Source organism: Enterobacter cloacae complex sp. 2022EL-00788 (genome assembly GCF_026627565.1).
In the GTDB taxonomy this organism is placed as follows: domain Bacteria; phylum Pseudomonadota; class Gammaproteobacteria; order Enterobacterales; family Enterobacteriaceae; genus Enterobacter; species Enterobacter pasteurii.
The window spans coordinates 1-57,671 of record NZ_JAPNMC010000020.1; the positions used below are offsets into that span (position 1 = coordinate 1).

General features: G+C 57.9%; 48 protein-coding genes (1 of these 48 running past the window's edge). 23 read left to right on the forward strand and 25 right to left on the reverse strand.

What is annotated here, in order from left to right; translation table 11 throughout:
- The first annotated feature begins 210 nt into the window (after window positions 1-210).
- Complete coding sequence (gene murB, locus OWK27_RS22145; protein ID WP_267591234.1) at window positions 211-1,239, forward strand: UDP-N-acetylmuramate dehydrogenase; 1,029 nt, start codon at window positions 211-213, stop codon at window positions 1,237-1,239.
- Window positions 1,236-2,198, forward strand: a complete 963-nt coding sequence (gene birA / locus OWK27_RS22150; RefSeq protein ID WP_193354564.1) for a bifunctional biotin--[acetyl-CoA-carboxylase] ligase/biotin operon repressor BirA — start codon at window positions 1,236-1,238, stop codon at window positions 2,196-2,198. Before murB ends, birA begins: the two co-directional genes overlap by 4 nt.
- A gap of 35 nt (window positions 2,199-2,233) precedes the next feature.
- On the opposite strand, the gene bcsG is transcribed toward birA, so the two are convergent.
- The 3 genes from bcsG to bcsE are packed head-to-tail and all read right to left on the reverse strand — an operon-like array spanning window position 2,234 to window position 5,659.
- A complete protein-coding gene (gene bcsG / locus OWK27_RS22155) occupies window positions 2,234-3,913 on the reverse strand; it encodes a cellulose biosynthesis protein BcsG (protein ID WP_267591235.1) in 1,680 nt (559 codons plus the stop codon).
- Complete coding sequence (gene bcsF, locus OWK27_RS22160; protein WP_006808586.1) at window positions 3,906-4,100, reverse strand: cellulose biosynthesis protein BcsF; 195 nt, start codon at window positions 4,098-4,100, stop codon at window positions 3,906-3,908. Before bcsF ends, bcsG begins: the two co-directional genes overlap by 8 nt.
- Complete coding sequence (gene bcsE / locus OWK27_RS22165) at window positions 4,097-5,659, reverse strand: cellulose biosynthesis c-di-GMP-binding protein BcsE (RefSeq protein WP_267591236.1); 1,563 nt, start codon at window positions 5,657-5,659, stop codon at window positions 4,097-4,099. Before bcsE ends, bcsF begins: the two co-directional genes overlap by 4 nt.
- 173 nt (window positions 5,660-5,832) lie before the next feature.
- Between bcsE and bcsR the strand changes: the two genes are divergently transcribed.
- The 9 genes from bcsR (at window position 5,833) to OWK27_RS22210 (ending at window position 21,690) form a co-directional block, all read left to right on the forward strand.
- Window positions 5,833-6,021, forward strand: a complete 189-nt coding sequence (bcsR, locus tag OWK27_RS22170; protein ID WP_003861175.1) for a cellulose biosynthesis protein BcsR — start codon at window positions 5,833-5,835, stop codon at window positions 6,019-6,021.
- An 11-nt stretch (window positions 6,022-6,032) separates the two neighbouring features.
- Window positions 6,033-6,785 carry a cellulose biosynthesis protein BcsQ gene (bcsQ, locus tag OWK27_RS22175; protein ID WP_148420492.1) on the forward strand — a complete coding sequence of 251 codons (753 nt, stop codon included), beginning with the start codon at window positions 6,033-6,035 and terminating at the stop codon, window positions 6,783-6,785.
- A complete protein-coding gene (gene bcsA / locus OWK27_RS22180; protein WP_267591237.1) occupies window positions 6,782-9,397 on the forward strand; it encodes a UDP-forming cellulose synthase catalytic subunit in 2,616 nt (871 codons plus the stop codon). The genes bcsQ and bcsA overlap by 4 nt, the downstream gene beginning before the upstream one ends.
- Window positions 9,398-9,407: 10 nt before the next feature.
- On the forward strand, window positions 9,408-11,831 hold the full coding sequence (gene bcsB / locus OWK27_RS22185; RefSeq protein ID WP_176609240.1) for a cellulose biosynthesis cyclic di-GMP-binding regulatory protein BcsB: 2,424 nt from the start codon (window positions 9,408-9,410) through the stop codon (window positions 11,829-11,831).
- A gap of 6 nt (window positions 11,832-11,837) precedes the next feature.
- The gene (gene bcsZ, locus OWK27_RS22190; protein WP_267591257.1) at window positions 11,838-12,944 is read left to right on the forward strand and encodes a cellulose synthase complex periplasmic endoglucanase BcsZ; all 1,107 of its coding nucleotides are present in this window, start codon (window positions 11,838-11,840) and stop codon (window positions 12,942-12,944) included.
- The gene (bcsC, locus tag OWK27_RS22195) at window positions 12,926-16,408 is read left to right on the forward strand and encodes a cellulose synthase complex outer membrane protein BcsC (protein WP_267591238.1); all 3,483 of its coding nucleotides are present in this window, start codon (window positions 12,926-12,928) and stop codon (window positions 16,406-16,408) included. Before bcsZ ends, bcsC begins: the two co-directional genes overlap by 19 nt.
- 120 nt (window positions 16,409-16,528) lie before the next feature.
- Entirely contained in the window at window positions 16,529-18,535 is a 2,007-nt protein-coding gene (hmsP, locus tag OWK27_RS22200; RefSeq protein ID WP_148420496.1) for a biofilm formation regulator HmsP, read from the forward strand.
- Between the two features lie 159 nt (window positions 18,536-18,694).
- On the forward strand, window positions 18,695-19,981 hold the full coding sequence (gene dctA, locus OWK27_RS22205; RefSeq protein ID WP_063450025.1) for a C4-dicarboxylate transporter DctC: 1,287 nt from the start codon (window positions 18,695-18,697) through the stop codon (window positions 19,979-19,981).
- A 221-nt stretch (window positions 19,982-20,202) separates the two neighbouring features.
- Complete coding sequence (locus tag OWK27_RS22210) at window positions 20,203-21,690, forward strand: M16 family metallopeptidase (protein ID WP_148420497.1); 1,488 nt, start codon at window positions 20,203-20,205, stop codon at window positions 21,688-21,690.
- A gap of 50 nt (window positions 21,691-21,740) precedes the next feature.
- Here the strand turns inward: OWK27_RS22210 and OWK27_RS22215 are convergent, their stop codons facing one another.
- A complete protein-coding gene (locus OWK27_RS22215; protein ID WP_148420498.1) occupies window positions 21,741-22,670 on the reverse strand; it encodes a sugar kinase in 930 nt (309 codons plus the stop codon).
- Window positions 22,671-22,901: 231 nt separating this feature from the next.
- Between OWK27_RS22215 and pdeH the strand changes: the two genes are divergently transcribed.
- Window positions 22,902-23,675 (forward strand): cyclic-guanylate-specific phosphodiesterase, encoded by a 774-nt coding sequence (gene pdeH, locus OWK27_RS22220; protein WP_176609245.1) that lies wholly within the window; start codon window positions 22,902-22,904, stop codon window positions 23,673-23,675.
- A gap of 65 nt (window positions 23,676-23,740) precedes the next feature.
- Complete coding sequence (locus OWK27_RS22225; protein ID WP_267591239.1) at window positions 23,741-25,783, forward strand: AsmA family protein; 2,043 nt, start codon at window positions 23,741-23,743, stop codon at window positions 25,781-25,783.
- Window positions 25,784-25,843: 60 nt separating this feature from the next.
- On the opposite strand, the gene OWK27_RS22230 is transcribed toward OWK27_RS22225, so the two are convergent.
- The 3 genes from OWK27_RS22230 to OWK27_RS22240 all read right to left on the reverse strand — a co-directional run bounded on the left by OWK27_RS22230 (window position 25,844) and on the right by OWK27_RS22240 (window position 29,402).
- Window positions 25,844-27,166 (reverse strand): MFS transporter, encoded by a 1,323-nt coding sequence (locus OWK27_RS22230; RefSeq protein ID WP_148420501.1) that lies wholly within the window; start codon window positions 27,164-27,166, stop codon window positions 25,844-25,846.
- A 260-nt stretch (window positions 27,167-27,426) separates the two neighbouring features.
- Window positions 27,427-28,452, reverse strand: coding sequence for an inner membrane protein YhjD (gene yhjD, locus OWK27_RS22235; RefSeq protein ID WP_267591240.1), 1,026 nt, complete (start codon window positions 28,450-28,452; stop codon window positions 27,427-27,429).
- 50 nt (window positions 28,453-28,502) lie between these two features.
- Window positions 28,503-29,402 (reverse strand): LysR family transcriptional regulator, encoded by a 900-nt coding sequence (locus tag OWK27_RS22240; RefSeq protein ID WP_267591241.1) that lies wholly within the window; start codon window positions 29,400-29,402, stop codon window positions 28,503-28,505.
- A gap of 119 nt (window positions 29,403-29,521) precedes the next feature.
- On the opposite strand from OWK27_RS22240, the gene OWK27_RS22245 reads away from it, so the two are divergent.
- Together OWK27_RS22245 and OWK27_RS22250 are read left to right on the forward strand one after the other, a co-directional pair.
- Window positions 29,522-30,280 (forward strand): SDR family NAD(P)-dependent oxidoreductase, encoded by a 759-nt coding sequence (locus tag OWK27_RS22245; protein ID WP_267591242.1) that lies wholly within the window; start codon window positions 29,522-29,524, stop codon window positions 30,278-30,280.
- A gap of 175 nt (window positions 30,281-30,455) precedes the next feature.
- Window positions 30,456-31,058, forward strand: coding sequence for a response regulator transcription factor (locus tag OWK27_RS22250; RefSeq protein ID WP_148420505.1), 603 nt, complete (start codon window positions 30,456-30,458; stop codon window positions 31,056-31,058).
- Here OWK27_RS22250 and OWK27_RS22255 read toward each other — a convergent pair.
- Complete coding sequence (locus tag OWK27_RS22255) at window positions 31,037-31,375, reverse strand: lysozyme (RefSeq protein ID WP_193354553.1); 339 nt, start codon at window positions 31,373-31,375, stop codon at window positions 31,037-31,039. The genes OWK27_RS22250 and OWK27_RS22255 overlap by 22 nt on opposite strands.
- A 71-nt stretch (window positions 31,376-31,446) precedes the next feature.
- Window positions 31,447-31,986, reverse strand: coding sequence for a GNAT family N-acetyltransferase (locus tag OWK27_RS22260; protein WP_242174067.1), 540 nt, complete (start codon window positions 31,984-31,986; stop codon window positions 31,447-31,449).
- Window positions 31,987-32,132: 146 nt separating this feature from the next.
- On the opposite strand from OWK27_RS22260, the gene OWK27_RS22265 reads away from it, so the two are divergent.
- Window positions 32,133-33,719, forward strand: coding sequence for an STY4199 family HEPN domain-containing protein (locus OWK27_RS22265; RefSeq protein ID WP_267591243.1), 1,587 nt, complete (start codon window positions 32,133-32,135; stop codon window positions 33,717-33,719).
- A 65-nt stretch (window positions 33,720-33,784) separates the two neighbouring features.
- Here OWK27_RS22265 and OWK27_RS22270 read toward each other — a convergent pair whose 3' ends face one another.
- The 3 genes from OWK27_RS22270 to OWK27_RS22280 form a co-directional block, all read right to left on the reverse strand.
- Window positions 33,785-35,434 carry an alpha,alpha-trehalase gene (locus OWK27_RS22270; protein WP_267591258.1) on the reverse strand — a complete coding sequence of 550 codons (1,650 nt, stop codon included), beginning with the start codon at window positions 35,432-35,434 and terminating at the stop codon, window positions 33,785-33,787.
- Between the two features lie 184 nt (window positions 35,435-35,618).
- Window positions 35,619-36,971, reverse strand: coding sequence for a glutathione-disulfide reductase (gene gorA / locus OWK27_RS22275; protein WP_148420509.1), 1,353 nt, complete (start codon window positions 36,969-36,971; stop codon window positions 35,619-35,621).
- 71 nt (window positions 36,972-37,042) lie between these two features.
- Window positions 37,043-37,885, reverse strand: a complete 843-nt coding sequence (locus OWK27_RS22280; protein WP_006808562.1) for a 23S rRNA (adenine(2030)-N(6))-methyltransferase RlmJ — start codon at window positions 37,883-37,885, stop codon at window positions 37,043-37,045.
- Between the two features lie 178 nt (window positions 37,886-38,063).
- Between OWK27_RS22280 and prlC the strand changes: the two genes are divergently transcribed.
- Both prlC and rsmJ read left to right on the forward strand, forming a co-directional pair.
- Window positions 38,064-40,106, forward strand: coding sequence for an oligopeptidase A (gene prlC, locus OWK27_RS22285; RefSeq protein ID WP_267591244.1), 2,043 nt, complete (start codon window positions 38,064-38,066; stop codon window positions 40,104-40,106).
- 7 nt (window positions 40,107-40,113) lie between these two features.
- Window positions 40,114-40,878, forward strand: coding sequence for a 16S rRNA (guanine(1516)-N(2))-methyltransferase RsmJ (rsmJ, locus tag OWK27_RS22290; RefSeq protein WP_252004986.1), 765 nt, complete (start codon window positions 40,114-40,116; stop codon window positions 40,876-40,878).
- A gap of 68 nt (window positions 40,879-40,946) precedes the next feature.
- On the opposite strand, the gene uspA is transcribed toward rsmJ, so the two are convergent.
- Window positions 40,947-41,384, reverse strand: a complete 438-nt coding sequence (uspA, locus tag OWK27_RS22295; RefSeq protein WP_003861223.1) for a universal stress protein UspA — start codon at window positions 41,382-41,384, stop codon at window positions 40,947-40,949.
- Between the two features lie 282 nt (window positions 41,385-41,666).
- On the opposite strand from uspA, the gene uspB reads away from it, so the two are divergent.
- Window positions 41,667-42,002 (forward strand): universal stress protein UspB, encoded by a 336-nt coding sequence (gene uspB / locus OWK27_RS22300; protein ID WP_059294351.1) that lies wholly within the window; start codon window positions 41,667-41,669, stop codon window positions 42,000-42,002.
- A 54-nt stretch (window positions 42,003-42,056) separates the two neighbouring features.
- Here uspB and pitA read toward each other — a convergent pair whose 3' ends face one another.
- Complete coding sequence (pitA, locus tag OWK27_RS22305; protein WP_148420513.1) at window positions 42,057-43,556, reverse strand: inorganic phosphate transporter PitA; 1,500 nt, start codon at window positions 43,554-43,556, stop codon at window positions 42,057-42,059.
- Between the two features lie 228 nt (window positions 43,557-43,784).
- Here pitA and OWK27_RS22310 point away from each other — a divergent pair, with 228 nt between their 5' ends.
- Window positions 43,785-44,981 (forward strand): NAD(P)/FAD-dependent oxidoreductase, encoded by a 1,197-nt coding sequence (locus OWK27_RS22310; protein WP_267591245.1) that lies wholly within the window; start codon window positions 43,785-43,787, stop codon window positions 44,979-44,981.
- 29 nt (window positions 44,982-45,010) lie between these two features.
- On the opposite strand, the gene OWK27_RS22315 is transcribed toward OWK27_RS22310, so the two are convergent.
- Together OWK27_RS22315 and OWK27_RS22320 are read right to left on the reverse strand one after the other, a co-directional pair.
- Window positions 45,011-45,958, reverse strand: coding sequence for a hydroxyacid dehydrogenase (locus tag OWK27_RS22315; protein WP_267591246.1), 948 nt, complete (start codon window positions 45,956-45,958; stop codon window positions 45,011-45,013).
- Complete coding sequence (locus OWK27_RS22320) at window positions 45,958-46,650, reverse strand: RraA family protein (RefSeq protein ID WP_267591247.1); 693 nt, start codon at window positions 46,648-46,650, stop codon at window positions 45,958-45,960. Before OWK27_RS22320 ends, OWK27_RS22315 begins: the two co-directional genes overlap by 1 nt.
- Before the next feature lie 169 nt (window positions 46,651-46,819).
- Here OWK27_RS22320 and OWK27_RS22325 point away from each other — a divergent pair, with 169 nt between their 5' ends.
- Entirely contained in the window at window positions 46,820-47,557 is a 738-nt protein-coding gene (locus OWK27_RS22325) for an IclR family transcriptional regulator (protein ID WP_267591259.1), read from the forward strand.
- Window positions 47,558-47,592: 35 nt separating this feature from the next.
- On the opposite strand, the gene OWK27_RS22330 is transcribed toward OWK27_RS22325, so the two are convergent.
- Window positions 47,593-48,927: an MFS transporter gene (locus OWK27_RS22330; RefSeq protein ID WP_176609263.1), complete on the reverse strand. Its 1,335-nt coding sequence runs from the start codon at window positions 48,925-48,927 to the stop codon at window positions 47,593-47,595.
- A gap of 328 nt (window positions 48,928-49,255) precedes the next feature.
- On the opposite strand from OWK27_RS22330, the gene OWK27_RS22335 reads away from it, so the two are divergent.
- Entirely contained in the window at window positions 49,256-50,281 is a 1,026-nt protein-coding gene (locus OWK27_RS22335; RefSeq protein WP_148420518.1) for a TerC/Alx family metal homeostasis membrane protein, read from the forward strand.
- A gap of 94 nt (window positions 50,282-50,375) precedes the next feature.
- On the opposite strand, the gene OWK27_RS22340 is transcribed toward OWK27_RS22335, so the two are convergent.
- The 3 genes from OWK27_RS22340 to OWK27_RS22350 form a co-directional block, all read right to left on the reverse strand.
- Complete coding sequence (locus OWK27_RS22340) at window positions 50,376-51,038, reverse strand: HAD family hydrolase (protein WP_267591248.1); 663 nt, start codon at window positions 51,036-51,038, stop codon at window positions 50,376-50,378.
- Between the two features lie 105 nt (window positions 51,039-51,143).
- Window positions 51,144-51,938 carry an SDR family NAD(P)-dependent oxidoreductase gene (locus OWK27_RS22345; RefSeq protein WP_193355790.1) on the reverse strand — a complete coding sequence of 265 codons (795 nt, stop codon included), beginning with the start codon at window positions 51,936-51,938 and terminating at the stop codon, window positions 51,144-51,146.
- 32 nt (window positions 51,939-51,970) lie between these two features.
- Entirely contained in the window at window positions 51,971-52,852 is an 882-nt protein-coding gene (locus tag OWK27_RS22350; protein ID WP_267591249.1) for a LysR family transcriptional regulator, read from the reverse strand.
- A gap of 99 nt (window positions 52,853-52,951) precedes the next feature.
- Here OWK27_RS22350 and OWK27_RS22355 point away from each other — a divergent pair, with 99 nt between their 5' ends.
- Window positions 52,952-53,458 carry a phenolic acid decarboxylase gene (locus tag OWK27_RS22355; protein WP_148387039.1) on the forward strand — a complete coding sequence of 169 codons (507 nt, stop codon included), beginning with the start codon at window positions 52,952-52,954 and terminating at the stop codon, window positions 53,456-53,458.
- Between the two features lie 59 nt (window positions 53,459-53,517).
- Here the strand turns inward: OWK27_RS22355 and acpT are convergent, their stop codons facing one another.
- The 5 genes in view from acpT to OWK27_RS22380 are tightly spaced (at most 2 nt apart) and all read right to left on the reverse strand, a layout consistent with a single transcriptional unit that may run on beyond the window.
- On the reverse strand, window positions 53,518-54,111 hold the full coding sequence (gene acpT / locus OWK27_RS22360) for a 4'-phosphopantetheinyl transferase AcpT (protein WP_148420522.1): 594 nt from the start codon (window positions 54,109-54,111) through the stop codon (window positions 53,518-53,520).
- 2 nt (window positions 54,112-54,113) lie between these two features.
- Entirely contained in the window at window positions 54,114-55,343 is a 1,230-nt protein-coding gene (locus OWK27_RS22365; RefSeq protein ID WP_176609267.1) for a beta-ketoacyl-ACP synthase, read from the reverse strand.
- Window positions 55,340-56,071: a 3-ketoacyl-ACP reductase FabG2 gene (locus tag OWK27_RS22370; protein WP_148420605.1), complete on the reverse strand. Its 732-nt coding sequence runs from the start codon at window positions 56,069-56,071 to the stop codon at window positions 55,340-55,342. Before OWK27_RS22370 ends, OWK27_RS22365 begins: the two co-directional genes overlap by 4 nt.
- A 2-nt stretch (window positions 56,072-56,073) precedes the next feature.
- Complete coding sequence (locus tag OWK27_RS22375) at window positions 56,074-56,547, reverse strand: 3-hydroxy-fatty acyl-ACP dehydratase (RefSeq protein WP_267591250.1); 474 nt, start codon at window positions 56,545-56,547, stop codon at window positions 56,074-56,076.
- Window positions 56,547-57,671, reverse strand: partial view of a beta-ketoacyl-[acyl-carrier-protein] synthase family protein gene (locus OWK27_RS22380; protein ID WP_267591251.1) — the 3' portion only. The gene runs 42 nt beyond the window's last position; the window shows 1,125 of its 1,167 coding nt (coding positions 43-1,167); the start codon falls outside the window, past its right edge; its stop codon occupies window positions 56,547-56,549. The genes OWK27_RS22375 and OWK27_RS22380 overlap by 1 nt, the downstream gene beginning before the upstream one ends.

Below are 57,671 nucleotides of genomic sequence, written 5' to 3' on the forward strand. Positions count from 1 at the left end.
CGAACTCAGAAGTGAAACGCCGTAGCGCCGATGGTAGTGTGGGGTCTCCCCATGTGAGAGTAGGGAACTGCCAGGCATCAAATAAGTGAAAAGGCCATCCGGAAGGATGGCCTTTTTGCGTTTTGGGACTTTCCTCGTTTCCATAAACAAATCACCTATCCCCCCGTATATACGGTAAACTATCCCGGTTTTTGCATCAGGATAGCGTCTATGAACCACTCTCTTAAGCCCTGGAATACCTTTGGTATTCAACGAAATGCTAATCAAATTGTACGTGCCGATAATGCTCAGCAGCTGCTGAAAGCGTGGCAGAGCGCAACAGAAAACGGTGAACCCGTACTGATTCTGGGCGAAGGAAGTAATGTCCTGTTTCTTGATGATTTTGCGGGGACGGTAATCGTCAACCGCATCATGGGGATCGAGAGTAAAGAGAGTGCTGACAGCTGGCATTTACACGTAGGTGCCGGCGAAAACTGGCATCAGCTGGTGCAATATACCCTTGAAAAAGGGATGCCCGGACTGGAAAACCTGGCCCTTATCCCGGGCTGTGCAGGATCGTCCCCGATTCAAAACATCGGCGCTTACGGTATCGAACTGAAACACGTTTGTGAATATGTCGACTGCATTGAGCTGGTCACGGGAAAAGCTCAACGCTTAACCGCAGAGCAGTGCCGCTTTGGCTATCGCGACAGTATTTTTAAGCACGATTATCAGGATCGTTTCGTCATTGTGGCCGTTGGACTACGCCTGGCGAAGGACTGGAAACCCGTTCTGACCTATGGCGATCTGACTCGCCTCGATCCGGCGACCGTCACGCCTCGGGACGTGTTCGATTCCGTTTGCCATATGCGAATGACAAAGCTCCCCGATCCAAAAGTGAACGGAAATGCGGGCAGTTTCTTCAAAAACCCGGTTATCAGCAGCGAAAACGCTAAAGCGCTTCTTGCTGGCTGGCCAACGGCTCCGCATTATCCCCAGCCGGATGGCAGCGTGAAGCTGGCCGCGGGCTGGCTTATCGATCAATGTGAATTAAAAGGCACCACGGTCGGCGGCGCGGCGGTTCATCGTCAGCAGGCACTGGTACTGATCAATCAATGCAGCGCAACAAGCGATGACGTCGTCAGCCTGGCGCACCTTGTTCGTCAGCGCGTGGGTGAAAAATTTAACGTCTGGCTGGAGCCTGAAGTTCGCTTTATAGGCCGAACGGGCGAAGTGAATGCCGTGGAGACCATTTCGTGAAGGACAATACAATCCCGTTAACGCTGATCGGCATTCTTGCAGATGGAGAATTCCACTCTGGCGAGCAGTTGGGCGAACAGCTGGGCATGAGCCGCGCTGCAATCAATAAGCATATTCAGACGCTCCGCGACTGGGGTGTGGATGTGTTTACGGTACCAGGAAAAGGCTACAGCCTGCCGGAACCGATCCAGTTGCTCAATGAAGAGACTATCCGCAGCCAGATTGGGCACGGTAATGTCGCTGTATTGCCGGTCATTGATTCGACGAATCAGTATCTGCTGGATCGCCTGAGCGAGCTGACATCCGGCGATGCCTGCGTTGCTGAGTATCAACAGGCCGGGCGAGGCCGACGCGGTCGCAAGTGGTTTTCGCCATTTGGTGCCAACCTTTACCTCTCCATGTACTGGCGGCTTGAGCAGGGGCCGGCTGCGGCTATCGGGCTGAGCCTGGTCATCGGTATCGTGATGGCTGAGGTCCTGCACGATCTGGGCGCGGACAAAGTCCGGGTGAAATGGCCGAACGATCTCTATCTCAACGATCGTAAACTGGCAGGTATCCTGGTTGAGCTGACGGGAAAAACGGGCGATGCCGCGCAGATCGTCATTGGCGCCGGGCTGAACATGGTGATGCGAAACGTGCAAAACGACGTGGTGAACCAGGCCTGGACCAACCTTCAGGAAGCGGGGATCGCCATCGATCGCAACACGCTTGCCGTTCGCATGATCAACGAGTTGCGAAGTTCGCTGACGCTCTTTGAGCAAGAAGGGTTAGCCCCGTTCCTTTCCCGCTGGGAGAAGCTGGATAACTTCATTAACCGACCGGTTAAGCTGCTGATTGGCGATAAAGAGATTTACGGTACGTCACGAGGTATTGATGCGCAGGGGGCGTTGCTTCTTGAGCAGGATGGCGTGACTAAGCCCTGGGTAGGCGGTGAAATTTCGTTGCGAAGTGCTGAGTAACCCTCTCCCCACAGGGGAGAGGGTGTAGCAGGCTATCACTGCGGATACGGCACCCAATCCCCGGCATTCAGTCGGACATAAGGTTTGTTCTGATACTTGATCACAACCGCATTGGCGTTTTCCGATACTTCTGCCGTCTGCGGCAAGCCGCTGGTGAGCTGATCCCAGTTCACGCTATCTTCCACGAACAGCTTACCGTCTACCGCACGAGCGACCAGCTCGGAGATCGCCAGATAGCTGCTTGGCTGAGTTATTTCAACTGGCGCACCCTGATGCGGCGCTTTCATGCCGAAGAACTTAATCCCGGCCGGAACGTTAGTGATGGACGGGCTTGGGATATCGCGCAGACCGGACACCTGCATCCTGTCGCCCTTCAGCGCTCCTCCGTGTTCTGGTACCACCACCACCATCACTTTACGACCTGATTTTTCCAGCTCGTTAAAGAACGCATTCAGCTCGTCAAAGAACTTCTGCGCGCGGGCCTTATAATCGGCCGTTTTGCTCACGCCCGGGTAATGGTTCCCGTCGTGAAGCGGCAGCGTGTTATAGAACGTCGCGCTGCGTGTCCCTTCTTCCTTACCGACGGTATCTAACCAGCGCTGAAGCACCGCGGTGTCGTCATACACCGGCGAGCCATCGAAGCCCAGCAGCGTTACCGGCAACCCTTTCTGATCCATCAGCGGGGCCTGCATTCCACCTTGTTCACGTACTTCTTTCAGGAAGTTCCCGAACAGGCCGTTATGGCCCATCATCAGGTGTTGCGTAAAGCCCAGTTTTGCCAGGTTATCAAACAGGTAACACTGGTTTGCGGCTGGCTGATAGAGGTTCTTATGTGAAGGCTGACCGCAGCTCGCGCGCAGCAGGCGGATAGCCGCCGGGCCGCTGTACGAGGTGGCGGAATTGAAGTCTTTAAACTGAATATCGAAATGCGACCACAGCGGATGCGACATTAAGCCAGCCGCATCAACGTCAGCCCAGGACAGAGAGCAGATGTTAATGACCAGCAGCTCAAACGGCTGAGCATCGGCAGGCAGCGCGTCCGGGAATTTCGTCTGACGCTTATCTTCCGCAGCGTAAAAACTGGCCAGCCACGCGTTCAGGTTGGTGGACGTCGGCGGCGCAGTCTGCGCCGGAATATCTCCCACAACGGGCGTATCCCCTGCTGTTGCGACGGTAGCAGCGGCGGAGCCGCCCGTGGTGGCCACGGTTGAGGTCGGCTGACCGGCTGGCCACAGAGAGAAGCTCGGGCCCGTCAGCGTCAGGACGTTAAGCCAGACCATAATCGCAACGACAAACACCGTCACGCGGATCCACTGGGACAGGAACAGCCACGCCACCAGCAGGACGAAGACGGCACCGATCATTTGCCAGTTAATAAAGCGCTCAACCAGATCGAGCAAATAGTCCGAACTGAAGCCCGCGACCTGAGAGCCCTGGCTCATGATGCTTTCGGGGCCAGGCAGCCAGGTATCATGCCAGAACAGGCCGAAACCGATGGGAATGGCGATCCAGTGGCGAATACGGTGCAGCCTGAGGTTCGGGATAGGCATCAGCAGGAATGCCATAAACACCAGGTTAAGCAGCGGGTGGAAATTCAGGTAGCCTGCCCAGAGCAGGCCAAACTTCACCAGGAAATAGAAATTCCAGCCGGACAGGCCGCGCCAGTATTGCCACAGTGGCGACGGCGCCGACGAGGTATAGGTAGAGTTAGTCATGTTTTCGGTTTGCCTTGACGTTCGGAGCGCGAGTCAGTGTTCCGGCGGGTTTGATATAGCGAGGTTTAACAAACAGTAATCTGACCGTATCGCGAATACGGCGCAGGGAATGGCGCGCATAGTAACCAAGCGGCAAAAAAATCAGCGCACACAGAACGACCAGTTGGATGATATCGCTGATGTTCATAATGGGGCGCTCTCCTCGTTCCCGTCTAATAGGCGTTGCGGCTCGGGAATTCGACGCCAGATTTGGCCGTCATGTTTCGCATTGAGCACCGGTGTAGCGCCGCTTGTTACAGGCAAAGGTTTTGCCCACTGTTCTGGTGCCAGAGTACGCATCTGGACGATTTCAGCAGCGATCAGGTTATCTTCGAACCAGATCATGCGGTTGGAGAAAATATCCCCGGTAGGCAGCGGGAAGATGTGGTTCAGCGCAGTATCGAGATCGTTCACCCGGCAGAAGGAGAGGAACAGTACCAGGCGGTTATCGCCAATGGTCATGATATCCCCGACGCGGTTAGGGCGGCACAGCGTGAGCGCCTGCTCAACGCGAATCCCCGGCACGGGACGCAGGGCAACCATCACGCCTTTACCGTCAGCCGGCAGCAGCGTATTGCTCATCATATTGCTGACCGCATCGCAGAAGGTGTCCCACTTCTGGTAGCCACGCAGTTTCATCGGCTGCGTCATTGAGAGCAGGGTGCTGATATCTTCCGGAACATGTCGGCTAAACTGCTGGCCCTGAATGCTTTCGATCAGCGTCAGGCAGCGCGACAGGGGAGCATTCCAGGGGATGACCATATTGGCGCCGCAGCCCAGCAGTAAACGCTCATCGGTGGCACGCAGGCTGGTCGTATTTTCACGCACCACGATTTTTAACGCGCTTCCGCGCTGACGGCGTAGCGTGTGAATGTGCCTCGCCAGCGTTTCGATTTGGTTATTCTGAATCAGCGAGAAAATAATGGTCGCCGCCTGCGTTGTGCGGGCTTCCTCAAATAAGGCTTCATTGGTATCGAACAGTGACCAGTTTTCAGAAAGCGCAGGCGCTCCTTCCAGTACCGCAATATGGCTCAGAATGCGTTTTTCATCACTGCGCGGCTGAACCACCGTCTCTTCCTGCTGCGCGAGATGCCACTCGTCCCCGACATGGTTGAGGGTAAGCTGCTGTCGGGCGCTCACCCCTTTTTCATTGCACCAGAAAGCAATATCGTATAGATAGCTGTCTGCCTGAGCGCGGATACTGGCCAGGCCATACAGAGAACGGTATTCACTCATTAAAAGTGAAAAAAGCTTGTCATTATTACTGCCTGGGTTAACAACCAATACGGTGCAGTTTTGATTTTTAGCCCAGCGGTTGATTCTTCCCAGCCATTTTTGCAGTTTTTCAGTTTGAATATTTTGCAGGCCATTATTAGAACATTTAAGAATCAGCAAATAGCGTTCGGGAACAATAGAACACTGAATATCGCGGGGTATATAGTATAGACTGTTGGTATCCTCAGGCATGGAAAATAATCGTACTGTCTGGGGTCCACGGTCAGTTTCGAGCCTGATGACAGACTTTGGCTCTTCGCCCATCGTAATGACGGCAACGCGGGAATCCTTACCCTGCGCCGCTATCGTCTGGTTTACCAGACTGATGGCATCAGCATTACGATCCGTATTAACCCACCAGACTCCTCCGACTGGCATGTGGCGCAATTCGTCCCATAATGACTGGATGCCAATAGAAAATATGGAGTCCACGGTGTCCCTCTTTCGTCGAATTTCTATGCCTCTCAGTTTACTAGCGAAAGCGTAGAAATAAACCTAACATTGAAATTAAAGAACATCAGATTTAGCATGTAAATGAAATTTCGTGGGCAGGACGCCTCGCTGCATCTGAATCTTATGATTTTACCCAAAGGGATGAAATAAGAATGCAAAATAACGAACCCGCAACGCCGGTCGATTCAAGCCTGGGTTACACATTCCAAAACGATTTTCTGGCGCTCACGCAGGCCTTTTCTTTGCCAGAAATAGACTACACCGATATTTCCCAGCGGGAACAGTTGGCCGCGGCTATTAAACGCTGGCCGTTATTAGCTGAATTTGCCCAACAACAATAAGGAAGCCATTGATGGCCGTACTAGGATTACAAGGCGTCCGTGGTGGGGTAGGTACAACTTCCGTTACCGCGGCGCTGGCGTGGTCATTGCAGGTATTAGGTGAATCGGTACTGGTCATTGATGCCTGTTCCGATAATTTGTTGCGCATGTCATTCAATGTCGACTTTACGCATTCAAACGGCTGGGGGCGCGCGCTTCTGGACGATAAAGACTGGCGGGATGCGGGTTTACGCTATACCTCCCAGCTCGATTTGCTTCCCTTTGGGCAACTAACCGAAACCGAGCGCGGCAATGAAGCCGCGTTTCAGCGTCTGTTCTCTCGCTTCACCACCGCATTGCAGAGCCTGAAAGAGAAGGGGCACTATCAGTGGATCCTGCTGGACCTGCCGCACGGCGCGGCCTCGCTGACCCGCCAGCTCCTGGCGCAGTGTGACCATGTGCTCTCCATCGCGAACGTGGATGCGAACTGCCATATCCGTCTGCACCAGCAGGCGATGCCCGCGAATGCCCATATTTTGATTAACGATCTGCGCATTGGCAGCCAGATCCAAGACGATCTGTACCAGGTTTGGCTTCAGAGCCAGCGCCGCCTGTTGCCGATGGTTATTCATCGTGACGAAGCGATGGCGGAGTGCCTCGCTTCGAAACAACCGCTTGGGGAATACCGTAGCGATTCGCTGGCGGCAGAAGAGATCCTGACGCTGGCAAACTGGTGTCTGCTGCACTTTGCAAAACGACCGGAGTCTGCCGGGAGTACAGCATGAGTCGCGTTGCCAACTGGTTGCTCATCCCGCCGGTCAGTTCGCGCTTAAGTGAACGCTACCGCCATTACCGCCATCACGGCGCCTCCTCGCTGAGCGCTGCGTCAGGCTGCTTCTGGATGGTTCTGGCGTGGATGTTTCTTCCCCTCGAACATCCTCGCTGGCAGCGTATTCGTGCGCGCCACGACGAGCTCTATCCGCATATCAATCCGGACAGGCCGCGGCCGCTGGATCCGGCGCGCTATCTTATTCAGTCCATCTGGCTACTGGCGACCTCAACGGGCGCGGAGAAAAAAACGTCCCGCTGGCGCAGCTTCGATCGCGTGCAGCACTTGCGCGAGCGCTATCACCAGTGGCTGGATCGGCTGCCCGACCGCGTCGGCGACCGAACGGGTCATCTGGATCACCATAAAGAGCTCGGGCACCTCCACCCGGGCTTGCGCCGTTTTATTCTCGGCGTGGTTGTGGCGTTCTCGCTCATTCTGGCGCTGGTCTGCATTACCCAGCCGTTCAACCCGCTGGCGCAGTTCACCTTCCTGATCCTGCTGTGGGGCGTGGCGCTGCTGGTACGGCGCATTCCTGGGCGTTTCTCGGCCCTGATGCTGATTGTGCTGTCGCTGACCGTCTCCTGCCGCTACATCTGGTGGCGATACACCTCTACCCTGAACTGGGACGATCCGGTCAGCCTGGTGTGTGGGTTAGTTCTGCTGTTTGCGGAGACCTACGCGTGGATCGTGCTGGTGCTGGGTTACTTCCAGGTTATCTGGCCGCTGAACCGACAGCCGGTACCGCTGCCAAAAGATACGACCCAGTGGCCGTCGGTCGATCTCTTCGTGCCGACCTACAACGAAGATCTGTCGGTGGTGAAAAACACCATTTACGCCGCGCTGGGCATCGACTGGCCGAAGGATAAAATCAAAATCTGGATCCTGGACGACGGTGGTCGCGCCGAGTTCCGCCAGTTCGCAGACGAAGTGGGGGTTGAGTACATCGCCCGTACCACCCACGAACACGCGAAAGCCGGCAACATCAACAACGCGCTCAAATATGCCAAAGGGGAGTTTGTCTCCATCTTTGACTGCGACCATGTGCCTACGCGCTCGTTCCTGCAAATGACCATGGGCTGGTTCCTGAAGGAGAAAGCGCTGGCGATGATGCAGACGCCGCACCACTTCTTCTCGCCGGATCCGTTTGAACGTAACCTGGGCCGCTTCCGTAAAACCCCGAACGAAGGCACGCTGTTCTATGGCCTGGTGCAGGACGGAAACGACATGTGGGACGCGACGTTCTTCTGCGGCTCCTGCGCGGTTATCCGCCGTAAGCCACTGGATGAAATCGGCGGTATTGCCGTGGAGACGGTCACGGAAGATGCTCACACCTCCCTGCGTCTGCACCGCCTTGGCTACACCTCTGCCTACATGCGTATTCCGCAGGCGGCGGGGCTGGCTACGGAATCGCTTTCCGCTCATATCGGCCAGCGTATTCGCTGGGCGCGCGGCATGGTACAGATCTTCCGTCTCGATAACCCGCTGATGGGTAAAGGGCTAAAGCTGGCGCAGCGCCTCTGCTACGTCAACGCCATGTTCCACTTCCTGTCGGGCATTCCACGGCTTATCTTCCTCACCGCGCCGCTGGCGTTCCTGCTGCTTCACGCTTACATCATCTACGCTCCCGCGCTGATGATCGCCCTGTTCGTGCTGCCGCACATGGTTCACGCCAGCCTGACGAACTCAAAGATTCAGGGGAAATACCGCCACTCGTTCTGGAGCGAAATCTACGAAACGGTGCTGGCCTGGTACATCGCGCCGCCAACCATGGTGGCGCTAATCAACCCGCATAAAGGGAAATTCAACGTCACCGCGAAGGGCGGGCTGGTGGAAGAGGAGTACGTCGACTGGGTGATCTCCCGGCCGTATATCTTCCTGGTGCTCCTGAACATCGTGGGGGTAATTGCCGGGATCTGGCGCTACTTCTACGGCCCGGAAAACGAAATTCTGACGGTATTTGTGAGCATGGCGTGGGTGTTCTATAACCTGATCATCCTCGGTGGCGCCGTGGCGGTATCGGTGGAAAGTAAACAGGTTCGTCGCGCGCATCGCGTCGAAATCAGCATGCCGGCGGCCATTGCCCGCGAGGATGGCCATCTCTTTTCCTGCACCGTACACGACTTCTCTGATGGCGGTCTGGGCATCAAGATCAACGGCCAGGCGAAGGTGCTGGAGGGGCAGAAGGTCAACTTGCTGCTCAAGCGCGGCCAGCAGGAGTATGTCTTCCCGACGCAGGTTGTACGCGTGAGGGGCAGTGAAGTTGGCCTGCAGCTGATGCCGTTGACCAAAAAGCAACACATTGATTTTGTGCAGTGTACGTTTGCCCGCGCGGATACGTGGGCTCTCTGGCAGGACAGCTTCCCTGAGGATAAGCCTCTGGAAAGCCTGCTGGATATTCTCAAGCTGGGGTTCCGTGGCTATCGTCACCTTGCAGAATTTGCCCCGTCGTCGGTGAAATTAATTTTCCGGTCACTTACTTCGCTGGTTTCCTGGGTCGTGTCGTTCATTCCGCGCCGGCCCGAGCGAGATGAAGCGAAGCAGGCGGACCCGGTTATGGCTCAACAATGATGATAACGCGATGAAAACAAAACTTTCCTGGTTATGTGCAGTGGCAATGGGGATGAGTGCGCTCCCTGCAACAGTGGTTAACGCAGCGCCTGACAACGCGGCGACCACGCCTGCGCCAACGGTGCCTGTCGTCGCGCAGGCGACCGATCCGGTTGTGACTGCGGCGCCGGGGCAGACGGAAAACGTCACCCCGAATCAGCCGACAGCGGGGAATACGCTGCCCGCCGACAGCCCGGTTGTCGGGCAAGTGATGCCCGGCGTGCCCGGGGCCAGCGCGCCGGTAGTGGCGGAAAATACGCCGTCGCGTGATGTGAAGCTGACCTTTGCCCAGATTGCGCCGCCGCCTGGCAGCATGGTGCTGCGCGGTACTAACCCGAACGGCGGCATTGAATTTGGCATGCGAAGCGATGAGCTGGTGTCGAAAGCGATGCTGAACCTGGAATACACGCCATCGCCGTCGCTGCTGCCGGTGCAGTCCCAGCTTAAGGTTTACCTGAACGACGAGCTGATGGAGGTTCTGCCGGTCACCAAAGAGCAGCTGGGTAAGAAAACCCTGGCGCAGGTTCCGATTAACCCGCTGTTTATCACCGACTTTAACCGCGTGCGTCTGGAGTTTGTCGGCCACTACCGCGACGTCTGCGAAAACCCGTCCAGCAGCACGCTGTGGCTGGACGTTGGGCGTAACTCCTCGTTGCAGATGACCTATCAGCCGCTGGCGCTGAAAAACGATCTCTCCGCCTTCCCGGTGCCGTTCTTCGACCCGCGCGATAATCGCCCGCTGAATCTGCCGATGGTCTTTGCCGGCGCGCCGGACGTAACCGAACAGCTGGCGGCGACCATCGTGGCATCGTGGTTCGGCTCCCGCTCCGGCTGGCGCGGACAGAGCTTCCCGGTGATGTACGACAAAATGCCCGACAAAAATGCCATTGTGTTTGCAACCAACGCCAGGCGCCCGGCGTTCCTGCGTGACCATCCGGATGTGAAAGCGCCGACCATCGAGATGATGAGCCACCCGGACAACCCGTACGTGAAGCTGCTGGTGGTCTTCGGGCGTGACGAAAAAGATCTGGTGCAGGCCGCGAAGGGCATTGCCCAGGGAAATATCCTGTTCCGCGGTAACAGCGTCGTGGTGGATGAGGTGAAACCGCTGCTGGCGCGTAAGCCTTACGATGCGCCGAACTGGGTGCGCACCGACCGCGCGATCACCTTCGGCGAGCTGAAAACCTATGAAGAGCAGCTGCAGTCAACCGGGCTGGAACCTTCTCCGGTGAGCCTGTCTCTGAACCTGCCGCCGGATCTGTATCTGCTGCGCACCAACGGTATCGATATCAACCTGAACTACCGATACACCGCGCCGCCAACCAAAGACAGCTCGCGCATGGATATCAGCCTTAACAACCAGTTCCTGCAATCGTTCAGCCTGGCCAGTAACCAGGAGACAAACCGGTTGATGCTGCGTCTGCCGGTGCTGCAGGGGCTGCTGGACGGTAAAACCGATGTCTCTATCCCGGCGCTGAAGCTGGGGGCGATAAACCAGCTGCGGTTTAACTTCCAGTATATGAACCCGATGCCGGGCGGTTCGGTGGAAAACTGTATTACCTTCCAGCCGGTGCAAAATCACGTGGTGATTGGCGATGATTCCACCATCGACTTCTCGAAGTACTACCACTTTATTGCGATGCCGGATCTGCGTGCGTTTGCTAACGCCAGCTTCCCGTTCAGCCGCATGGCGGATCTCTCTGAATCGATTGTTGTAATGCCAAAAGCGGCCAACGAAGGTCAGGTTGCCACCCTGCTCGACACCATGGGCACCGTCGGGGCGCAAACCGGCCTGCCGGCCATTAACGTGACGGTGACGGATGACGGTAGTCAGATCCAGGACAAAGACGCCGATATCATGGTCATCGGCAACATCCCGGACAAGCTGAAAGACGAGAAGCGCGTCGATCTGCTGGTGCAGGCGGCCCAGTCCTGGGTCAACACCCCGCTGCGCCAGACCGAGTTCCCGAGCATCATGCCGGACAGCGGCGATCGTCAGGCCAATATCAAGACGACCGTAAGCTCAACGGGCCCGATGGCCGCGATTGTTGGCTTCCAGTCTCCGTACAACGACCAGCGCAGCGTTATCGCCCTGCTGGCGGACAGCCCGCGCGGGTATGAACTGCTCAACGAGGCCATGAACGACAGCGGTAAACGAGCGGCAATGTTCGGTTCCGTCTCGGTTATTCGTGAGTCGGGCGTCAACAGCCTGCGCGTGGGGGATGTTTACTATGTGGGCCATCTGCCGTGGTTCGAGCGTCTGTGGTACGCCCTCTCTAACCATCCGGTGCTACTGGCCGTGCTGGCTGCGCTCAGCGTGGTACTGCTGGCCTGGGTGCTGTGGCGTCTGCTGCGGATCATCAGCCGCCGTCGACTTAACCCGGACCATGAGTAAGCTGTGATGAAAGTCTTTCGCGGATGTGTACTGGCTGCATTGATGCTGGCGACGACGACGCTTCACGCCGCCTGTAACTGGCCTGCATGGGAGACGTTTAAAAAGGATTACATGAGCGAAAGCGGGCGCGTGATCGACCCCAGCGACGCACGCAAAATCACCACCTCCGAAGGGCAAAGCTACGGTCTGTTCTTTGCCCTTGCCGCAAACGACCGCAACGCGTTCGATCTGCTGCTGACGTGGACGCGTGATAACCTCGCCGGAGGGGATTTAGCGCAACAACTCCCTGCCTGGCTGTGGGGGAAAAAGGATGAAGAAACCTGGGCGGTTATCGACGATAACTCTGCGTCTGATGCGGATATCTGGATTGCCTGGTCGCTGCTGGAAGCCGGGCGGCTGTGGAACAATCCCGATTACACCCGCACGGGTAAGGCGCTGTTAACGCGCATTGCCCGCGAGGAGGTGGTGAAGGTGCCTGGGCTGGGCTCTATGCTTTTACCGGGTAAGGTTGGTTTTGTCGACGAGAACGTCTGGCGCTTCAACCCCAGCTACCTGCCGCCGCAGCTTGCGGGCTATTTTACCCGTTTTGGCGCCCCGTGGACGACGCTACGCGAAACCAACCTGCGCCTGCTGCTGGAGACCGCGCCAAAAGGCTTTTCCCCTAACTGGGTGAAATACCAGAAAAAGGGCGGCTGGCAGCTGAAGCAGGATCCGACCCTGATCGGCAGCTACGATGCGATTCGCGTCTATCTCTGGGTGGGGATGATGAACGATAACGATCCGCAAAAAGCCCGGCTTCTGGCGCGTTTCAAGCCCATGGCGACCACGACAATCAGGCAAGGCTTGCCGCCGGAGAAAGTGGATGCGGCAACGGGGAAACGCACCGGCGACGGGCCGGTAGGGTTCTCTGCCTCGCTGCTTCCGTTCTTACAAAACCGGGACGCGCAGGCGGTGCAGCGTCAGCGCGTCGCCGATCGTTTTCCCGATAACAATGCCTATTACAGTTACGTTCTGACCCTGTTCGGACAAGGGTGGGATGAGCATCGTTTTCGCTTCACCGCGCAAGGTGAATTAATACCGGACTGGGGTCAGGAATGCGCACGTTCACAATAAATCTACTCACCTTATCGCTTGGCCTGGCGCTGATGCCCCTGGCCCAGGCCGCCAACTCCCCGCAGCAGAGACAGCTGCTGGAACAGGTCCGTCTGGGCGAATCCACGCAGCGCGAAGATCTGGTGCGTCAGTCGCTTTATCGCCTCGAGCTTATCGACCCCAACAACCCGGATGTTATTGCCGCGCGCTTCCGCTACCTGTTACGGCAGGGCGATACGGCGGGCGCGCAAAAAGAGCTGGATCGCCTGAAAGGGATGGCGCCAGACTCGGGCGTGTACCAGTCCTCCCGTAATACCATGCTGCTCTCCACGCCGGAGGGGCGTCAGGCCCTACAGCAGGCTCGCCTGCTTGCCACCACTGGCCATACGCAGGAAGCCATTGCCGCGTACGACAAACTGTTTGACGGTAATCCGCCTACCGGCGAGATCGCGACAGAGTACTGGAACGTGGTGGCGAAAGAGCCTGCCCGCCGTAATTCGGCCATAGGCCAGCTTAAAAACATTAACGCCAGCAGCCCGGGCAACGCTCAGCTACAGGCTTCGCTGGCGCAGCTTCTGTTCGAGGACGGACGCCGCGATGAAGGGTTTGCGGTGTTGCAGGAGATGGCTAAATCAAACAATGGCCGCAGCCAGGCGTCGGATATGTGGTACCAGCAGATCAAGGATCTGCCGGCCAGCAGCGCCAGCGTGACTGCACTGCAAAAATACCTGAGCGTGTTCAGCGATGGCGAAAACGTGACGGCAGCGCGCGCCCAGCTTGAAGCGCAGCAAAAACAGCTCGCCGATCCGGCGTTCCGCGCGAAAGCCGAAGGGTTAGCCGCGGTGGATGCCGGGCAGGGCAGCAAAGCGGTGGCCGAGCTGCAAAAAGCGGTCAGCGCCAACCACGCCGACAGTGAAGCCGTCGGCGCGCTGGGGCAGGCCTATTCACAAAAAGGCGATCGCGCCCGCGCGGTGGCGCAGTTTGAAAAGGCGATCGCTCTCGATCCCCAGAGCGAAAATCGCGGGAAATGGGACAGCCTGCTGAAGGTCAACCGGTACTGGCTGCTGATCCAGCAGGGTGATAACGCCCTGAAGGCCAACAACCCGGCTCAGGCGGAACGCTATTACCAGCAGGCGCGCAGCGTCGATAACGCGGACAGCTACGCGGTGCTGGGGCTGGGTGACGCGGCGGCGGCGCGTAAAGATAACGACGCGGCCGAACGCTATTACCGCCAGGCGTTGCGCATGGACAGCGGCAACAGCAACGCGGTGCGCGGCCTTGCCAATATTTATCGCGCGCAGTCCCCGGAGAAAGCGACACAGTTTATTCAGTCTCTCTCTGCCAGCCAGCGCCGCAGCATTGATGATATTGAACGCAGCCTGACGAACGAGCAGCTCTCGGCCCAGGCTGAACGGCTGGAAAGCCAGGGGAAATATGCCCAGGCCGCAGAAATTCAGCGCCGCCGCCTTGCGCTTTCGCCGGGCGACGTGTGGATCACCTACCGTCTGTCGCGCGATCTCTACAGCGCGGGCCAGCGCAGCCAGGCGGATAACCTTATGCGCCAGCTGGCAAGCCAGAAGCCGGGCGATCCGGAGCAGGTGTACGCCAGCGGCCTTTACCTGTCCGGTAACGATCGGGACCGTGCCGCGCTGGCACATCTCAATACGCTGCCGCGCGACAGGTGGAACGGTAATATCCAGGAGCTGGCGGAACGTCTGCAAAGCAATCAGGTGCTGGAAACCGCTAACCGCCTGCGCGACAGCGGTAAAGAGCAGGAGGCGGAAGCGCTGCTTCGCCAGCAGCCTGCCTCCACCCGTATCGACCTGACGCTGGCGGACTGGGCGGAACAGCGTGGCGATCGCGACGCCGCGAAAAACGCCTACAGCACCGTCCTGCAACGCGAACCGCAGAACGAAGACGCTATTCTCGGCCTGACCGAAGTGTATATTGCGCAGGGCAACAAGGATGCGGCGCGCGCGACGCTGGCGACGCTGCCTGCGGAACAAAACGGCGAACCGCTCTCCATCAATATGCAGCGCCGGCTTGCCATGGCGCAGGCAGGCCTGGGCGATTCGGCCGCAGCAGAAAAGACCTTCAACGCCATTCTTCCTCAGGCAAAGTCGCAGCCGCCTTCTATGGAGAGCGCGCTGGTGGTGCGTGATGCCGCCCGTTTCCAGGCACAAACCGGTCGGCCTCAGCAGGCGCTGGACACATATAAAGACGCGATGGTCTCCTCGGGCATTACCACGACCCGCCCGTCCGATAACGACAGCTTTACGCGCCTGACGCGTAACGATGAAAAAGATGACTGGCTGAAGCGCGGCGTGCGCAGCGATGCGGGCGAGCTTTACCGTCAGCAGGATCTTAACGTCACGCTGCAACACGATTACTGGGGATCCAGCGGTACGGGAGGGTATTCCGACCTTAAAGCGCACACCACAATGCTTCAGGTTGACGCGCCGCTGTCGGACGGTCGAATGTTCTTCCGTAGCGATCTGGTCAATATGAATGCCGGCTCCTTTGATACGGACAACGGCACCTACGATCCAACGTGGGGTACCTGCGCCGAAACGCCATGTCGCGGAAGCACGAATCAGTCGGCCAACGGCGCCAGCGTGGCCGTCGGCTGGCAGAATAACACCTGGGCGTGGGATATCGGTACCACGCCGATGGGCTTCAACGTTGTGGACGTGGTGGGTAGCCTGAGCTACAGCAACGATGTAGGGCCGATTGGCTACACCCTGAACGCCCATCGTCGTCCGGTTTCCAGCTCCGTGCTGGCGTTTGCCGGGCAAAAAGATCCCAATACCGATACCATCTGGGGCGGCGTGCGCGCTACCGGCGGCGGCGTGAGCGTGAGCTATGATAAAGGCGAAGCTAACGGTATCTGGTCAAGCCTGAGCGCCGACAGCCTGACCGGGAAGCATGTGGAAGATAACTGGCGCGTCCGCTGGATGACCGGCTACTACTACAAGCTCATCAACAAAAACAATGAGCGCCTGACGGTCGGCGTGTCGAACATGCTGTGGCACTATGATAAAGACTTAAGCGGTTATTCGCTGGGTCAGGGCGGCTACTACAGTCCTCAGGAGTATGTATCCTTCGCCTTACCGGTGAACTGGCGCAAACGCACGGAGAACTGGTCATGGGAGCTGGGTGGCTCCGTCTCCTGGTCCCATTCAAAAACAAAAGATGTGATGCGTTATCCGCTGCAGGGACTGATCCCCGACAATGAGCCAGGCCGTTATACCGATAAAGGGGTGATGGAAACCGGCAGCAGCTCGTCGGGCACCGGTTATACCGCGAGGGCGATTGTTGAGCGCCGCGTGACGTCCAACTGGTTTGTGGGTCTGGGCGTCGATATTCAGGAAGCGAAAGATTATACCCCGAGCCACGCGCTGCTCTATGTGCGCTATTCTGCCGCGGGCTGGCAGGGTGATATGGACTTACCGCCGGAACCGCTGGTGCCTTATGCAGACTGGTAATCGGATTTTCTCTTAATCTAATTGTAAGTCTCTCTTAAAAGTCCAGCTATCGGGTATACTCGGGCGCACCAGGTTTACACCCTGGTGCGCCCTGCGCTTCGAGTTTTGTGGAGAGTCATTTTGCGTGTCAGCCGTTCCTTAACGATCAAACAGATGGCGATGGTGTCTGCCGTCACAATGCTGTTTGTCTTCATCTTCTGCGTTATTTTGCTGTTTCATTCCGTACAGCAGAATCGCTATAACACGGCCTCGCAACTGGAAAGTATCGCCCGCTCGGTGCGGGAACCGCTGTCAGCCTCGATCCTGAAAGGGGATATTCCCGAGGCGGAATCTATTCTGAAACGCATCCAGCCCGCCGGTATCGTAAGCCGCGCAGACGTCGTGCTGCCTAACCAGTTCCAGGCGCTGCGGATGAGTTTTATTCCTGAGCGCCCCGTCCCGATGATGGTGATGCGCATGTTTGAGCTGCCGGTGCAGATTTCGCTGCCTCTCTATTCACTGGAAAGGCCTGCCAACCCGCAGCCGCTGGCGTATCTGGTGTTACAGGCGGACTCGTACCGCATGTATAAATTCGTCATGAGCTGGGTTGCTACGTTAGTAACTACTTACTTACTTTTGACGTTAATGCTGAGCGTGGCGCTGACGTGGTGTATCAACCGGCTGATTGTGCATCCCCTGCGCCGCATCGCCCGTGAGCTGAACGATCTCTCCCCGCAGGAGCACGTCGGGCATCAGCTTGCCCTGCCGCGCCTTCACCACGACGATGAAATCGGCATGCTGGTCCGGAGTTACAATATCAACCAGCAGCGCGTTCTGCGCCAGCAGGAAGAGCTGAGCAACAACGCCACCCGCTTCCCGGTTTCAGACCTGCCAAACAAAGCGTTTTTGATGGCCTTGCTGGAGCAGATCGTGGCCCGCCAGCAGACCACCGCGCTGATGGTGATAGCCTGCGAAACCTTGCAGGACACGGCAGGCGTGCTGAAAGAGAGCCAGCGCGAGATGCTGCTGCTGACGCTGGTGGAAAAAGTGAAATCAGTGCTGTCGCCGCGGATGGTGCTCACCCAGGTGAGCGGCTATGACCTGGTGGTTATTGCTCACGGTGTAAAAGAGCCGTGGCACGCCATCACGCTAGGTCAGCAAGTACTCACTGTCATTAATGAGCGGCTGCCCGTGCAGGGTATCCAGCTTCGCCCGAGCGCCAGCATCGGCATTGCGATGTACTACGGTGGCCTCACCGCCGAGCAGCTGTACCGTCGCGCTTTCTCGGCGGCGTTTACCGCGCGCCGTAAAGGGAAAAATCAGATCCAGTTCTTTGACCCGGAGCAGATGGAAAAAGCCCAGCAGCGCCTGACGGAAGAGAGCGACATTCTGACGGCGATGGACAATCGCCAGTTTGCGCTCTGGCTACAGCCGCAGGTGAATTTGAGCACGGGCGAAGTAACCAGCGCCGAAGCGTTGCTGCGTATGCAGCAGCCGGATGGCGCGTGGGAGCTGCCTGAAGGCATGATCGAGCGTATCGAGTCCTGCGGCCTGATGGTGACCGTGGGTTACTGGGTGCTGGAAGAGTCGTGCCGCCAGCTCGCGGCCTGGCAGCAGCGGGGGATCACTCTGCCGCTGTCGGTGAATCTTTCTGCGCTACAGCTGATGCATCCGACCATGGTGTCGGAGATGCTGGAGCTGATCCAGCGCTACCGCATTCAGCCAGACACGCTAATTCTGGAAGTCACCGAGAGCCGTTGTATCGACGATCCTGACGACGCCGTCGCCATTCTGAAACCGCTGCGCAACGCCGGGATCCGCATTGCACTGGACGATTTTGGTATGGGCTATTCAGGCCTGCGCCAGCTTCAGCACATGAAGGCCCTGCCGGTGGACGTCCTGAAAATCGACAAAACCTTCGTTGAGGGATTACCGGAAGACAGCAGCCTGGTGCAGGCCATTATCCAGATGGCGCACAGCCTGAACCTGCACGTGATTGCCGAAGGTATTGAAACCGAAGCCCAGCGCGAGTGGCTGGCTGCGGCGGGCGTTAAGAGCGGGCAGGGCTTCCTGTTTGCCCGCGCCGTGCCGTCGGATATTTTCGAACAACGCTATCTCGCCGATGCCGGCAATAACGCAAAAGTGTAATTTTGTTGCTGGCTTGTGCGAGCCAGCTCAAAGTTCTTAACATTTGTGTTTCAAATTTGAACCTCGTTTATTTCTGTCCTGTTATGTGGGTGTTATTTTAAAGCCGCAGGTTAACCATAACCTTACAAAACCTGTGGTTTTTCTTTTCAAGGACACCCTATGAAAACCTCACTCTTTAAAAGTCTTTACTTCCAGGTCCTGACAGCCATCGCAATCGGTATTTTGCTCGGTCACTACTACCCGGAACTGGGCGCGCAGATGAAGCCGCTCGGCGACGCGTTCGTTAAGCTGATTAAAATGATTATCGCGCCGGTAATTTTCTGTACCGTGGTGACCGGTATCGCCGGCATGGAAAGCATGAAGGCGGTCGGTCGTACGGGGGCAGTCGCCCTGCTGTACTTCGAGATTGTCAGTACCATCGCGCTGATTATCGGCCTGATTATCGTTAACGTGGTGCAGCCTGGCGCGGGCATGAACGTTGATCCGGCCACGCTGGATGCGAAGGCGGTGGCGGTTTACGCTGAACAGGCGAAAGATCAGGGGATTGTCGCCTTCCTGCTGGACGTTATTCCGAGCAGCGTCATCGGCGCGTTCGCGAGCGGAAACATCCTTCAGGTGCTGCTGTTTGCCGTGCTGTTTGGCTTTGCCCTGCATCGCCTGGGCAGCAAAGGCCAGCTGATTTTTAACGTCATTGAAAGCTTCTCGCAGGTTATCTTCGGCATCATCAATATGATCATGCGTCTGGCCCCGATTGGCGCATTCGGCGCAATGGCCTTCACCATCGGTAAATACGGCGTCGGCACGCTGGTACAGCTGGGCCAGCTGATTATCTGCTTCTACATCACCTGTATTCTGTTTGTGGTCGTGGTTCTCGGCTCCATCGCCCGCGCGACCGGCTTCAGCATCTTCAAATTTATCCGCTACATTCGCGAGGAGCTGCTGATTGTTCTCGGCACGTCCTCCTCTGAGTCCGCGCTGCCGCGCATGCTCGATAAAATGGAAAAGCTGGGCTGCCGTAAGTCGGTGGTGGGGCTGGTTATTCCTACGGGCTACTCGTTTAACCTGGACGGTACCTCCATATACCTGACCATGGCGGCGGTCTTTATCGCCCAGGCCACCAACAGCCACATGGATATCTTCCATCAGATTACGCTGCTGGTGGTGCTCCTGCTCTCCTCGAAAGGGGCTGCGGGGGTTACGGGAAGCGGATTTATCGTGCTGGCAGCGACCATCTCTGCGGTTGGCCATCTGCCGGTGGCGGGCCTGGCCCTGATTCTGGGTATTGACCGCTTTATGTCTGAAGCCCGCGCGTTAACCAACCTGATCGGCAACGGCGTGGCGACGGTGGTGGTAGCGAAATGGGTGAAAGAGCTGGATCACAAGAAGCTCAACGATACGTTAAATAATCGTCCTTCTGAGGACAAAACCCCCGGTTTATCCTCTTAATCCCTCATAAATGCCCGTATTCCCTTGTGGGGATGCGGGCACCTGCGCATAATAACCGCTCATACCTGTCATAATTCGACAAGATTTTTTTTGGGTATATTTCGCTTCCGTCCGTGACGTTTAGCCGAACACGCTGTCTAATCGGATGTTTTCATCGTCATATTTGAGTGCTCACGTCGCGAGACACTCTCTTTAACCAGGAATGTTGATCAGGGGTTCACATGCAGGGCACAAAAATTCGACTCTTAACCGGCGGTTTGCTGATGATGGCAGCAGCCAGTTATGTGCAGGCAGATGCGCTCCAGCCAGACCCGGCCTGGCAACAGGGAACACTGGCGAACGGGTTCCAGTGGCAGGTATTAGCCACTCCGCAACGTCCGAGCGATCGCATCGAAATTCGTCTTTCTGTGAATACCGGCTCCCTCACTGAAAGCACCCAGCAGACCGGCTTAAGCCATTTTATTCCTCGACTGGCGCTCACCCAGAGCGGCAGTTTGCAGGCGGTTCAGGTGCGTTCGCTATGGCAACAGGCCATCGATCCTAAACGCCCGCTGCCGCCGGCTGTTGTCTCCTACGACTACACCATGTTTAACCTGAGCCTGCCTAACAACCGTAACGATCTGCTTAAAGAAGCGCTCACCTACCTTTCCGATGCAACCGGCAAACTGGCAATCACGCCCGAAACCGTTAACTATGCGCTGAGCAACAGCGACATGGTGGCAACCTGGCCCGTGGATACCAAAGAAGGCTGGTGGCGCTACCGCCTGAAAGGCTCAACGCTGCTTGGGCATGACCCGGCAGAGCCGCTGAAGCAGCCGGTTGATGCCGGGCAGGTAAAATCGTTCTACCAGCAGTGGTATACCCCGGACGCCATGACCCTGATTGTGGTCGGCAACGTGGACAGCCGTGCGGTAATCGAGCAAATCAACAAAGCGTTTGGCGACCTGAAAGGGAAGCGTGAAACCCCGGCTCCTGTTCCAACGCTCTCTCCGCTGCGCCCTGAAGCGGTCAGTATCATGACCGATACGGTGCGTCAGGATCGTCTTTCGATGATGTGGGATACCGCCTGGCAGCCGATCCGCGAGTCCTCGGCGCTGCTGCGTTACTGGCGCGCGGACCTGGCGCGTGAAGCGCTGTTCTGGCACGTTCAGCAGACGCTCAGCAAGAACAACGTGAAAGATATTGGCCTCGGCTTTGACTGCCGCGTGCTGTTCCAGCGCGCGCAGTGCGCCATTAACGTGGAGTCGCCGGGCGATAAGCTGAACGCGAATCTCGCCGTGGTGGCAAAAGAGCTGGCAAAAGTGCGGAAAGAGGGGCTGTCTGAAGAGGAGTTTAACGCGCTGGTCGCGCAGAAATCCCTCGAATTGCAGAAGCTGTTCGCCACCTATGCCCGCGCCGATACCGATATCTTAATCAGCCAGCGCATTCGTTCCCTGCAGAATCAGGTTGTGGATATCGCGCCGGAACAGTATCAGAAGCTGCGTCAGGACTTCCTCAGCGGGCTGACCGTTGAAATGCTGAATCAGGATCTGCGTCAGCAGCTCTCGCAGGATATGGCGTTGATTCTGCTACAGCCGAAAGGTGAGCCTGAGTATGACATGAAGGAGCTGAAGGCGACCTGGAGCGCCATTATGGCAACCGCGCCGCAGCCAGCACAGGCGGCGGATGATTTGCACCAGGACGCGAGCGATATTCCGCAGGGTCAGTAAGGCCCGAGGTTCTTTATTCCCTCTCCCTATGGGAGAGGGTTAGGAAGTGCTTAAGCAGGCATCGCCTCGCGCGGAATAATCGCTCCGCGATACTGAATCACCGTGCTGGCCGTTAAATGGCCACGCTGCGCCGCCGCTTCCGGCGTTCCGCCCGTCAGACGTACCGCCAGATAGCCCGCGCTGAAAGAATCTCCCGCCGCGGTGGTATCTATCACTTTCTCTTTCGCCAGCTTCACCGCCGGGACCTCTATTACGGCTTCACCCGCAACCGCCACCAGGCAAGAGTCTGCCCCGCGCTTGATCACCACTTCGCTGACCCCGGCGGCCTGCGTCCGGGCAATCACCTCATCAACCGGTTTTTCGCCCCACAGCGCGTCTTCGTCGTCCAGCGTCAGGAAGGCGATATCGGTGCATTCCAGCATCTGCTGGTAGACCTGCTGCGTCTCTTCGCGGCTGGCCCACAGGCGCGGGCGGTAGTTGTTGTCGAAAATCACCTTACCGCCATTGGCGCGACATTCGCGCAGCAGTGACAGCAGCTTCTCACGGCTCTCCTGGCTCAGGATCGCGAGGCTGATCCCGCTCAGGTAGAGGTAGTCAAAGGTGGCCAGTTCTTCGCAAATCGCCGCGGCGGCATCGCTTTCCAGCCAGAATTTGGCGGCCGCCTCGTTGCGCCAGTAGTAGAAGGTCCGCTCGCCGGTGCTGTCGGTTTCGATGTAGTACAGGCCCGGCAGACGGTTTTCCATGCGCTGGATCAGCGACGTATTAACGTTTTCACCCTGCCAGGCTTCCAGCATCTGCTGGCTGAAGCTGTCCGTTCCCAACGCGGTAACGTAGTTCACGCTTAGCGCGTCGGGAGCAACCTGACGGGCAATATAGACGGAGGTGTTCAATGTATCGCCACCAAAACCGCGGCTGACTTCCGCGCCTTTCTGGGACAGCTCAATCATGCATTCGCCAATCACGGCAATTTTTTTAGACATAGTCGTGAACCTGAACAGAGTAATTAAAGGTAGTGTGCGCTGTGTGTTTTTTACGGTCAACCATATTAAAACGACGTTCCATTATTTTTTTTGAGCCAGCGCGTGTTCCGGTACATTTCTGTCATCTTAATTTCATTTTCCCGGTGAATTGAACATAAAGTTCTCACCTGGTGGGCCGATAACTCAGTGACGAGTCCAGAAAGGCTATCCCCACACAACAGGACATCCGAAATGAAGTCAGAGCAGGTTATCCAGCGGCTGAGCACTACGCCTGAGGCAAGTATTGAGAACTTGCAGGAGCATCGCTACTGGCTGCAATGTGAGCGAGCGTATACCTATCAGCCCATCTACCGTACCGACGGTCGGTTAATGGCGATTGAGGTATTAACGGTCGTCACGCACCCCTCGAATCCGTCACAGCGCATCGCGCCGGACCGCTATTTTGCGGAGGTAGCCGTGCGTCAGCGCATCGACGTGCTGGAAGAGCAGCTGAGAATGCTGGCGACGAAGCGGGCCTTCTTTGAGCAGCACGGTATTCTGGCATCGGTGAACGTGGATGGCCCAACCCTGATGGCGTTACGTCAGAACGCGGCGTTGCAGGCCCTGATTGCCACCCTGCCGTGGATGCGGTTCGAGCTGGTGGAGCATGTTCGCCTGCCGCAGGACTCCTCGTTTGCCTCGATGTGTGAATTTGGCCCGCTGTGGCTGGATGACTTCGGTACCGGTATGGCGAACTTCTCGGCCCTGAGCGAAGTGCGTTATGACTACATCAAAGTGGCCCGCGATCTGTTCATTATGCTGCGCCAGACGCCGGAGGGACGAAACCTGTTTACGCTGCTCTTGCAGCTGATGAACCGCTATTGCCAGGGCGTCATTGTGGAAGGCGTTGAAACGCTGGAAGAGTGGCGCGACGTGCAAAATTCTCCGGCGGCGGCGGCTCAGGGCTATTTCCTCTCTCGCCCGGTGCCTATGGATACCCTGGAAAAGGTAATAACCACGCTCTGATCTGCCCGCTTCCCTTTGTCTGAACTATAGTTTTAGAGGCAAGTTCATCAGGAAAGGGGACAACAATGACAAAAACAACCAGGGTGATTTCCTGGACCGCAGGGATTTTCTTGTTGCTGATTGTGGTCGCAATCATCATTATCGCCACGTTTGACTGGAACCGTCTCAAACCGACCATCAACCAGAAAGTCTCAACCGAGCTGAACCGCCCCTTTGCAATACGTGGCGATTTGGGCGTCGTGTGGGAGCGCCAGAAAGAGGAAACCGGCTGGCGAAGCTGGGTGCCCTGGCCGCACGTTCACGCCGACGACATTATTCTTGGTAACCCGCCGGATATCCCTGAAATCACCATGATCCACCTGCCGCGCGTGGAAGCCACGCTGGCGCCGCTGGCGCTGTTAACCAAAACGGTCTATCTGCCGTGGATCAAACTCCAGCAGCCCGACGCGCGGCTGATTCGCCTTTCAGAGAAAAACAACAACTGGACGTTCGATCTCGCCAGCAGCGGCGATAAAGATCCGAACGCGCAGCCATCTTCGTGGTCTTTCCGCCTCGACAACATCCTGTTCGATCGGGGGCGGATCGCCATTGATGACAAGGTGAGCAAGGCTGACGTGGAGATCCTCGTCGATCCGCTGGGTAAACCGCTGCCGTTCAGCGAGGTGACGGGCAGCAAAGCTAAAGGCGATAGCGGCAAAGCGGGGGATTACGTTTTCGGCCTGACGGCGAAAGGGCGTTACAACGGCCAGCCGCTGACCGGTAAGGGCAAAATTGGCGGCATGCTGGCGCTCCGGAGCGAGGGCACGCCGTTCCCGGTGCAGGCCGACTTCCGCTCCGGTAATACCCGCGTGGCGTTCGTGGGCACGGTAAACGACCCGATGAACATGGGGGGCGTCGATCTTCAGCTCAAGTTTGCCGGTGACTCGCTGGGTGAACTGTATGAACTGACCGGCGTACTGCTGCCGGACACCCCGCCGTTTGAAACGGACGGGCATCTGGTTGCCAAAATCGACACCGAAAAATCGTCCGTCTTTGACTATCGGGATTTTAACGGACGCATTGGCGACAGCGATATTCACGGCACGCTGACCTACACCACCGGAAAACCGCGACCAAAGCTGGAAGGTGACGTTGAATCCCGTCAGCTGCGTCTGGCCGACCTTGGCCCGCTGATTGGCGTGGATTCAGGTAAAGGCACCCGGTCAAAAGAGGTCAAAAAGGACGTCCAGCCCGCGGGTAAAGTGCTGCCGAATGACCGCTTCGAAACCGACAAGTGGGACGTGATGGATGCGGACGTGCGCTTCAAGGGGCGTAAAATTGAGCACGGCAGCACGCTGCCGCTGAGCAACCTCTCGACCCATATCATCCTGAAAAACGCCGACCTGCGCCTGCAGCCGCTGAAGTTTGGCATGGCGGGCGGCACCATCTCATCGAACATCCACCTGGAGGGCGATAAAAAGCCGATGCAGGGACGGGCGGAGATCCAGGCGCGTCGTCTGAAGCTGAAGGAGCTGATGCCGGACGTGGAGCTGATGCAGAAAACCCTCGGCGAGATGAACGGCGACGCAGACATTCGCGGTACGGGTAACTCCGTGGCGGCTCTGCTGGGTAACGGCAATGGCAACCTGAAGCTGCTTATGAACGACGGGCTGGTGAGCCGTAACCTGATGGAGATCCTGGGGCTTAACGTCGGGAACTTTATCGTCGGGCAAATCTTCGGTGACGACGAGGTGCGGGTCAACTGTGCGGCGGCAAACGTGGATCTGGTAAACGGCGTGGCGCGTCCGCAGATATTCGCCTTCGACACGGAAAACGCGGTCATAAACGTCACCGGCACGGCCAGCATGGCGTCCGAGCAGCTGGATTTAACCATCGATCCTGAAAGCAAGGGCATTCGCATTATCACCCTGCGCTCGCCGCTGTACGTGCGCGGAAGCTTCAGCGATCCGCAGGCGGGCGTGAAGGCCGGGCCGCTGATTGCCCGGGGCGCGGTTGCCGCAGCGCTCGCCACGCTGGTGACGCCAGCGGCGGCGCTGCTGGCGCTGATTTCACCGTCAGAAGGCGAAGCGAATCAGTGTCGGACGATTTTGTCTCAGATGAAGAAGTAGCCCCGTTTCCCCCTCTCCCTGTGGGAGAGGGCCGGGGTGAGGGCATCAGGCCGCAGTGAATTACAGCGCCTGATGCTTCGTTTCGTGCGTCAGCAGCAGCGCAATCAGCGTCAGCGCTGCCATGGCTGCCAGATAGACGCCCACATAGAACAGGCCATAGTTCGCCTGGAGCCAGGTGGCGATATACGGTGCCACAGAGGCGCCCAGTATTGACGAAACGTTATACGAGAACGACGCGCCGGTATAACGCACTTCGGTCGGGAACAGCTCCGGGAGCAGCGCACCCATCGGGCCGAAGGTCAGCCCCATCAGGCTCAGGCCAATCAGCAGATATGCCATCACCAGCGCAGGGCTACCTGAACCCAGCAGCGGCGGGAAGACAAACAGCGCGAACAGGATAATCAGCGTGGTGATGACGATCATGCTCGAACGACGGCCAAACTTATCCGCCAGCAGGCCCGCGATGGGCACCATCACGCCAAACCCGATGACCGCCATCATCAGCATCCACAGCACCTCGTTACGCGGCAGGCCCAGCCCAACCGGCGCCGCGGCGGTACTGTAGGTCATTGAGTAAACGGTCATAATGTAGAACAGCGTGTAGGTCGCGAGCATGATAAACGTGCCCAGAACGGTCACGCGGACGTGTTTGGTCAGCAGCGTACCCAGCGGGACCTTGACCTGCTTTTTCGCCGCGGCAACTTTTGCAAAAACCGGCGTCTCGTGCAGCGATACGCGCACGTACAGGCCAATCAGAACAAGGACAGCAGAGAAGACAAACGGAATACGCCAGCCCCAGCTCATGAACTGTTCATCCGTCAGTAGCCAGGAGAGCAGCAGGAACGTGCCGTTAGCGAAGAAGAAGCCAATCGGTGCGCCCAGCTGTGGGAATGAGCCGTACAGGGCACGCTTGCGCGCCGGGGCGTTCTCGGTGGCCAGCAGCGCCGCGCCGCCCCATTCACCGCCCAGGCCAAGTCCCTGACCAAAGCGCGCCAGCGCCAGCAGCACCGGCGCCAGAATGCCGATGGTTTCATAGGTCGGCAGCAGGCCGATGGCGACCGTGGAGATCCCCATGGTCAGCAGCGAGGCAACCAGCGTCACCTTACGCCCGACGCGATCCCCAAAGTGGCCAAAGACCGCTGAACCAATCGGACGCGCAACGAAGGCGATAGCAAAGGTGGCTAAAGACTGTAGCGTAGCGGCCGTCGGGTCGCCCTGTGGAAAGAAAATATGCGGAAAGACAATAACCGCAGCGGTGGCATAAATGTAAAAGTCGAAGAACTCAATGGCGGTGCCAATCAGCGATGCGACGACGACTTTATTGCGCGAGTTGACCGGAACGTGTTCCGCCCCTTCGTTAAGTGTGGTGGCTGTTGCTTGCATAATATTTTCTTATTTTTGGACGAACGAAGGGCCATATTAGGCACAGCAAAAGCGACATTTCAATCTGTAACAAAGGCGCGAGATGGTTATAAAAGCAACAAAAAGCGGATAATTTTCAGACCAGCCAAAACACTTCCATGAAATGCTTCACACTTTTTAAATATCAGTCATTAAAACTGGTTTTGAGTTAAATAAAAGTTACGGTCTGGATTTATATGCTGAAATGATGAATCGGGCTGAAATATCAGCCCGGAAGCAGATCAGTGATGGGTTTTTCCCGGCATGCGCGGGTCATCTTTATACTCGGCCGTGGCGATCCACGCGGCGCAGAACAGCGTCAGGCGGGCGAAGAAATAGAAGAAGGCCATCAGCCCCAGCACCGAACCAAAAGCCGCACCGGAGGGGGACTTCACCAGCGACGGTAGCGTATAGGTCATCACGATTTTGATCGCCTCAAAGCCGATGGCGGCAATCAGCGTCCCGCGGATCAGCGCCTTTTTGCGCGGACGATGGCGCGGCAAACGCCAGAAGATCCAGAAGAACAGCAGATAGTTAGCAAAGATGGAGATGGCCAGCCCAATGCCGCGCCAGGCCGGCTTCAGCCACTCAATGTAGTCCAGATAGAGCGCGGAGATAATCATCTGCTGCGCGGAGCCGGCGACCGAGGTGATGGAGAGCGTAATGACCAGCGCCACCAGCAGACCAATCAGCGAGATAAAGTCGCGCAAATACTTCACCCATATCTTCTCCTGATCCTGCGGCGTCCGCTCCCAGACGTCACGCGACTGGGCGCGAATGGCCTCACGCAGGTTGCCCATCCAGTTAACCCCGGAGTAGAGGGCAATCAGCAAACCGACGATACCCACGGTGGTACGCTGCTGAACGGCGGTGTTGATGGTGCTTTTGAGCGTCGTGGCGAGCGTCTGGTCGCTGACGTTGGCCAGGATCTTATTGAAGATGTCCTGCAGCAGCGTCGGGTGAGAGGCCAGCACAAAACCGGCGGCGGCAAACGACACCATCAGGATGGGGATCATCGACAGGAAAGAGAAGTAGGTGATCGCCGCACCGAACTGATTTCCCATGCGGTCGTTGAAGCGCTCCGCGGCGCGTATCAGGTGCGCAATAGCAGGTATCTGCTGAATTTTTTCAGCTATGCCGGTCACGGTGCCCAGCGCTTTGCTGGCCTTTCCGGGCTCTTTCGGCGCTTCAGGCTCGTTATCCATCTTTTGGATGGGTTCATAATCTAAATGTTGAGTCGGTCGTTGCGGGTTATTTTCCGGCGTCACGCGCATTTTCCTTTTCGTTGAGCTGGATGTTACTGAATTATAGCTTGCGTCTAGTCTACGTAAGCTTTTGTGAGTTCGGTAAGCCACTCCATAAACACATGCACCCGTCGGGAGAGGTTACGGCGGTGGGGATAAATGAGGGAGACGGGCATCGGTTCAGCCCGATATTGCGGCAGGATCTCAACGAGTTTTTTCGTGCGCAGCGCATCACGTACCCCGACGCGCGGCACCTGAATAATGCCCAGCCCTGCGATACAGGCGGCCTGGTAGGTCTCCGTACTGTTGACCGTCAGTACGCCTCCCGTTTTCACCCACCGGGTCTCGCTGCCGCTGTAATACTCAAACCCCTGCGGGCGCGTGCCCAGCGTAGTGGAGTAGTGAATGATGGCATGTGAGGCTAAATCTTCCAGCGTTTCCGGATAGCCAAAACGCGTCAGATAATCCGGGCTGGCGCAGTTGATCGCGGAGAGCTTACCGAGCGGTCGGGCGATAAGCCCGGAATCCTTCAACGTGCCCACGCGAACCACGCAGTCAAACCCTTCGCGGATGACGTCCACCAGACGATCGCTGCTGCTCAGCTCCAGCTCAATACCGGGGTACTGCTGTAAAAATGTAGGCAGCTTAGGGATGACTACATTTCGCGCAATGGCAACGGGCATATCCACACGCAGCCGCCCGCTGATGGTGGAGGGATCGTGCAGGAACATGCCGTCCAGTTCGTCCAGGTTCATCAGCAGATCTTTAGCCCGTTCGTAATAGACCATGCCGTCCTGCGTCAGGCTGACGCGGCGGGTGGTGCGGTGCAAAAGCCGGGTGCCGAGCGCGTTCTCCAGCGCCTGGATCTGCCGCGATACGCTCCCTTTCGGCAGGCTTAACGTTTCCGCCGCGCGGGAAAAACTCTCCAGTTCCGCGACGCGGAGGAAAAGCTGCATTGCGTGAATTTTATCCATAGATGTTAGTCATTGTTGTTATGAATGAAACAGTGAAGCGTTAGCGGCAGTATTTATTGATTTTCTACCATCTAATAAGCTCATTCTCAATCTCCATCACAACCGAAACGAGGTGAATCATGACTGAACGCATTGCATTAGTGACGGGCGGCAGCCGCGGATTGGGTAAAAATGCCGTTTTGAAGCTGGCCGCGGAAGGGACCGGCATCATCCTGACGTGGAACAACAGCCAGCAGGAGGCGCAGGACGTTGTGCAGGAAATCGAGCGAAAAGGCGTTAAGGCGGCTGCATTACAGCTTAACGTCGGCGATACGGCAGGCTTTGAGCGTTTTGCTCAACAGGTTCAGGACACCCTTAAGCGCGTGTGGCAACGCGACACCTTCGACTATTTAGTGAACAACGCAGGCACGGGCTTATACGCCCCCTATACCGAGACGACGGAAGCGCAGTTTGATAACGCAGTGAACGTCCATTTCAAAGGGCCGTTTTTCCTGACCCAGCGGCTGCTGCCGTTAATAAAAGACGGCGGGCGGATCCTGAACGTCTCCAGCGGGCTGGCCCGCTTCACTCAGCCGGGCTCAGGCACCTATGCGGCAATGAAGGGGGCGATGGAGGTACTGACCCGCTATCAGGCGAAGGAGCTGGGAGCGCGTGGCATTTCGGTCAATATTATCGCGCCGGGCGCCATTGAAACCGACTTCGGCGGCGGCCGCGTGCGGGATGACGCCGGGCTTAACCAGCTGCTGGCCTCGCAAACCGCGCTGGGGCGCGTGGGCCTGCCCGATGATATTGGTGACGCCATCGCGGCCCTGCTCAGCGATAAGCTGGGCTGGATGAATGCGCAGCGTATTGAAGTTTCAGGCGGTATGTTCCTGTAACGTTCACTCTTAAGGGGGAGGGAACCCTTTTAAGGAAATCCTTAATCCGGGTGTGTCTAAATGCTGGAAGATATAAAGATAGCCGGGGGTTTTGTAACCGCTCCATTCATTGAGTTTTTTCTTAAATAACGCCTCTGTAGAATCCCCCTTCGCTATTCTCAGAGGGAGTAAAACGATGCGAGTAATCATGTTTGACAGGCAGTCAATATTTATTCATGGAGCGATGTGCAGTCTGCAAAAATTAATTCCGGAAATAGATATGACAGGGACCCGTCAGGCTGATGAATTATGGACGCTTTTATCGGCGTCCCCCTCCGCTATCGTGATGATTGACGGATATTTAATTCGCGATACTGGCGTGACTTTACTGGAAGCGATCGTGGATCGCTTTCCAGCGGCGCGCATCGTGCTGGTATTAGCGAAAAAAGAGCCGCGCTGGGTTGAGCAGATGCTTCAGCGCAACGTGGTGGCGATCGTTCCCCGCCATGCGAATCCTGAACGCTTTTCCGCGGTGCTGGATTCCGTATCGCGGGGAATGGTTTGCTTTCCCGGCGAGTGGCTTGAGCAGCAGCCATCGCAGGATGAGCTGGCGTCGTTAAGCGAGCGCCAGCGTGAGGTGCTGAAGCTGCTGGCTGCCGGGGAGTCAAATAAGGAGATTGGCCGTAACCTCAACATCAGCGCGGCAACGGTAAAAGCGCATCTGGAAACGCTTTTCCGCCGCCTTGATGTCAAGAACCGGACCCAGGCCGCGATGTACTACACCCGGGCGACGGCCTGAAGGATCGTCTCTGGCACCAGGGACTCATTCCCGAAGCTGAAGAGCGTTAATACCAGAGCATCATGCTGCTGTTGGGGTAAAGGGCGTCCAATCGTTTCCCGCAGCAGCGTTTCACAAAGCTGGATATCGTCGAGAAGCAAGTACTCCGCCTCTGCCGGAGTGATGGGGCCGTTAAACTTTTCCCACTGGCGTATCACGTGACCGTAGCCAATAACCCACATCCCGTTTTCATCACGATATTTTTCCAGGGAAAGACCCTGCTGTTTCTTTATTAATGCGATTGCCGCAGAAGATATTTGCAGTGCATAACCTGTCATACGCGTTTCCTCTTAATGGCGCGACTATAGAGGAAAAGCAGACCGGGATATATCCGCCAAATGGCCGTTGATCAGGCTTTATTTAACGGATATTCCTTTTTTAACAAACCGAATAGCCAGTCGTTATGCCATTGCCCCGAAAGGAAATAACTCTCGCGAAGTTCGCCTTCCAGCAGAAAACCCGTTTTTTCCAGCAGCCGCCTTGAGGCGATATTTCCCGCCGTCACGGTCGCGGTGAGGCGACGAATTTTGCCCGACGTAAACGCGAAATCGCACAGAGCCTTAAGAGATTCATAGCCGTAACCTTTTCCCTGGGCCGCGGGCGCAAAGAGAAAGCCGACTTCGGCACAATCCGCTTCCCGGTGAACGTAGCCGGTAACGCCCAGCGGCGTCTGGCTGGCCGTATCGCGCACGACAAGGCACAGCCAGCGTAAGCAGCCCGGCGTCCAGGGCGTCAGGCGCGCCTCAAAGGCTTCCCGAACGTCTTCCTCGCTGCGATCCTCCGCGACAAAACGCATTACCTCGGCATTTTGCTGAAGCGCCAGAAAAAAGGGCCAGTCCTGCTCTTGCAGGGGCGAGCAGGTGAGGCGCGCGGTGGTAAAAACAGGCATTGAGATTCTCCTGAGAGATTTCACATGATTAAAGGGTTGTCACTTTATTTCAACAGAAAGTCAGGTATGTTTAACCTCGTATAAATAAAAAGAAAAACGGCCTTTAGCGCCACTTTAGCAGTATTCGTTGTCTCTCAAGGAAAACAATGATGGTTAGCTCATCGCATCATACCCGCGAGCAGTTTGAACACTGTCTGGCGGCGATCCGTCAGGCATCTGTTGAAATCTTACTTCTGCTGAATGTACAGGTTTCCGAAGGAAAAGATCCACGCTGGTTTCTGGAACAGCTGGACAGCGCCCGTCTGGGGCTGGGCGGCTGGGGAGCCGTTGCCAGAAAGCTGAACCTTAATGATGCGGAAATGACGGCCTTTACGCTCCAGCTGCGCTTGCTTCAGCAGCGCGTACCCCAGTATGAAAGCGGGCAGGACGTTAGCGAAAACCAGCTGATTGCGGCGATGCGCTTCGTGACGGCGCTCGAATATCTTCGTCTGCAACAGCCCCTCCTGACGTACGATACCGGAACGGTGCCGGAGAGCGAGAGCCAGCGCCAGGCGCAGAAACAGGTGCGGGCCATTGAGCTGACGATCAAAGGGCTGATTCAGCAGGCTTGGCCCGATCCGGTGCGGCTAAATAATCATCTTAAGACCCTGTTTAACGCCGATCGCGTGCGTCGCTGGCTGAAAAACGGCGAGATTAACGACGTTCTGAGCGGGATGCTGTTCAGCGAGCTGGCCCAGATGCTGGTGGATAAAAAGGAGTTCAGCCGCTACTACTCGTCGCTGTTTAACGCGCCTGACATGTTGACGCTGCTGGTGGAGCCGCGCAAAACCCTGCAAACCTTCCTCGAAGATATTCGTCAAATCCGCAACAGCATTACCGTTCAGCAGCCGTTGAGCAGGGCGCAAATTCAGCTGCTCGACAGCTATTACGCGCAGATTGCTCGCCCCGTTCAGCGCGCGTTTGAGGAAGGGCGGACGCGCGTTAACCCGGCGGCGCTGATGGCGGTGGATGACGATGAGCTGCACGCGTTCTGGGAAAAGGCGCAGAAGATGGACCGCACCACCGGCGGCGATCTCTTTGAAGTGCGCGACAGCATCGAAAAACCGACCCAGCGCGCCCCGCGCACGCCTGAGCAGCGCGAACAGCTGATTTCCGGCGCGCTGTGGGGCGCCGTGGGGGTGATGGCTATCGCGATTATCGTGGGGGGAGTCTGGCTGGTGACCGGCAGTAATCCACAGCCGGCCGTTGCCAGCACGGCACCTCCCGCGCCGGTGCAGGAGATGCGGGAAACCCCTTCCTCGCGCGAAACGCTGACGCGTATGGGCGTAACCTGGGATGAAAACAACTTCCGCTCAGCCATCAGCCGCAATGATACCCGCGTGGCGCTTCTGTTCCTGCAGGGCGGGATGGACTGGAAAGTTTCATGGACCGAAGAGGCGCTGTCGGCAGGCTATGACGACGTGCTGGAGCTGATGCTGCGCTACCACCTGCAAATGACAGAGCAAAAGCCCTGCCGTCGCTTTATCAATACGCTTAGCCACGCGATGGCGAACGGTGAATCACTGACGTCTATGCGCAAGCAGTACCTGAAAGCGTTCTGTACCGTACCCGCGGTGGTGAAGCGCCAGCAGCATGACGCAGAGATGGCCGCGCGCCGCGCGAAGACGCAGCCGGATGCGGGCACGAAAAAATGGCAGTCCATCCAGACCGCCATTTATGAGGTGATTCGCTGATGATTTCTCCCCCTCACCCCGGCCCTCTCCCCTCAGTGGGAAAGGGTTAGGGTGAGGGGATAAGGTCAAGGCTCTCCATACAGCCCAATCAGCCTGCGCACCACGCCATTCGTCCAGCCGAAGCCATCCTGTAACGGATACTCACCCCCGCCGCCCTCGCGCGGCGTGCTGCTGGCGATGTGGTACTTCTCGATCAGCTTGTGATGGGTTTTATAGTAATGGTTCACCGTATGCAGCCAGCTCCAGGCGATCTCATCACCCAGCGAGTCGTTGCCGTACTGCTTGAACCCCTGAATCGCCATCCACTGCAGCGGCGCCCAGCCGTTAGGCTTATCCCACTGCTCGCCGGTTTCATATTCGGTGGCGAGAATGCCGCCCGGCGTAAGCAGGCGTGTTTTCACGGCGTCGGACAGCCGCTCCGCCTGCTCGTGCGTCGCCATGCCCACGTACAGCGGCACGATGCTGGCCGCGGAGAACAGCGCCTGGGCTTCGCGTCGCCAGTCATAATCGCGATAACAGCCGTTCTCGTCATCCCACAGGTAGCGGTTCACCGCCGCGCGGCGATCGCTGGCCTTCTGGCGGAACAGATCGGCGGTCTCTTTATCCCCCTTCGACGCCGAAATGTTGGCGATAGCGCTCTCCAGCTTGAACAGGAAGGCGTTCAAATCGATGGGGATAAACTGCGTTGTGCGGATGCTGGCCAGCCGCGCCGGATCGCGCAGCCAGCGGGACGAGTAGTCCCACCCGGAGGCTGCCCCGGCGCGCAGGTCGCGGTACACCTCATTCGGCGGACGGCCGGAGTGGCGGGCGGTTTCAACGTCCTCAATCCAGGACTCGTCGCGCGGGGTATCGCGGTCGTCCCAGTAGCGGTTGAGCAGGGAACCGTCCGGCATGCGCACCGCGCTGCGGTAGGCCTGGTTAAGCAGCAGCGATTCCGCCCCGTCCATCCAGAAGGCGTACTCCATCTTAAGATGCTCAAGGTAGCGCTTCGCGCCGCGCACGCCGTCCTCTTCAAACAGCTCTACCATCAGGGCAAAGACCGGCGGCTGAGAGCGGCTGAGGTAGTAGGTACGGTTACCGTTCGGGATATGGCCGTAGCGCTCGATAAGCCAGGCGAAGTTATCGGCCATGCACTTCAGCAGATCGTTGCGGCCGCTTTCCGCCAGCCCCAGCATGGAGAAGTAGGAATCCCAGTAGTAAGTCTCGCTGAATCGCCCGCCGGGGACGATATAGGCCTGCGGCAGCGCCAGCAGCGACGACCAGGGAATATGGTCCTGCGGCTCGCGCGTCAGCACCGGCCACAGATTATCAATGTGTTCCTTCAGGGACAGACCGGGGTCAGAAATATACTCTTTGCTGTAATCCTCCGGCAGCCAGAAGTGATTCTCCACGAAGCGCGCCAGGTCGAAATCGCGATGGCGACGCACCTTGCGGTAGCGAATCAAAATATCCAGCGGATCCATTTTGGGCGCACAGTCGGGGAAGGTTTTGCTGTCGGCAAACAGCCGCGACGACTGCACGTGTTCAAACAGTTCAAGGTAGCGGTCTGCGGGCGTCAGGGCATCGGACGCCGGCAGCCCTTCAATCATTTCCGGTTCCGGCTCCGCCTCGATCATCTCATCCAGTTTTAACTCGCAAGGATCGGTTTCGTAGCGCAGCTCCTCTGCAATCTCGAACTCGATCTCCTCGGCAGTCTGTAGTTTCTGGTTGAACATGGTGATAAAGACCTCCGGTTGTGTGTTCTCAAAGACTGGTTTTTCCGGGCGTCCTATAAGCGTAGACATTCGCTTCGGTAGATGTGGGGGGATATGTGCGGTAGATCACTATTTTCGGAGCATTCGTTTTGCAACGATTTATGAATGTTAATGAAAAATGCCCCTCCGGGGAGGGGCATCAGGCTTAACGCATGGTCACAAACTCTTCCGCCGCCGTCGGGTGGATCGCCACGGTGTTATCGAAGTCTTTCTTCGTTGCGCCCATCTTCAGCGCCACCGCGAAGCCTTGCAGGATCTCGTCCATGCCGAAGCCAATGCCGTGGATGCCGACAATCTTCTCGTCAGGCCCGACGCAAACCAGCTTCATGCGGCACGGCTGACGGTGCGAGGTGACGGCGGTATACATCGCCGTGAACGCCGATTTATACACTTTCACCTGGTCGTCGCCGTACTGCTCGCGGGCCTGCGGCTCGGTTAAGCCGACGGTGCCGATTGGCGGATGGCTGAACACCACGGTCGGGATATTGCTGTAGTCCAGATGCTCGTCCGGCTTGTTGTTGAACAGGCGCTCGGAGAGACGACGGCCCGCCGCAACGGCAACCGGGGTCAGTTCTACCGCACCGGTGTTATCGCCAACGGCGTAAATGCCCGGTACGCTGGTGTTCTGGAACTTATCGACGACGATATAACCTTTTTCATTGGTTTTCACGCCCGTCGCGGCCAGGTTGAAGTTGTCGGTTGCCGGTTCGCGACCAATCGCCCAGATCAGGCAGTCGACGGTCTGGCTGCGGCCATCCTCCAGCTCAAGCGTCAGGCTGCCGTCTGCATTTTTCACTACCGCTTTTGGCACGGCGTTGGTGTGCAGGGTTGGGCCTTCGGCGTTCATTACCTCAACCAGGGTCTCGACGATCAGCGGATCGAAGCTGCGCAGCGGCGCGTGCTTACGCACGAACAGGTGCGCTTCCGCGCCCAGGCCGTTAATCACGCCGGCCAGCTCAACCGCGATGTAGCCTGCGCCCACGATGGCAACGCGCTCTGGCAGGGCTGGCAGCTCGAAGAAACCGTCGGAGTCGATACCGTATTCCGCGCCCGGAATGTTCGGGTGGCTCGGACGGCCGCCGGTGGCGATCAGGATGTGATCGGCGGTGATCGTCTCGCCGTTCACTTCGATCGTTTTCGCGTCCACGAAGCGGGCGAAGCCGCGGATCACGTCGACGTTATTTTTGCCCAGCACGTTATCGTACGAGGTGTGAATGCGGTCGATGTAGGCGGTACGGCTGGCGATCAGCTTGTCCCAGTCGAAATGATTGATGGTGGTGTCAAAGCCGTAGTCCGGGCCATACATATGAATAGCTTCACGGATTTGCGCGGCATGCCACATCACTTTCTTCGGTACACAACCCACGTTCACGCAGGTGCCGCCCAGCGCTTTGGCTTCAATCAGCGCACACTTCTGGCCGTACATGGCCGCACGGTTGATGGAGGCGATGCCGCCGCTGCCGCCGCCGATTGCGATGTAGTCATAATGCTTAGTCATAGCTTTTGTCCTTAATCGTGAATTGCCGCGATTGTATACCTGAAATCAATAGTTTCCACCGATGGCTGCGATTACTCCGGCACGATCCAGCTGACCGTGGCGTGCCCCGTTCCGGCAGGCACCAGCGTTTTGTGCAGCCACGGCAGCACGTTGTTCATCTGCGCTTCCAGCTTCCACGGCGGGTTGATAACGATCATGCCGGAAGCGGTCATGCCGCGCTGGTCGCTGTCCGGGCGTACCGCCAGCTCAATTTGCAGGATTTTACGGATGCCGGTGGCTTCAAGGTCTTTAATCATGCGCTTGATCTGCGCGCGCAGCACCACCGGATACCACAGGGCATACGTCCCGGTGGCAAAGCGTTTGTAACCTTCGTTGATGCCGGTTACCACCGCCTGATAGTCGGTTTTGATTTCGTACGGCGGGTCGATCAGCACCAGGCCGCGGCGGGAAACCGGCGGCAGTTTGGCTTTCAGCTGCTGGTAGCCATCGGCTTTGTCCACGCGGGCGCGGTTATCTTTCTGAAACTCAGAGCGCAGCAGCGGAAAGTCGCTCGGGTGCAGCTCGGTCAGCTGGAGGCTGTCCTGCTCGCGCAGCAGCTGGCGGGCAATAAGCGGAGAGCCAGGGTAATAGCGCAGCTGGCCGTTACGGTTGAAATGATTCACCACGCCGATGTACGGCTCCAGTTCGGCAGGCAGATCGTCCTGCTGCCAGATACGGGCGATCCCTTCGAGATATTCACCGGTACGCTCGGCATGCTCGCCGCTCAGCTGATAACGGCCCGCGCCCGCGTGGGTGTCCAGATAGAGAAACGGTTTATCCTTCTCTTTAAGCGATTCGATAATGAGGCTCTGAACGGTATGTTTGAGAACGTCGGCGTGGTTGCCAGCGTGGAAGCTGTGGCGATAACTAAGCATGGGTAATGAAATTCCGCTGAAATGACGATTTGCCACAGTTTACAGCAGAACGGTTCAGATTACCCGCAGGCGCGGTAAGCGCGGCTATTGAAATCCTCTACACTTAACCCCATTACTGAACAATATGCACAGCGCCGGACTGCGCGCTACATTCACCTATTTCAACAGGACAGCGTTTATGACCAATCCATTACTGACGCCTTTTTCGTTGCCACCGTTTTCTAAAATCCTCCCCGAGCATGTGGTTCCAGCCGTTACGCAGTCGCTGGAAAACTGCCGCGCGGCGGTAGAAAACGTGGTCGCGCAGGGCGCGCCGTACACCTGGGAAAATCTGTGTCAGCCGCTGGCCGAAGTGGACGACGTGCTGGGGCGCATTTTCTCCCCGGTGAGCCACCTGAACTCGGTGAAAAACAGCCCGGAGCTGCGTGAAGCCTACGAACAGACCCTGCCGCTGCTCTCCGAGTACAGCACCTGGGTCGGCCAGCACGAAGGGCTGTACAAAGCCTACCGCGACCTGCGCGACGGCGACCACTATGCAGGGCTCAACACCGCGCAGAAAAAATCGGTCGATAACGCCCTGCGTGATTTCGAACTGTCCGGGATTGGCCTGCCAAAAGAGAAGCAGGTTCGCTACGGCGAAATCGCGGCGCGCCTGTCCGAGCTTGGCAACCAGTACAGCAACAACGTCCTCGACGCCACCATGGGCTGGACGAAGCTGATTACCGACGAAGCGGAGCTGGCGGGTATGCCGGAAAGCGCGCTGGCGGCGGCAAAAGCCCAGGCCGAAGCGAAAGAGCAGGAGGGCTTCCTGTTAACGCTGGATATCCCGAGCTACCTGCCGGTGATGACCTACTGCGACAACCAGGCGCTGCGTGAAGAGATGTACCGCGCCTACAGCACCCGCGCCTCCGATCAGGGGCCGAACGCGGGCAAATGGGACAACAGCCCGGTGATGGCGGAAATCCTCGCCCTGCGTCACGAGCTGGCACAGCTGCTGGGCTTCGACAGCTACGCGGATAAATCCCTCGCCACCAAAATGGCCGAGAACCCGCAGCAGGTGCTCGACTTCCTCACCGATCTGGCGAAACGCGCCCGTCCGCAGGGTGAGAAAGAGCTGGCCCAGCTGCGCGCCTTCGCCAAAGCGGAGTTTGGCGTGGATGAACTTCAGCCGTGGGATATCGCGTACTACAGCGAAAAGCAGAAGCAGCACCTCTACAGCATCAGCGACGAGCAGCTGCGCCCGTACTTCCCGGAAAACAAAGCCGTAAACGGCCTGTTCGAAGTGGTAAAACGCATCTACGGCATCACCGCCAAAGAGCGTACCGATATCGACGTCTGGCATCCGGACGTGCGCTTCTTCGAGCTGTATGACGAGAAAAACGAGCTGCGCGGCAGCTTCTACCTCGATCTCTACGCGCGTGAGAACAAGCGCGGCGGGGCGTGGATGGACGATTGCGTGGGCCAGATGCGTAAAGCGGACGGAACCCTGCAAAAACCGGTCGCCTACCTGACCTGTAACTTCAACCGTCCGGTCAGCGGCAAGCCGGCGCTGTTCACCCACGATGAAGTGATCACCCTGTTCCACGAGTTTGGTCACGGTCTGCACCACATGCTGACCCGCATCGAAACCGCAGGCGTCGCCGGTATCAGCGGCGTGCCGTGGGATGCGGTCGAGCTGCCGAGCCAGTTTATGGAAAACTGGTGCTGGGAGCCGGACGCGCTGGCGTTTATCTCCGGCCACTACGAGACCGGCGAACCGCTGCCGAAAGCGCTGCTGGATAAAATGCTGGCGGCGAAAAACTACCAGGCGGCGATGTTTATCCTGCGCCAGCTGGAGTTCGGCCTGTTCGACTTCCGCCTGCACGCCGAGTTCAGCCCGGAGCAGGGAGCAAAAATCCTCGAGACCCTGGCCGAGATTAAAAAGCAGGTCGCGGTTATTCCAGGGCCTACCTGGGGACGCTTCCCGCACGCGTTCAGCCATATCTTTGCAGGCGGCTACGCGGCGGGCTACTACAGCTACCTGTGGGCCGACGTGCTGGCGGCAGATGCCTTCTCTCGCTTCGAAGAGGAGGGGATCTTCAATCGCGAAACCGGGCAGTCGTTCCTCGACAACATTCTGACCCGCGGTGGTTCAGAAGAGCCGATGGAGCTGTTCAAACGCTTCCGTGGCCGCGAGCCGCAGCTGGATGCGATGCTGGAGCATTACGGGATCAAAGGCTGATTGCTACGTGAAGATCTGCTTAGTAGATGAAACGGGCGCCGGAGACGGCGCCTTATCTGTTCTGGCGGCCCGCTGGGGGCTGGAGCACGATGAAGACAACCTGATGGCGCTGGTGATGACGCCGGAACATCTCGAGCTGCGCAAGCGCGACGAACCGAAGCTCGGCGGGATTTTTGTCGATTTTGTCGGCGGAGCGATGGCGCACCGGCGCAAGTTCGGCGGCGGCCGGGGCGAAGCGGTGGCCAAAGCGGTCGGCATTAAAGGGAGCTATCTGCCGGACGTGGTTGACGCCACGGCTGGGCTAGGGCGCGACGCGTTTGTGCTGGCCTCGGTGGGCTGCCGCGTGCGGATGCTGGAGCGTAATCCGGTTGTCGCCGCGTTGCTCGACGACGGGCTGGCGCGAGGTTACGCGGACCCGGAAATCGGCCCGTGGTTGCAGGAGCGTTTGCAGCTGATCCACGCGTCAAGCCTGACGGCCCTGACGGACATTGCGCCGCGCCCGCAGGTGGTTTACCTCGACCCCATGTTCCCGCACAAGCAGAAAAGCGCGCTGGTGAAGAAAGAGATGCGTGTGTTTCAGTCGCTGGTGGGGCCGGATTTAGATGCGGACGGCCTGCTGGAGCCTGCACGCCAGCTTGCAACGAAGCGGGTGGTGGTGAAACGGCCTGACTACGCGCCGCCGCTGGCGAACGTTGCCACGACCAACGCGGTGACCACCAAAGGGCACCGGTTTGATATCTATATCCCCTCACCCCAACCCCTCTCCCCATAGGGGCGAGGGGCTCGATCGTTCCCTCTCCCCTATGGGGAGAGGGTTAGGGTGAGGGGAATTTAATGCACTTACTCGTCTTCTTCGTCGCGCAGAGGAACAATCAGCATATCCACATGCACGGTGTTAATCAGCTGGCGCGCTGAAGACATCAGCTTGCTCCAGAAGTCCTGATGATGGCCGCATACCACCAGGTCCATATCGTATTTCTTAATCGCATCAACCAGCACCTGGCCCAGGTCGCCGCTACCGCTTAAGGTTTCGGTGATCGGATAGCCCGCGTTGGTGGAAAGCTCGCTCAGCGCGTGGTGAGTCTCTTCGGAGATGCGTTTCTGCATATCGCCAAGATTCACGTCGATCAGACCGGTGTAAAGGTCGGAGTAATTCACATCAACGTGAATCAGCGAAACTTTCGCGTTGTAGGGACGTGCCATAGAGACTGCTTTATCAACCAGCACTTTGCTCTCCGGGGAGAGGTCTACCGCGATAAGAATGTGTTTGTAAGCCATAGTGTTACTCCTTCCTTAAGTTATCGATGACTAAATGGGAAAGCGTCGTCTGATGCTTTCATTACGGCCCAGTTAAACATATTTTTCAAGCTTTGGTGTTGATAACGATTAACCTTGTGGCAAAAAAATTAACGGATCTCCTACACTATTCAATGAGCCGTTCGGATATCAAAACGCGAACCGGATCGACTTTTAGTCATTCTTTCACTGAACTGTCTGTCAGGGCATTGGTGTGCGGTAGCTCAGGAGCCTCGCTTCGTGGGCGGACGCCGGGGAGGATGTATGATTAGCACCGTCGCATTGTTTTGGGCGTTATGCGTGGTTTGCATAGTGAATATGGCGCGCTACTTCTCATCGTTACGTGCGCTGTTAGTGGTACTTCGTGGTTGCGATCCGTTGCTTTATCAGTATGTGGACGGTGGAGGGTTCTTCACCTCGCACGGGCAGCCCAGCAAGCAGATGCGTCTGGTGGGGTATATCTACTACCAGCGCTACCGCGATCACCACGATGAAGAGTTTATCCGTCGCTGCGAGCGCCTGCGTCGTCAGTTCATTTTGACCAGCGCCCTCTGTGGCCTGGTGCTGGTGAGTATGATTGCACTGATGATTTGGCACTGAGCATAAAAAAAGCGGGTCAGTTTCCTGACCCGCTTTTTTGTCGCCTTCAACCGATTAAATCAGCTTCAGCGAAATCCAGTACAGACCGCCAGACAGCAGGATGGACGCCGGGAGGGTAAACACCCAGGCCATCAGAATGTTGGTCACGGTTTTACGCTGCAAACCGCCGCCGTCAACAATCATGGTACCTGCCACGGAAGAGGAGAGTACGTGGGTTGTTGATACCGGCATACCGGTGTAGCTTGCCAGACCGATAGAAACCGCCGCCGTCATCTGCGCGGACATACCCTGCGCATAGGTCATGCCTTTCTTACCGATCTTCTCGCCGATGGTGGTCGCCACACGACGCCAGCCAATCATCGTACCGATACCCAGCGCCAGCGCGACGGCCATGATGATCCAGATTGGCGCGTACTCAATGGTGTTGAGCATATCGCCTTTCAGTTTCTTCAGCAGACGTTTGTCGTCAGCAGTCACCTCTGGCAGCTTCGCGACTTTATCGGTCACGTCGGAGATGCAGAGCATGATGCGACGCAGCTGTCCGCGCTGTTCAACAGCCAGTTTGTCGTAGCTTTCGATATCGGCCAGCATGCCCTTCGCACGCTCCAGCGCGTTAATCGCGTTTGCCGGGTGGCAATGGAACTCGCCCGGTGCAGTCAGTGCACCAGAGTCAGGAGAAGGGATAAGCTGGTCTACGCCGGTTGCTTTCTTCAGCAGATCCGGGTGCTGCTGGAAGTACGTTTCAACGTTGTTCACCGCATCACGGGTACGGGTGATCTCGTAGCCAGAGGCATTCATGTTAACCACGAATCCCGCCGGTGCGACGCCAATCAGAACCAGCATCACCAGACCAATACCTTTCTGACCATCGTTCGCGCCGTGAGAGAAGGCAACGCCGATGGCGGAAACGATCAGAGCGATACGCGTCCAGAACGGCGGCTTTTTCTTGCCGTCTTTCTTTTCACGCTCTGCTGGCGTGAGGTGGATGCGCGCGCGTTTCTTCGTGTTGCTCCAGTAGCGACGCAGAATGAAAATTAATCCACCCGCAACGACCAGACCCACGATAGGGGAGATGATGAGAGAGCCAAAAATGCCCAGCACTTTAGGCAGGTTCAGCGCATCAACAACCGATGTGCCGGTCATCAGGGCATTGGTTAACCCAATACCGATAATCGCGCCGATAAGGGTGTGAGAACTGGATGCAGGCAGGCCGAAATACCAGGTACCGAGGTTCCAGATAATGGCGGCAAGCAGCATTGAGAACACCATGGCAAGGCCATGACCAGAACTAACGTTAAGCAGCAGATCCGTTGGCAGCATATGCACGATCGCATACGCAACGCTCAGTCCGCCCAGGAGGACACCAAAAAAGTTAAATACCGCCGCCATAACAACCGCAAGCTGCGATCGCATTGCGCGAGTGTAGATAACCGTTGCGACTGCGTTTGCGGTGTCGTGGAAGCCGTTGATCGCTTCGTAAAACAACACAAAAACCAGAGCAAGCAATAATAAAAGCCCGGTATGTAAATCCAGGCCGGCAAACAAATGTAGCATAGGACGTTACGCCATTTTGAGGACATGAACGCGGCGCATTATCCAGGACAAATGCGCAACGGGCAAAGTGAAATATAGACTTTTTTTGACATACCACCTGATTTGAGAAATGTGCCTGAAAGGATAATCTTTAAATATCAATGGAATGGCTTTGTAATATCTTTTTACGCTGGTGCGACCACTGAGGAAACTTTACAATCCGCGGCAGTTAACGAAGAGGATTTTGACGTGGAAAGGTTTGATGCCGTAATAATTGGCGCCGGTGCGGCGGGTATGTTTTGTGCGGCAATGGCCGGACAGGCGGGTCGTCGCGTGCTGCTGCTGGATAACGGAAAAAAGCCTGGCCGCAAGATCCTGATGTCCGGCGGCGGGCGGTGTAACTTCACCAACCTTTATGTCGAGCCGGCGGCCTATCTGAGCCAGAACCGTCATTTTTGTAAATCTGCGCTGGCGCGATACACCCAGTGGGATTTCATTGAACTGGTAGGTAAACACGGTATCGCCTGGCATGAGAAGACGCTGGGACAGCTGTTCTGCGACGACTCTGCCCAGCAAATCGTCGATATGCTGGTGGCCGAGTGCGAGAAAGGCGGGGTGGTGATGCGCCTGCGCACGGAAGTGCTCGGGGTCGCGCGCGACGAGCAGGGGTACACGCTGCAGCTCAACGGCGAAACCGTCAGCGCCGATAATCTGGTGATCGCCAGCGGCGGCCTCTCGATGCCGGGGCTCGGCGCCTCGCCGTTCGGCTACAAAATCGCCGAGCAGTTTGGCCTGAAGGTGCTGCCAACCCGCGCCGGGCTGGTGCCGTTCACGCTGCATAAGCCGCTGCTTGAGCAGCTTCAGACGCTTTCCGGCGTGTCGGTTCCGTCGGTCATCACTGCCGAAGACGGTACGGTATTCCGCGAAAACCTGCTCTTTACCCATCGCGGCCTCTCGGGGCCGGCGGTGTTGCAGATTTCCAGCTACTGGCAGCCGGGAGAGTTTGTCACCGTGAACCTGATACCGGATTGCGATCTGGACGCGTTCCTTAACGAACAGCGCGCCGCGCACCCGAATCAGAGCCTGAAAAATACCCTGGCGATGCAGCTGCCGAAGCGTCTTGTTGAGTGTCTGCAGGCGTTAGGGCAGATCCCGGACGTGTCGCTTAAGCAGCTGAACAGCCGCGAGCAGGAAACGCTGGTGGAAACGCTAACGAACTGGCGCGTGCAGCCAAACGGCACCGAGGGCTACCGCACGGCGGAAGTAACGCTGGGCGGCGTTGACACGAATGAGCTCTCCTCGCGCACGATGGAAGCCCGCAACGTGCCGGGCCTCTATTTTATTGGCGAAGTGATGGACGTAACCGGCTGGCTCGGCGGGTATAACTTCCAGTGGGCGTGGGCCAGTGCCTGGGCATGCGCGCAGGCACTCGCTGAGGATAAGTGACAGGCGGGCGCCGTCATTCATCAATGCGCTTACGGGCTGACGGTGGCGTCGTCAGTCACGCGCAAAACGTCCAGAATATTGCTGGCCGCCACGGTTCCCATCTTGATGTAAGACGCTGCGCTGACGCCGCCAATATGCGGCGAGATAATGACGTTTTCGACGTTCTGCCACAGGTTCGGGGCGGTCAGTGGCTCGCTGGTAAAGCTGTCGAGTGCCGCGCTGTGCAACGTTCCCTCCTTCAGGGCGTGGAACAGGGCTTCATCGTTTATTAACCCGCCGCGCGCCGTGTTAACCAGAATAGCGTTACGCTTACAGTGCGCAAGCGTCTCTGCGTTGATCATTCCCCGGTTTTCGTCGGTGAGCGGGCAGTGCAGGGAGATAACGTCGGCACGGGAAAGCAGGTCCGTTAAGGTGTTTGCCCGCTCACAACCTGAAGGCATCGTTTTAGCGTACGGATCGTACGCTACCACCTGCATGCCGAATGCCTGACCTATAGCCGCAACCCGCGAGCCGATAGCTCCCAGGCCGACAAGCCCCAGCGTCATACCTTCCAGTTCGATCGATTTGTGCGTGGCTTTATCCCAGTGCCCGTCGCGCAGGCGCTTATCGAGGGTGACCACGGATTTGGCACAGGCAAGGATCAGCGCCCAGGTATGCTCTGCCACCGCTGCCGCATTGGCGCCGGGGGCGGAACGTACGGCGATATTACGCGCCGCTGCCGCTGGCTGGTCTATCACGTCAATACCGCTTCCGTGTTTCGATATGACCCGTAACGCGGGGGCTGCGTCCATGATCCTCGCGGTTATCCTGCCGTAACGCACCAGGATGGCCACGGGATTGTGCCGCTCGCACAGCGTAACCAGCTCATTTTCCGTAGGCTGACGGCCGGCATACACCACGTCAACGTCCCGCAGCATGTCTACAGCCTGGTCTGCCAGATCGCTCCCGGTGACCAGCACAACGCGTTTCCCTCCCATTACAGCGTCTCCCCGTCAGATAACATGCCCGCCTTGCGCAGCGCGTCGTTAAGCCAGTGCGGACGTAAATCGCCCTCACGAATAGCAGCAAGACGTCTGGTCTCCGTTTCGAGTTTCCCTTTAGCCATGGCGATAACGGCCTGAACTTCATCACGCGGGATCGCCACCACGCCGTCGATGTCCGCTACAACCAGATCCCCGGCTCGTACCGTCGCTCCGGCAATGGAGATGGGATGATTTACCCGGCCAGGAATTGATTTTGTCGGGCCACAGGGGTTGAGGCCGGCCGCGAAGACCGGGTAGTGCCCTTTACTCAGGGTGTCGGCATCACGTACCGCCCCGTCAATGATGATGCCCGCGATACCGCTCGCCTGGGCCTGCGTCGCCATAATCTCGCCGAGCAGCGCGCAGGTCAGGTCGCCTTTACCGTCAACAACCAGCACATCGCCCGGCTGCGCGACGGCCATTGCGGCATGGATGGCCAGATTATCTCCCGGACGCACCTCCACGGTGACCGCCGGGCCCGCAACGACCATGTGAGGTGCGAGCGGCTTGATACGACCATGCAGCGTACCGCGGCGACCGGCAACGTCCGCCAGAATGGCGGCCTGATACTCGGCGGCCTGGTGAACCTCTTCGGCCGATACGCGTTCGAACTGACGGTTAATGAATGGTTTTTCTGAAACGGACATGAATGCCTCCATATTGTTTTACTGTGTACAATGCAGGTGTACAATACAAAACAACTATAGCGGTGTAGCTTTCCCTTTAGCCAGATCTGCGGCGGCGTTTGTGATGTAAACACGAAGTGACTCACAAAAATTAAGGTACACTCACTGCCGAGCAGAAAAGGAGATGATGATGGGTAATGAAGGCGTTGTAGCGGTCGAAAAGGCGCTGGCTTTACTGGATTGCTTCCGTCCCGGCGATGAGAGCCTGACGCTGACCGCGCTGGCGCAGCTGTCGGGTTATCACAAAACCACGGTTTACCGGTTAATGAATTCGCTTGAACGAATGAACTATGTCGTCAGGCACGAGGACGGCAATTACGCGCTTGGCCCACGTCTGCTTTACCTCGGTAAGCTTTATGAACAATCTTTCCATCTTTCCCGGGTGGTGCAGCCCGAGCTTCAGGCATTATCCCTGGCCTCTCAGGAGAGCGCCAGCTGGTATGTGTTAGAAGGCGGGCAACGCTTGTGCCTGTTCCGTGCGGAAGCCTCCCACGGGCTACGCCACAGTAATCTGCCGGGCACTCAGTTTCCGCTGGACGATTCTGCCATCAGTAAGGTGCTTCGCCACTGGGGCCTGAATGACGCGCCCCCGGAGGGAGAACCCGCCGTTCCGCTCTATACCGCAGGCGCCCGGGATCCGCATACCGCGGCGTTTGCGATGCCCGTCTTCGGCGTCAACGACAAGCTGATTGCGGCGCTGGCGCTGACCGGGCCCATCTCCAGACTGACTGAAGATCGCCGTGAACAGGGGATCAGCCAGCTGATGCACGCCACCGCCAGTCGCCTGTCGCAGAAAATGGGGGCGAGTAAGGCTTTCTGCCAGCAGTTTTATGGGGAAACGCAAGACGCTGCGGAAGAGAGCCTCTGAGCATAACGCGGGACGGGCGTCCCGCTTTTTTATGTCTAATGGGTGACCTGCTTTTCATGCAGATGCGAATTGCGCGCCTGCCGTCCCATCACCAGCACCGCGACACCTCCTGCGACGCACAGCGCAGCCAGAGGAAGCATGGCCAGCGTGTGGCTACCGGTCCGCTCGCTGATGATGCCGTAAGCGTTAACCATCACCGCGCCGCCGATAAGGTTAGCGATGGCGCCAATCGCGGCCAGCCCCGCAGCGGCAGACGTGCTGCTCATCCAGCCTGACGCCAGCGCCCAGAACGGCCCCTTCATTGAATACGCCCCTATCAGAATGATGCTCAATATAATAATCGTGGCAAAAAGGGAGGTGCTCACAAATGCGGCGATTACGCCTGCGGCAATCATGAAAAGGGTCAGAGCGGTATGCCAGCGGCGTTCGTTGGTTCGGTCAGAACTCCGTCCCCAGACAATCATCAGTACGGATGCCAGGCCGTAAGGAATGGCGTTGAACAGCCCGGTCTCCAGATTATCCAGGTGGAACGATTTCAGCAGCTGCGGTGACCAGACGCTGATCGTGGTGCCTGCCGATGACGCGCCTGCGTAAATCAGGGCCAGCAGCCAGATTTGACGATGCCGGAGCAGCTGCCACGTCGTCTGGTGACCGATATTTTTTTGCTGCTGACGCTCGGTTTCAAGCGTCGTTTCCAGCCATTTTTTCTGTTCCGCGCTAAGCCAGTTGGCCTGGTGAGGGCGATCGCGAAGAACAAACCAGGCGGCAATACCCAGCAGAACCGCGGGTAAACCTTCAATGATAAACAGCAGATGCCAGCCGCGCAGGCCCAGCCAGCCATCCAGTGAGAGGATCAACCCGGACAGCGGCGAGCCGATAAAATTGGCCAGCGGGATCGCAACCATAAAGGACGCGATAATTCGCGCGCGGTAGCGGGAAGGGATCCACCAGGTCAGAAAGAGCACGACGCCGGGGAAAAAGCCCGCCTCAGCGGCACCCAGAAGAAAACGCACGATATAAAGCGACGTGGTGTTTTGTACCAGTGCCATGCACATGGATACCACGCCCCAGCTGATCATAATGCGGGGGATCCACAAGCGTGCGCCAACTTTCTGCATCGCCAGATTGCTTGGAACTTCAAACAGAAAATACGCCACGAAGTAGAGGCTACTGGCGAAGCCAAACGCCGCTTTGCTGAGGCCGAGATCCTCATTCATCTGTAGCGAAGCCATACCGATATTGCCGCGATCGATAATGGAAATCAGGTAACTGACTATCAGAAACGGAAGAATACGCCAGATCACCTTGCGCATAGTTTCTCGTTCTATGTCCTCAATGGCGGCAACGCCATTACGAATATGTTCTGTCATGTGTTCCTCGCAGGGTCTGTTCTTGGTTTTATCAGGTACAACTCAGTTTTATTAAACAAAACCACTATAGCGTCGGCGCGTTCTTTTTATCCAGTTAATGGAAGGTTTAAATGATGTAAATAAGACGTGACTCACAGATAATGCGCGCTGCGGAATGTGCCTAAACGACAGATGCACCACCCCACGTTGTGAGGTAAAGTACATACCTTGCGCGGCCACAGAGCTGCGGTTTTGTGGGGTATATGCGAATAACACGTTCCCCCATTTCCACTTCTGGTTTACGCCAGCCTGCATGGTGTTGTGTTTTGTCTTCTTAAAAGGGTTGTCTATGTCTGCTGCTCATCTCGGTTTCCCGACGGAAACCGTTGTTGTCTTTGTGGTGATGGCCGTTGGGGCGATGTTTATCGACCTCTTCATGCACCGTCACGATAAACCGATCTCGCTGAAAAGCGCGGCCATGTGGTCCATCTTCTGGGTCATGATGGCCATGGCGTTTGCAGGCTTCTTATACGTGCACCACGGCGCGGAGATGGCGAGCCTGTTCCTCACCGGCTATGCGCTGGAAGAGGTTCTCTCCGTCGACAACCTGTTCGTGATGATGGCGATCTTCGCCTGGTTCGGCGTACCGGATAAGTATCGCCACCGCGTGCTCTACTGGGGCGTGCTGGGGGCGATCGTGTTCCGCGGTATTTTTGTTGCTATCGGCACCAGCCTGCTGAGCCTGGGGCCATACGTTGAGGTCATTTTTGCGCTGGTCGTTGGCTGGACGGCGGTGATGATGCTGAGGCGCAATGAAGAGAGCGACGAGGTGGAAGATTACTCCGGTCACCTGGCGTACCGCCTGGTAAAACGCTTCTATCCGGTCTGGCCAAAAATCAGCAGCCATGCGTTTATCCTGACCCAGAAAGAGGTGGATGCCGAACTGGAGAAGCCTGAAAACAAGGATGTGATGGTAGGCCGCGTGAAGAAGGCGAAGCGCTACGCGACGCCGCTGCTGCTCTGCGTCGCGGTGGTGGAGCTGTCCGACGTTATGTTCGCGTTTGACTCCGTCCCCGCGATCATTGCCGTCAGCCGCGAGCCGCTGATTATCTACAGCGCAATGATGTTCGCGATCCTCGGCCTGCGTACCCTCTACTTCGTGCTGGAAGCGCTGAAGCAGTATCTGGTGCATCTGGAGAAAGCGGTAGTGCTGCTGCTGTTCTTCGTGGCGTTCAAGCTGGGGCTAAATGCGACCGACCACTTCTGGCACCACGGTTACAGCATTGGCGCAACGGCCAGCCTGTTCGTGGTATTGGGCGTGCTGGCGCTGGGGATTATTGCGAGCGTGATGTTCCCGGGGAAACGTGAGGCCTGATGTACCGCCCGGTGGCGCTTCGCTTACCGGGCCTACGATTTGGGTTTATCCCTCTCCCTGTGGGAGAGGGCGGGGTGAGGGCAAAAGACCGCACTTACCCCTTAATCGGTGAGTTCCGGCGCTTGCGCGGATGATGGAAGTGCCGCCAGTGCGGATCCTGCGCCGCCGCCAGCAGCTCGTGGTCGCCTCGCGTGTCGCCCCAGGCGCGCAGGTGATACGCGTTCAGGTCGCCATACACCTTCTCCAGCCTCGCCACTTTCTGCGCGCAGCGGCAGTTGTTGCCGGTGATCCGCCCGGTCAGCTTGCCGTCTTTCACCTCCAGCTGCGTGCCAATCAGCTTAATGCCGAGCCTGTCGGCCCACGGCTGTAATACCAGCGCCGGGGAGGCGGAGCAAATCGTCACTTCCGCACCGGAATTGACTTCGTTAGCCACGGCCATAACGCCTTCCGGGCGCATCAGCTTGCTCCAGTATTTTTCACAGAAGGCCTCTGCCTGCTGGCGTAACCAGCGCTCATCCACCCCCGTCAGGAAGGTTTTAATCAGCACCTCTTTCAGCTCATCACGCGTCAGCTTGCGGCGCACGCAGTGCAGCGTGGGCAGGGCCATCCGCACCAGGCGGCCCGCAAAGTAGCGCTTGCCAAAGGCAAAGCGCAGGAAGGGAATAAAGCTGTCGTGGTGCGTCAACGTACCATCAAAGTCAAAGACAGAGAGCACGCTGGATCTGGCCACGGCTTCGTCGGCAATCATATTGGTCATAAATACGTCTTAGCTTAAATACACATTCTGTTCACTAGTTTACCTGCTTTATCTTCACAGTCCTTATATCAGTCCTCATTTTTTCTCTAACCTGTGACTGACGGGTCAAACTATGTCATCCACCACGCCACCGTCGACGCGCAGCGCCGCGCCGGAGGTAGCGGAGGCCTGCACTGAACAGACATACACCACCATATTGGCCACTTCTTCAACCGTCGCGGCGCGCTGAATAACCGAGCTGGGGCGGTTCGCCATCACAAACGCGTTCGCCAGCTGTTCCAGCGATTTACCGGTTCTCTCCATCTCGTCTTTCATCATCGCGGCAAAGCCGTCCGACATTGTCGGCCCGGGCAGCACGCTGTTCACGGTGACGCCGCTGCCGGCCACGAACTTCGCCAGCCCGCGCGCCAGGGAGAGCTGCGCGGTTTTCGTTACGCCATAGTGGATCATGTCCGCAGGAATATTGCAGGCCGATTCTGACGAGATGAACACCACGCGGCCCCAGCCTTTTTGCACCATGCCCGGCAGCAGGGCGCGGGAGAGCCGCACGCCGGACATCACGTTGGTTTGCCAGTAGCGTTCCCAGGTATCGTCGTCGGTGGAGTAAAAATCCTGCTGACCATAAATCCCGGCGTTATTGACCAGAATATCGACCTGCGAGGCGACCCTGAGCAATTCGTCTACGCCTTCCGGCGAGCTGAGATCGGCGACGGCGGCACGAACCTGTACGCCTGGCACCACCTGCTGCAGCGCCTGAATGCCCTTATTTACCGAGTCGATGCTGCGCCCGTTCACAATCACTTCCGCACCGCTTTCCGCCAGCCCGCGGGCGATGGCGAAGCCAATCCCGCCGGTTGATGCGGTCACCAGCGCCGCTTTCCCCGTTAAATCGATTTTCATCGTTCGCTCCTTGTTGTCTTAACCTTCAGACCTTAAAGCGTAGCAGTTGACGATGACGGCTCCTGCTTAAAAAGGCGCAACAACGTCTCAACCTGCTCGTCCAGCGGGCTAAGGGAGCGCTTAACGATGAGGTGGAGCGGCGTGGCGCGTCGAATGCCGTGGCTGAGGGGCAGGGTTTTGAGTATGCCTTGCTGAAGCTGGGGCTGAATGCGTTCTGCCGGTAGCCAGCCGTACCCAACCTGATACATCACCGCCTCGATCGCGGCATCAATGGTGGAAAAGGTCCACGACTCGCCGCCCGGGCGAACGGCGGGCTGGCTGTCTGCGATCTGAATGCGTGGCCACGGCCGCAGCGTCTCGTCATTTAGCGGCGTGTCCAGCGCAAAAAGCGGGTGCGCATGATGCGCGACGGCGACAAAATCAATGTTCATTAGCCATTCACCCAGCCCGGTAATGTCCTGGCGGCGGGTTAAGACCATCACGTCGGCTTCATCATTGAGCGCATCTTCCCGGCTGTTTTCCAGCACCTCGGTGAGCCGCACCTGCGTTTGCGGATACCGCTGCTGGAACTGGCGCAAAATCGCAAACAGCCGGCCGCGCGGAAAAATACTGTCTACCATCAGATCGATACGGGTTCGCATACCGCTGCGCAGGGTGGCGGCGCGCGTCTCAACGTAGGCGAAGGCTTTCAGCAGCGGCTTCACCTGATTCAGCAACAGTTCTCCCGCCGGGGTCAGCACCGCCCGCCTGCCTTCAGTCATTAACAGCGCCACGCCAAGCCGCTCCTGCAAAAGCGACAGGTTATAGCTGACCGAGGACTGGCTGCGGTGCGTCTCCTCCGCAGCTCTGGCAAAGCTGCCAGCCTCAACTACTCTCTCCAGCAGGGCCCATTGTTCTAGCGTCGTCTTATGCATGATCAATCTAAATTTTGGATGAATTTGATTCAAACATAGCGTTATTCATTCATTTTTTGAAGGGGTACGATAGCTTCATCAAAACAAAGGAGACATCTTATGAGCACCTTCGACAAACATGACTTAAGCGGCTTCGTCGGCAAACATCTGGTTTATACCTACGATAATGGCTGGAACTACGAAATTTACGTCAAAAACGAGAATACCCTCGACTACCGTATTCACAGCGGTCTGGTGGGCAACCGTTGGGTGAAAGATCAGCAGGCGTACATCGTTCGCGTCGGGGAGAGCATCTATAAAATTTCCTGGACGGAGCCAACCGGTACCGACGTAAGCCTGATTGTGAACCTGGGCGACAGCCTGTTCCACGGCACCATCTTCTTCCCGCGCTGGGTCATGAACAATCCGGAAAAAACCGTCTGCTTCCAGAACGATCACATTCCGCTGATGAACAGCTACCGTGATGCCGGTCCGGCCTATCCGACGGAGGTGATTGATGAATTTGCGACGATTACCTTTGTACGCGACTGCGGCGCTAACGATGACAGCGTAATCGCGTGTGCCGCCAGCGAGCTGCCGGCAAACTTCCCTGAAAATTTAAAATAAGCTTCGCAGCGCGTTAAATGCACATCGGCCATTGCGGTTTTACCGGAATGGCCGTTTTTTTATGCCGCAGAGGTACCGGAATAAGCGATTAATTCCGCCGTCAGGGTGAAGGGCGTGGGCGTACAGACCGCAAGGCTCAGCGAGCCGACGCGTAGCTGGCTGACCGGCAGCGGCTGGGCGGTGCTGTCAATGCTGACAATCTGCCACGCGCTGCCGCCGCGCTGTTTGACGATGGCCTCTTTGCGCGTCCAGATGCGCCAGAAGGCGGAAAGCTGCTCTTCCGGAGCTTCACGTTCCAGCTCCGCATGTTCGGTAAGGCTGAAGACGGCATTCGCCAGCGCCTGCCAGTTCTCGCGCGGGCGGATCGCTTCAATATCGCAGCCAACTTCGCCTTCGTCGCTCAGCAGCAGGGCAATGTCGTCCCCGCTGTGGCTCAGGTTAAACCACAGCGGATGGCCGCTAGCGAAGGCCGGTTTTCCCTGCTCGCCGTAGATTATCTCGGGGAGAGGCGAGGGGGATAAGGTTCTGGCGAGCAGCGTCCGGCCTGCAAGCCAGGAAGCGCGTCGTGCACCCTGAGGTGCCCTGTCTGCGAGCGTTGACGCCAGCGGGTCCGCGCTAAGGGTGGAGATCTTTCCCAGTACAAACTGGTACATAGTTACGCCCAGCGTTTGATGATTATTGAGGTATTGATGCCGCCAAAGGCAAAGTTATTGCTCTGTATAAATTCGCAGTCAATCGGGCGGGCTTCCCCCATAATATAATCTAAAGCGCCACATTGCTCATCCGGTTGTCTTAAATTGAGCGTCGGCGTGAACCAGCCCTCCCGCATCATGTGCAGGCTCAGCAGGGCTTCCAGCGCCCCGCAGGCGCCCAGAGTATGGCCGAAGTAGCTCTTTAAGGATGAAATGGGCACCCCGTCGCCGAAAATGGCGGCGGTCGCCTGGCTCTCGGCGATATCCCCGCGGTCGGTCGCCGTGCCGTGGGCAGAAATGTAGCCGATGTCCTGAGGCTGCAGACCGGCCATCGCCAGCGACTGCTCCATACACACCTGCATGGTTTCACGCTGGGGCTGAGTGATGTGCGCCGCATCGCAGTTGGTGGCAAAGCCCACGATCTCGCCATAAATTGTCGCCCCGCGCGCGGTGGCGTGCTCCAGCTCTTCCAGAATTAAGGTGCCAGCCCCTTCGCCAATCACCAGGCCGTCGCGCTGAACGTCAAACGGCGACGGCGTGGTTTTCGGCGCGTCGTTACGCTGGCTGGTGGCAAACAGGGTATCGAAAACCGCCGCCTCCGAGGGGCACAGCTCTTCCGCGCCGCCCGCCACCATCACCGTCTGGTATCCGTGACGAATCGCTTCCCAGGCGTAGCCAATCGCCTGGCTGCCGGAGGTGCAGGCGCTCGACGTTGGGATCACCCGTCCGCGCAGGCCAAAGAACAGCCCGGTGTTGACCGCAGTGGTGTGCGGCATCATCTGCACGTAGGTGGTGCCGGTAATGTTATGGGTGTGCTTTTCCGTGAGCATGGAGGCAAACTCGCTGACCGGCCCGGTGCTGCCCGTCGACGAGCCGTAGGCGATCCCGGTCTGACCGTTGGTGAGCACCGCGTCGTCGATCAGGCCCGCCTGCTCCAGCGCCAGCTCGGTGGCGCGGGTTGAAAGCAGCGACACGCGGCCCATGGCGCGAATGCGCTTGCGGGTATAGTGAGCGGGGAGGGTGAAGCCTTCAATCGGCGCGGCGAGCAGGGTTTGCAGGCCGTCATACGCCTGCCACTCCGTCATGGTGCGCACCGCATTTTCATACCCGCGCAGGCGGCGCGAAATGGTCGGCCAGTCCTCGCCAAACGCGGTAACGCCGCCCGTGCCCGTAATCACTACCCGGCGGGTCATAGCATGCCTCCGTTAATCGAAATCACCTGACGCGTCACGTAGCCTGCCTTATCCGACATCAGGTAGCTCGCCAGCCCGGCCACCTCTTCGGCCTGGCCCATGCGCTGCATGGGTATCATCGACATCGCCGCGTTCAGCGCGGCCTCGTCCATCTCGATCATGCCGGTATCGATCAGCCCCGGCGCGATGCAGTTGACGGTAATTTTGCGTTTCGCCAGCTCGGTGGCGAGCGCTTTGGTGGCCCCGATAATCCCGGCTTTGGCCGCGCTGTAGTTCACCTGCCCACGGTTGCCCATAATGCCTGACACCGACGACAGGGTGACGATCCGACCGCCCCTGCGGGTGCCAATCATCGGCATAATGCAGGGGTGAATAACGTTATAAAAACTGTCGAGATTGGTGTGGATCACGCGGTCCCAGTCATCCTCGCTGAGCGCCGGAAACGCGCCGTCGCGGGTAATGCCGGCGTTACTTACCACGCCATAAAACGCGCCGCGATCGGCGATCTCCTGCTCCAGCACCGTGCGGCACTGCTCGCGGTTGCCCACGTCGAACGTGAGTAAACGGCCCGCGCCGCCCGCCCGGACAATCGCATCCAGCGTCTCCTGCGCGCCCGCCTCATCACGATGGTAGTGCACGCCGACGGTAAAACCGTCCGCCGCAAGCTGAAGGGCGATGGCGCGGCCAATGCCTTTGCTGGCCCCGGTGACCAGTACGGATCGACTCAGACTCATGGTGGTGTTCCCTGGTTGAAAAGTGTGGTTAATTCATCCTCGCTCGGCTGGAAGGTATTCACGCGGCCCGTGGCGAGGGGCACGCCGTCGCACTGAACGGCGCACTCGAAGCTGCCGAAGCGTTCATCCTGCATCAGGCGTTCGATGGTGATGTTCAGCGTGCTGCCTGCGGCAAAATGCCCCGCGCCGCACGTCAGCTCGCGCGCGCCCAGCACCATACCCAGCGCACAGTGCGGCAGCCCTTTTTGCATCCGGTGCCACTCAGACCAGACGCCCACGGTCTGGGCCATCAGCTCCAGCGCAAACCAGCCGGGCAGGTCGCCATTAGCGTTCAGGAAGGGCGCAAGGACGCCCTGCCCGTTTACCGTCACGCGGCAGACGGCGCTGTCGTCGGTCACGCTCTCAACGGTTTCGAGCAGCATCATCGGCGCGTCGTGAGGAAGATAATCGCCTGGCGGTAAATAGCGCATCACACTCTCCCCAGCAGAAGGCTGGCGTTGTTGCCGCCAAACGCGAACGAGTTCGACAGGATCGTCGGCTTTTTCAGCGGCGCGCTGTGGTGCAGCAAGCCGCAGGCGGGGAGCGTGTCGTCCGGCGCGTAGCGGGAAAAATCCTGCGGCGGCAGCGGCAGGCCGCGGGTCAGGATCAGCCAGCTCAGGGCGGCCTCGGTGACCCCGGCGGCGCCCAGCGTGTGGCCGGTTAGGTGTTTCGTCGAGCTGCACGGCACGCGTTCGCAAAAGAGGTCGTGGATCGCCTGCGCCTCGATCCGATCGTTCAGCGGCGTGGCGGTGCCGTGCAGGTTGATATAGCCTACGTCCTCCGCCGTGATCCCCGCCTCGTTCAGCGCCTGGTTGATGGCGCGGATCGCCCCTTCACCCTGCGGATGCGGGGCGGAAATATGGTACGCATCGCTGGATTCTCCCGCGCCCAGAAGCGCAATTTCTCCCGGCTCGCGGGTCAGCACCATGAGCGCCGCCGCTTCACCAATGGTGATCCCCCGACGGTCGCGGCCAAACGGCTCGCACAGGGTCGGCGAGAGTGACTCCAGGCTGTTGAAGCCGTTAACCGGCATGCGGCTCAGGCTGTCTGCGCCGCCGACGATGGCGACGTCCACCAGCCCGGCGTCGATCAGGCGACGCCCGCTGATAATCGCCCGCGCGCTGGAGGAGCAGGCCGTCGAGATGGTATACGCCGGGCCGTCCAGCTCAAGCCAGCTGGCGAGAAAGCGCGACGGATCGCCGAGCTCCTGCTGCGGATATTGCCACTTCGGGCTGCGCTCGCCGCTCCGGGAGAGGCGCACGTTTTCATCACCCTCGTCCAGCCCGGAGGTGCTGGTGCCCAGCACCACCGCCACGCGGTCGCGTCCTGCGCGGTTAATGGCCGCCTCAACCGCGGGCCGTATTTGCGCCAGCGCCGCCAGCAGCAGCTGGTTGTTGCGGCTGCGATGGGCGGAAAAACGCTCGGGTATAGGCGGAAGTTCACCCTCAACGCCTCCCAGCACGGCCTCCGGAAAGCCCTGTAGCCAGCCCGCGCGCGGACGCATCCCGGGCGCCACGCCTGCGTTCAGGTTTGCCGCTATTTCATCAGCCGAGTT

What these genes read in the sequence shown, in the direction of transcription:
- murB (WP_267591234.1), top strand. Translation starts at nt 211, where the DNA reads ATGAACCACTCTCTTAAGCCCTGGAATACCTTTGGTATTCAACGAAAT.
- bcsG (WP_267591235.1), bottom strand. Translation starts at nt 3,913, where the DNA reads ATGACTAACTCTACCTATACCTCGTCGGCGCCGTCGCCACTGTGGCAA.
- bcsF (WP_006808586.1), bottom strand. Translation starts at nt 4,100, where the DNA reads ATGAACATCAGCGATATCATCCAACTGGTCGTTCTGTGTGCGCTGATT.
- bcsR (WP_003861175.1), top strand. Translation starts at nt 5,833, where the DNA reads ATGCAAAATAACGAACCCGCAACGCCGGTCGATTCAAGCCTGGGTTAC.
- bcsQ (WP_148420492.1), top strand. Translation starts at nt 6,033, where the DNA reads ATGGCCGTACTAGGATTACAAGGCGTCCGTGGTGGGGTAGGTACAACT.
- bcsA (WP_267591237.1), top strand. Translation starts at nt 6,782, where the DNA reads ATGAGTCGCGTTGCCAACTGGTTGCTCATCCCGCCGGTCAGTTCGCGC.
- bcsB (WP_176609240.1), top strand. Translation starts at nt 9,408, where the DNA reads ATGAAAACAAAACTTTCCTGGTTATGTGCAGTGGCAATGGGGATGAGT.
- bcsZ (WP_267591257.1), top strand. Translation starts at nt 11,838, where the DNA reads ATGAAAGTCTTTCGCGGATGTGTACTGGCTGCATTGATGCTGGCGACG.
- bcsC (WP_267591238.1), top strand. Translation starts at nt 12,926, where the DNA reads ATGCGCACGTTCACAATAAATCTACTCACCTTATCGCTTGGCCTGGCG.
- dctA (WP_063450025.1), top strand. Translation starts at nt 18,695, where the DNA reads ATGAAAACCTCACTCTTTAAAAGTCTTTACTTCCAGGTCCTGACAGCC.
- OWK27_RS22210 (WP_148420497.1), top strand. Translation starts at nt 20,203, where the DNA reads ATGCAGGGCACAAAAATTCGACTCTTAACCGGCGGTTTGCTGATGATG.
- OWK27_RS22215 (WP_148420498.1), bottom strand. Translation starts at nt 22,670, where the DNA reads ATGTCTAAAAAAATTGCCGTGATTGGCGAATGCATGATTGAGCTGTCC.
- pdeH (WP_176609245.1), top strand. Translation starts at nt 22,902, where the DNA reads ATGAAGTCAGAGCAGGTTATCCAGCGGCTGAGCACTACGCCTGAGGCA.
- OWK27_RS22225 (WP_267591239.1), top strand. Translation starts at nt 23,741, where the DNA reads ATGACAAAAACAACCAGGGTGATTTCCTGGACCGCAGGGATTTTCTTG.
- OWK27_RS22230 (WP_148420501.1), bottom strand. Translation starts at nt 27,166, where the DNA reads ATGCAAGCAACAGCCACCACACTTAACGAAGGGGCGGAACACGTTCCG.
- OWK27_RS22240 (WP_267591241.1), bottom strand. Translation starts at nt 29,402, where the DNA reads ATGGATAAAATTCACGCAATGCAGCTTTTCCTCCGCGTCGCGGAACTG.
- OWK27_RS22245 (WP_267591242.1), top strand. Translation starts at nt 29,522, where the DNA reads ATGACTGAACGCATTGCATTAGTGACGGGCGGCAGCCGCGGATTGGGT.
- OWK27_RS22250 (WP_148420505.1), top strand. Translation starts at nt 30,456, where the DNA reads ATGCGAGTAATCATGTTTGACAGGCAGTCAATATTTATTCATGGAGCG.
- OWK27_RS22255 (WP_193354553.1), bottom strand. Translation starts at nt 31,375, where the DNA reads ATGACAGGTTATGCACTGCAAATATCTTCTGCGGCAATCGCATTAATA.
- OWK27_RS22260 (WP_242174067.1), bottom strand. Translation starts at nt 31,986, where the DNA reads ATGCCTGTTTTTACCACCGCGCGCCTCACCTGCTCGCCCCTGCAAGAG.
- OWK27_RS22265 (WP_267591243.1), top strand. Translation starts at nt 32,133, where the DNA reads ATGATGGTTAGCTCATCGCATCATACCCGCGAGCAGTTTGAACACTGT.
- OWK27_RS22270 (WP_267591258.1), bottom strand. Translation starts at nt 35,434, where the DNA reads ATGTTCAACCAGAAACTACAGACTGCCGAGGAGATCGAGTTCGAGATT.
- gorA (WP_148420509.1), bottom strand. Translation starts at nt 36,971, where the DNA reads ATGACTAAGCATTATGACTACATCGCAATCGGCGGCGGCAGCGGCGGC.
- OWK27_RS22280 (WP_006808562.1), bottom strand. Translation starts at nt 37,885, where the DNA reads ATGCTTAGTTATCGCCACAGCTTCCACGCTGGCAACCACGCCGACGTT.
- prlC (WP_267591244.1), top strand. Translation starts at nt 38,064, where the DNA reads ATGACCAATCCATTACTGACGCCTTTTTCGTTGCCACCGTTTTCTAAA.
- uspA (WP_003861223.1), bottom strand. Translation starts at nt 41,384, where the DNA reads ATGGCTTACAAACACATTCTTATCGCGGTAGACCTCTCCCCGGAGAGC.
- uspB (WP_059294351.1), top strand. Translation starts at nt 41,667, where the DNA reads ATGATTAGCACCGTCGCATTGTTTTGGGCGTTATGCGTGGTTTGCATA.
- pitA (WP_148420513.1), bottom strand. Translation starts at nt 43,556, where the DNA reads ATGCTACATTTGTTTGCCGGCCTGGATTTACATACCGGGCTTTTATTA.
- OWK27_RS22315 (WP_267591246.1), bottom strand. Translation starts at nt 45,958, where the DNA reads ATGGGAGGGAAACGCGTTGTGCTGGTCACCGGGAGCGATCTGGCAGAC.
- OWK27_RS22320 (WP_267591247.1), bottom strand. Translation starts at nt 46,650, where the DNA reads ATGTCCGTTTCAGAAAAACCATTCATTAACCGTCAGTTCGAACGCGTA.
- OWK27_RS22325 (WP_267591259.1), top strand. Translation starts at nt 46,820, where the DNA reads ATGGGTAATGAAGGCGTTGTAGCGGTCGAAAAGGCGCTGGCTTTACTG.
- OWK27_RS22330 (WP_176609263.1), bottom strand. Translation starts at nt 48,927, where the DNA reads ATGACAGAACATATTCGTAATGGCGTTGCCGCCATTGAGGACATAGAA.
- OWK27_RS22335 (WP_148420518.1), top strand. Translation starts at nt 49,256, where the DNA reads ATGTCTGCTGCTCATCTCGGTTTCCCGACGGAAACCGTTGTTGTCTTT.
- OWK27_RS22340 (WP_267591248.1), bottom strand. Translation starts at nt 51,038, where the DNA reads ATGACCAATATGATTGCCGACGAAGCCGTGGCCAGATCCAGCGTGCTC.
- OWK27_RS22345 (WP_193355790.1), bottom strand. Translation starts at nt 51,938, where the DNA reads ATGAAAATCGATTTAACGGGGAAAGCGGCGCTGGTGACCGCATCAACC.
- OWK27_RS22350 (WP_267591249.1), bottom strand. Translation starts at nt 52,852, where the DNA reads ATGCATAAGACGACGCTAGAACAATGGGCCCTGCTGGAGAGAGTAGTT.
- OWK27_RS22355 (WP_148387039.1), top strand. Translation starts at nt 52,952, where the DNA reads ATGAGCACCTTCGACAAACATGACTTAAGCGGCTTCGTCGGCAAACAT.
- acpT (WP_148420522.1), bottom strand. Translation starts at nt 54,111, where the DNA reads ATGTACCAGTTTGTACTGGGAAAGATCTCCACCCTTAGCGCGGACCCG.
- OWK27_RS22365 (WP_176609267.1), bottom strand. Translation starts at nt 55,343, where the DNA reads ATGACCCGCCGGGTAGTGATTACGGGCACGGGCGGCGTTACCGCGTTT.
- OWK27_RS22375 (WP_267591250.1), bottom strand. Translation starts at nt 56,547, where the DNA reads ATGCGCTATTTACCGCCAGGCGATTATCTTCCTCACGACGCGCCGATG.